The sequence below is a fragment of the Mucilaginibacter sp. P5_A6 genome, assembly GCF_056400585.1.
Window position 1 is genome coordinate 230,686 of sequence record NZ_JBFUKZ010000006.1, and the last position, 57,671, is coordinate 288,356.

39 protein-coding genes (1 of these 39 running past the window's edge) are annotated in these 57,671 nt (G+C 42.4%); 19 read left to right on the plus strand and 20 right to left on the minus strand.

Annotated elements, in window-relative coordinates; translation table 11 throughout:
• The first annotated feature begins 26 nt into the window (after positions 1-26).
• The 7 genes from AC1DO4_RS08805 (at position 27) to AC1DO4_RS08835 (ending at position 11,861) form a co-directional block, all read left to right on the plus strand.
• Complete coding sequence (locus AC1DO4_RS08805) at positions 27-1,091, plus strand: hypothetical protein (RefSeq protein ID WP_477414893.1); 1,065 nt, start codon at positions 27-29, stop codon at positions 1,089-1,091.
• A complete protein-coding gene (locus tag AC1DO4_RS08810) occupies positions 1,092-1,868 on the plus strand; it encodes a hypothetical protein (RefSeq protein WP_477414895.1) in 777 nt (258 codons plus the stop codon).
• 149 nt (positions 1,869-2,017) lie between these two features.
• A complete protein-coding gene (locus tag AC1DO4_RS08815) occupies positions 2,018-2,791 on the plus strand; it encodes a hypothetical protein (RefSeq protein WP_477414897.1) in 774 nt (257 codons plus the stop codon).
• A gap of 65 nt (positions 2,792-2,856) precedes the next feature.
• Entirely contained in the window at positions 2,857-6,633 is a 3,777-nt protein-coding gene (locus AC1DO4_RS08820) for a DUF5977 domain-containing protein (RefSeq protein WP_477414899.1), read from the plus strand.
• A 23-nt stretch (positions 6,634-6,656) separates the two neighbouring features.
• On the plus strand, positions 6,657-10,385 hold the full coding sequence (locus tag AC1DO4_RS08825; protein WP_477414901.1) for a DUF6443 domain-containing protein: 3,729 nt from the start codon (positions 6,657-6,659) through the stop codon (positions 10,383-10,385).
• 1 nt (position 10,386) lies between these two features.
• Entirely contained in the window at positions 10,387-11,070 is a 684-nt protein-coding gene (locus AC1DO4_RS08830; RefSeq protein WP_477414903.1) for a hypothetical protein, read from the plus strand.
• Between the two features lie 548 nt (positions 11,071-11,618).
• On the plus strand, positions 11,619-11,861 hold the full coding sequence (locus tag AC1DO4_RS08835; protein ID WP_477414905.1) for a hypothetical protein: 243 nt from the start codon (positions 11,619-11,621) through the stop codon (positions 11,859-11,861).
• Between the two features lie 256 nt (positions 11,862-12,117).
• Here the strand turns inward: AC1DO4_RS08835 and AC1DO4_RS08840 are convergent, their stop codons facing one another.
• Positions 12,118-13,908, minus strand: a complete 1,791-nt coding sequence (locus AC1DO4_RS08840; protein ID WP_477414907.1) for a PAS domain-containing sensor histidine kinase — start codon at positions 13,906-13,908, stop codon at positions 12,118-12,120.
• A 506-nt stretch (positions 13,909-14,414) separates the two neighbouring features.
• Here AC1DO4_RS08840 and AC1DO4_RS08845 point away from each other — a divergent pair.
• The 5 genes from AC1DO4_RS08845 (at position 14,415) to purD (ending at position 21,103) form a co-directional block, all read left to right on the plus strand.
• On the plus strand, positions 14,415-16,430 hold the full coding sequence (locus AC1DO4_RS08845) for a hypothetical protein (RefSeq protein WP_477414909.1): 2,016 nt from the start codon (positions 14,415-14,417) through the stop codon (positions 16,428-16,430).
• 178 nt (positions 16,431-16,608) lie between these two features.
• On the plus strand, positions 16,609-16,851 hold the full coding sequence (locus AC1DO4_RS08850) for a hypothetical protein (RefSeq protein ID WP_477414911.1): 243 nt from the start codon (positions 16,609-16,611) through the stop codon (positions 16,849-16,851).
• A 384-nt stretch (positions 16,852-17,235) separates the two neighbouring features.
• A complete protein-coding gene (locus AC1DO4_RS08855) occupies positions 17,236-18,102 on the plus strand; it encodes a Rid family detoxifying hydrolase (RefSeq protein ID WP_477414913.1) in 867 nt (288 codons plus the stop codon).
• Between the two features lie 554 nt (positions 18,103-18,656).
• A complete protein-coding gene (locus AC1DO4_RS08860) occupies positions 18,657-19,520 on the plus strand; it encodes a hypothetical protein (protein WP_477414915.1) in 864 nt (287 codons plus the stop codon).
• 308 nt (positions 19,521-19,828) lie between these two features.
• On the plus strand, positions 19,829-21,103 hold the full coding sequence (gene purD / locus AC1DO4_RS08865; RefSeq protein ID WP_477414917.1) for a phosphoribosylamine--glycine ligase: 1,275 nt from the start codon (positions 19,829-19,831) through the stop codon (positions 21,101-21,103).
• A 149-nt stretch (positions 21,104-21,252) separates the two neighbouring features.
• On the opposite strand, the gene AC1DO4_RS08870 is transcribed toward purD, so the two are convergent.
• The 3 genes from AC1DO4_RS08870 to AC1DO4_RS08880 form a co-directional block, all read right to left on the minus strand.
• Positions 21,253-22,386: a redoxin domain-containing protein gene (locus AC1DO4_RS08870; protein WP_477414919.1), complete on the minus strand. Its 1,134-nt coding sequence runs from the start codon at positions 22,384-22,386 to the stop codon at positions 21,253-21,255.
• A gap of 182 nt (positions 22,387-22,568) precedes the next feature.
• Positions 22,569-23,741, minus strand: coding sequence for a redoxin domain-containing protein (locus AC1DO4_RS08875; RefSeq protein ID WP_477414921.1), 1,173 nt, complete (start codon positions 23,739-23,741; stop codon positions 22,569-22,571).
• Between the two features lie 57 nt (positions 23,742-23,798).
• On the minus strand, positions 23,799-24,980 hold the full coding sequence (locus AC1DO4_RS08880) for a formimidoylglutamase (RefSeq protein ID WP_477414923.1): 1,182 nt from the start codon (positions 24,978-24,980) through the stop codon (positions 23,799-23,801).
• 165 nt (positions 24,981-25,145) lie between these two features.
• On the opposite strand from AC1DO4_RS08880, the gene AC1DO4_RS08885 reads away from it, so the two are divergent.
• Both AC1DO4_RS08885 and AC1DO4_RS08890 read left to right on the plus strand, forming a co-directional pair.
• Positions 25,146-26,111 carry an NAD-dependent epimerase/dehydratase family protein gene (locus AC1DO4_RS08885; protein ID WP_477414925.1) on the plus strand — a complete coding sequence of 322 codons (966 nt, stop codon included), beginning with the start codon at positions 25,146-25,148 and terminating at the stop codon, positions 26,109-26,111.
• Positions 26,112-26,294: 183 nt separating this feature from the next.
• Positions 26,295-27,584 (plus strand): HAD-IB family phosphatase, encoded by a 1,290-nt coding sequence (locus AC1DO4_RS08890; RefSeq protein WP_477414927.1) that lies wholly within the window; start codon positions 26,295-26,297, stop codon positions 27,582-27,584.
• A 75-nt stretch (positions 27,585-27,659) separates the two neighbouring features.
• Here AC1DO4_RS08890 and AC1DO4_RS08895 read toward each other — a convergent pair whose 3' ends face one another.
• On the minus strand, positions 27,660-28,136 hold the full coding sequence (locus AC1DO4_RS08895) for a universal stress protein (RefSeq protein ID WP_477414929.1): 477 nt from the start codon (positions 28,134-28,136) through the stop codon (positions 27,660-27,662).
• A 154-nt stretch (positions 28,137-28,290) separates the two neighbouring features.
• Between AC1DO4_RS08895 and AC1DO4_RS08900 the strand changes: the two genes are divergently transcribed.
• Positions 28,291-29,238 (plus strand): tryptophan 2,3-dioxygenase family protein, encoded by a 948-nt coding sequence (locus tag AC1DO4_RS08900; protein WP_477414931.1) that lies wholly within the window; start codon positions 28,291-28,293, stop codon positions 29,236-29,238.
• 109 nt (positions 29,239-29,347) lie between these two features.
• Here the strand turns inward: AC1DO4_RS08900 and AC1DO4_RS08905 are convergent, their stop codons facing one another.
• The 6 genes from AC1DO4_RS08905 to AC1DO4_RS08930 all read right to left on the minus strand — a co-directional run bounded on the left by AC1DO4_RS08905 (position 29,348) and on the right by AC1DO4_RS08930 (position 36,572).
• Entirely contained in the window at positions 29,348-30,667 is a 1,320-nt protein-coding gene (locus AC1DO4_RS08905) for an MFS transporter (protein ID WP_477414933.1), read from the minus strand.
• 206 nt (positions 30,668-30,873) lie between these two features.
• Positions 30,874-32,256 (minus strand): M20/M25/M40 family metallo-hydrolase, encoded by a 1,383-nt coding sequence (locus AC1DO4_RS08910; protein ID WP_477414935.1) that lies wholly within the window; start codon positions 32,254-32,256, stop codon positions 30,874-30,876.
• A gap of 482 nt (positions 32,257-32,738) precedes the next feature.
• Positions 32,739-34,841 (minus strand): ATP-dependent DNA helicase RecG, encoded by a 2,103-nt coding sequence (gene recG / locus AC1DO4_RS08915; RefSeq protein ID WP_477414937.1) that lies wholly within the window; start codon positions 34,839-34,841, stop codon positions 32,739-32,741.
• A 103-nt stretch (positions 34,842-34,944) separates the two neighbouring features.
• A complete protein-coding gene (locus AC1DO4_RS08920) occupies positions 34,945-35,322 on the minus strand; it encodes a RidA family protein (RefSeq protein WP_477414940.1) in 378 nt (125 codons plus the stop codon).
• Positions 35,319-35,516: a DUF6728 family protein gene (locus AC1DO4_RS08925; RefSeq protein ID WP_477414942.1), complete on the minus strand. Its 198-nt coding sequence runs from the start codon at positions 35,514-35,516 to the stop codon at positions 35,319-35,321. Before AC1DO4_RS08925 ends, AC1DO4_RS08920 begins: the two co-directional genes overlap by 4 nt.
• 183 nt (positions 35,517-35,699) lie before the next feature.
• Positions 35,700-36,572 (minus strand): EamA family transporter, encoded by an 873-nt coding sequence (locus AC1DO4_RS08930; RefSeq protein WP_477414944.1) that lies wholly within the window; start codon positions 36,570-36,572, stop codon positions 35,700-35,702.
• Positions 36,573-37,018: 446 nt separating this feature from the next.
• Here AC1DO4_RS08930 and AC1DO4_RS08935 point away from each other — a divergent pair, with 446 nt between their 5' ends.
• Both AC1DO4_RS08935 and AC1DO4_RS08940 read left to right on the plus strand, forming a co-directional pair.
• Positions 37,019-40,339 (plus strand): SusC/RagA family TonB-linked outer membrane protein, encoded by a 3,321-nt coding sequence (locus AC1DO4_RS08935; protein ID WP_477414946.1) that lies wholly within the window; start codon positions 37,019-37,021, stop codon positions 40,337-40,339.
• Between the two features lie 18 nt (positions 40,340-40,357).
• Entirely contained in the window at positions 40,358-42,190 is a 1,833-nt protein-coding gene (locus tag AC1DO4_RS08940) for a RagB/SusD family nutrient uptake outer membrane protein (RefSeq protein ID WP_477414948.1), read from the plus strand.
• A 390-nt stretch (positions 42,191-42,580) separates the two neighbouring features.
• On the opposite strand, the gene AC1DO4_RS08945 is transcribed toward AC1DO4_RS08940, so the two are convergent.
• The 5 genes from AC1DO4_RS08945 to AC1DO4_RS08965 all read right to left on the minus strand — a co-directional run bounded on the left by AC1DO4_RS08945 (position 42,581) and on the right by AC1DO4_RS08965 (position 50,881).
• Positions 42,581-43,150 carry a hypothetical protein gene (locus tag AC1DO4_RS08945; RefSeq protein WP_477414950.1) on the minus strand — a complete coding sequence of 190 codons (570 nt, stop codon included), beginning with the start codon at positions 43,148-43,150 and terminating at the stop codon, positions 42,581-42,583.
• A gap of 8 nt (positions 43,151-43,158) precedes the next feature.
• A complete protein-coding gene (locus AC1DO4_RS08950) occupies positions 43,159-44,508 on the minus strand; it encodes a M28 family peptidase (protein ID WP_477414952.1) in 1,350 nt (449 codons plus the stop codon).
• A gap of 237 nt (positions 44,509-44,745) precedes the next feature.
• The gene (locus AC1DO4_RS08955) at positions 44,746-45,288 is read right to left on the minus strand and encodes a transposase (protein WP_477414954.1); all 543 of its coding nucleotides are present in this window, start codon (positions 45,286-45,288) and stop codon (positions 44,746-44,748) included.
• An 81-nt stretch (positions 45,289-45,369) separates the two neighbouring features.
• Complete coding sequence (locus AC1DO4_RS08960; RefSeq protein WP_477414956.1) at positions 45,370-48,540, minus strand: ATP-dependent helicase; 3,171 nt, start codon at positions 48,538-48,540, stop codon at positions 45,370-45,372.
• A gap of 616 nt (positions 48,541-49,156) precedes the next feature.
• Positions 49,157-50,881 carry a glycoside hydrolase family 3 protein gene (locus tag AC1DO4_RS08965; RefSeq protein WP_477414958.1) on the minus strand — a complete coding sequence of 575 codons (1,725 nt, stop codon included), beginning with the start codon at positions 50,879-50,881 and terminating at the stop codon, positions 49,157-49,159.
• 192 nt (positions 50,882-51,073) lie between these two features.
• On the opposite strand from AC1DO4_RS08965, the gene AC1DO4_RS08970 reads away from it, so the two are divergent.
• Positions 51,074-51,757: a porin family protein gene (locus AC1DO4_RS08970; protein WP_477414960.1), complete on the plus strand. Its 684-nt coding sequence runs from the start codon at positions 51,074-51,076 to the stop codon at positions 51,755-51,757.
• A gap of 54 nt (positions 51,758-51,811) precedes the next feature.
• On the opposite strand, the gene AC1DO4_RS08975 is transcribed toward AC1DO4_RS08970, so the two are convergent.
• Entirely contained in the window at positions 51,812-52,819 is a 1,008-nt protein-coding gene (locus AC1DO4_RS08975) for a hypothetical protein (protein ID WP_477414963.1), read from the minus strand.
• Positions 52,820-53,145: 326 nt separating this feature from the next.
• Here AC1DO4_RS08975 and AC1DO4_RS08980 point away from each other — a divergent pair, with 326 nt between their 5' ends.
• Complete coding sequence (locus AC1DO4_RS08980; RefSeq protein WP_477414965.1) at positions 53,146-54,039, plus strand: glycosyltransferase; 894 nt, start codon at positions 53,146-53,148, stop codon at positions 54,037-54,039.
• A gap of 4 nt (positions 54,040-54,043) precedes the next feature.
• Here AC1DO4_RS08980 and AC1DO4_RS08985 read toward each other — a convergent pair whose 3' ends face one another.
• The 3 genes from AC1DO4_RS08985 to AC1DO4_RS08995 all read right to left on the minus strand — a co-directional run.
• Positions 54,044-54,841: a DUF5672 family protein gene (locus tag AC1DO4_RS08985; protein ID WP_477414967.1), complete on the minus strand. Its 798-nt coding sequence runs from the start codon at positions 54,839-54,841 to the stop codon at positions 54,044-54,046.
• Positions 54,842-54,877: 36 nt separating this feature from the next.
• Complete coding sequence (locus AC1DO4_RS08990; RefSeq protein WP_477414969.1) at positions 54,878-56,746, minus strand: ABC transporter ATP-binding protein; 1,869 nt, start codon at positions 56,744-56,746, stop codon at positions 54,878-54,880.
• 142 nt (positions 56,747-56,888) lie between these two features.
• Positions 56,889-57,671, minus strand: partial view of a glycosyltransferase family 4 protein gene (locus AC1DO4_RS08995; protein ID WP_477414971.1) — the 3' portion only. Its footprint extends 288 nt past the window's final position; only the last 783 of its 1,071 coding nucleotides appear in the window; the start codon falls outside the window, past its right edge — the gene reads right to left on this strand; its stop codon occupies positions 56,889-56,891.

Below are 57,671 nucleotides of genomic sequence, written 5' to 3' on the forward strand. Positions count from 1 at the left end.
TATCCCCAAACAAACTATTACCCATCATGAAAAAATTATCCTTAACGTTTATCATTATTTTATCGGTTTCGCAATTCTTACATGCGCAATGGACCAATGGTACAAATATTAATAACACCAATACAGGGAACGTTGGAATAGGCACCACAGCGCCGCCTTCAAGCAAATTACAGATTAATGAATCATCGGACAGTAAACCTGGTGGAGTTGTTGCAGCAACGAAATCTGTTTTTAAACTTTCCCGATTTGGAACTCCTAACTATTCTTATAATGAAAGCGCTGAATTTAGAATAGGTCACGGCGGACCGAACGTATGGGGCAGTAAATTAGAACTGTTTGTGAATGGAGGGAGTAATCAAACCGATATTCCCGATCAGCAGGTGATGTCCTGGTTATACAATGGAAATGTGGGCATTGGAACCTCATCTCCAAATGTAGCCCTGGAGATTAATGGATCGCTGTGCGGAGGAAATACTAACCTCGACGGCTTTAACACAAATTTTTTAGCAAACTCATCTAAAGTTTTAATTGGCTGGAACAGGACAGCAGGAGCAGGAGAAACAGATCTTATTGCTAATCAGGGCTTAGGATCTGTGGGAGGATTTGCTTTCTATAATCATGATAATAGCAACAACGAGAAACAATTGATGTGGCTAACCGGAGACGGAAGACTGATGATTGGCCTAACCACCGGCAATACCGGCAACAATAAATTAGCTGTGGGCGGCGGCGTGATTGCAGAGTCGGTAACTGTTAAGCTACAGGCCACCTGGCCCGATTACGTTTTCAAAAAAGATTATCAACTCCCATCCCTCACCGATGTAAAAACCTACATCGATCAAAACCAGCATTTACCGGATATGCCATCCGAGGCGGAGGTTGCCAAAAATGGGCTGAACCTGGGCGAAATGAATAAGCTGCTGGTTAAAAAGGTGGAAGAGCTGACTTTGTATTTGATTGAAAAAGACAAAGAAAAAAAAGAACAGGAAGCTATCAATCAAAAAAACACCCAACAAATAAACGAACTCAAAAATCAGCTTGAATCAATAACAAAGCTCTTAAACAAAAACTCAACCTCAAATCTTAAATAAATGAAATCATTTTCTCTGCTAATAATAGCGATACTATTTACAAACTTTTATTCTTATGCGCAAAATACTTTCCCGGCTACCGGAAACGTCGGTATCGGCACGACCAGCCCAAACACCACTTTGGACGTGAACGGAGCTATATCCATGCAAACATTCGGAAATATATCATCTGCCAGGGGGGCAGCCAACGGATTTACAAACCTATTTTTGGGCGGCGCGATCAAGGACAATTTAAACGGAACTTTTACCGCGCTTGGCGACGGTGGAAGCAATTACTGGGCGGCGATTAGGATGGACAACAGCGGTGGGAATCTTGGCGCCATTAATTTTTACAACGGGAACTCAACAGGCGGCTCTAATTACAATATTTCTAATACTAATCTCGCCAGCTATCTGAGAATGACCATTACAGCAGGAAATGTAGGAATCGGGACTTCTGATACCAAAGGCTACAAGCTTGCAGTAAACGGCAACGTAATAGCTACCTCCATGACCGTGAAGCTTTACGCCAACTGGCCCGATTACGTTTTCAAAAAAGACTACCAACTCCCATCCCTCACCGATGTAAAAACCTACATCGATCAAAACCAGCATTTACCGGATATGCCATCCGAAGCGGAGGTTGCCAAAAATGGCCTTAACCTGGGCGAAATGAATAAGTTGCTGCTTAAAAAGGTGGAGGAACTGACTTTGTATTTGATTGAGAAGGACAAGGAGATGAAAGAGCAGGATATCCGTATTGAAAAACTGGAAAAGATCATTAACAATAAAAAATAACTACCTGTAACCCGATTAGTAAAAAACAATAACAACAAAACATGATGATGAAAAAGCTCTGTTTAAGCATACTTTTTAGTATAACCCTATTGTCCTTCTGTAAAGCGCAATATACGGCCATTGCCTGTGGGCCTAATGTTACCCCCGCTATGAATTATGTTTTTTTGGGAAGCCTCGGGTTTCCGCCGGATAACAGTGCAAACAGCCAGAAATTACAGGTTGATATCATTGGCGGCGGCTGGGGGGCTGATGATAAAGGGACTACAACTTTTTACATTGCCAACAGGGGAGGGCTTAGCGTAAACCAGGTTACCCAAGGTGGTTCATCCTTTGCGGGGTCTCGTTTGAAGATCTATCAAAGCGGCACTACAACAAGTTTTTATCTTGCGGTCAACAGTGCTAACGAGTACCTGGCATTTGCTGTAAAAGCCTACCTGTTTGGGTATGCCACTACAGCGCAGCAGGTAAGTATAACCACGCAAACAACGGTTCCAACGGGTACAGATATTACCTCCTCGATAACGGTTACACCGGTGCTCATAACCGACCTGAATGGTAATATTGGATTGAACACCGCATCCCCTGATCCGGCCTACCGTTTATCAGTCAACGGCAAGATCAGGGCTAAAGAAATCAGGGTAGAAACCGGCTGGGCCGACTATGTATTTGATAAAAACTATGAACTGCCGGCCCTTGCCGATATAAAAACCTATATCGACCAAAACCATCACCTGCCCGAAATTCCATCTGAACAGGAGGTTGCCAAAAACGGTGTCAGCCTGGGCGAGATGAACAGATTACTGCTTAAAAAGGTGGAGGAATTGACTTTGTATTTGATTGAGAAGGATAAGGAATTGCACAATCAACAACAGCAAATCAATCAACTCTATAAACAATTTAAAAAAACACTAAAAAACAATTAGCATTTAAGCCAAATATGGCTCAAATGGGAAAGCCCAAATTTTCAAATAACTACCGTTACCACATCATGTTAAAAAGACTTATCACAACCCTGCTTTTTATTAATATTTTTTCATTGTACTCGGAAGCTCAGCAAGCCGCCAACGATATAAGTAATGCTTATTACGTATCGCCGGAGGTGAGTAATTTAGGTAAGTATGGCCAGATTCCGGTTGATCTGTATAATGGAACTTATAATCTATCCATACCTCTATATGAAATAAAAGAAAAAAATATTTCAATTCCAATTACTATTAATTATAATTCAGGAGGTAACAAAGTAAATATGGCTCCTACATTGGTGGGGTTAGGCTGGAATCTTTCTGCAGGCGGAACAATATCAAGAACCATTAATGGTGAAGCGGATGAAAGCATAGGAGCTTATGTAGAATATGTTAATGATGAAACTCAACATATCTATACTAATTTACAAAAAGGCTACTGGCATGTAAAAGATCGCCTGGCAATTTCAAATTGGTATGATCCAGGTAATTTCTTTGAACTACCTATTGGCACCTGGCATGATAAAAACCCCGATGAATTTAATTTTAATTTCAATGGGATCAGTGGCAGTTTTTATATGGATCATAATGGCATTTGGAAAATAAAATCTAAGCAGAATTTATTTCTTAAAATTGATTGCCAGATTACAAATCAACCACGTACAGGCACTGGACTTGTTCAGCTTCCGGTCACCTTTTATAAATTTACCATCACCAATGATCAGGGCGATCAATATATATTTGGTGGAGATGAGAGTTCAATAGAATATAGCGGAGGCTTTGTAATGGATGGGGCCAATTATTTTGATGCTGCCTATAACGGTGTTTTCTATAATAATCCTTTTACAGAATATGGTGTATTGGGGCCTTATCCCACGGCATGGCATTTAAAGGAAATTGTTACTAAGACTGGCGAAAGAATTTCGTTTTTATACGATAAGAAAACTTCTTATTCAACTGGTACGGTATATAAAGGCATTTATGGAAGCGGAATAACATTCAATCCACTGGGGAGAGCAGATTTTAACCCTTGTCAATTATCGAAAATTGTAACGCCAACCCAAACTGTTAATTTTACATTATCTAAAAGCAATAATTTTTTATCAGGCAATTTCTATAAATTTTTCTATAAATTATCAAATATAAATGTACTTAAGGGTGACGCAGAATTGAAAGATATCACTTTTAATTATATAGATAATACTAATGAGCGTTTGAAATTAAAAAACATATCATACAAAACCAGTTTTGGAAATTACAATTATGCCTTCACATATAATCCATTGGCTTTACCGGATTACGCGAGTGAACAAATTGATCATTGGGGTTATTACAATGGGAAAACTCCTCCTGGTATTTCTACAAATTCGCAATTCCCGGCAAACTTTTATAATTCCAAAGAAGCTGATAATACTTATACCCAGGCAGAATTACTAACATCAGTACAGTATCCAACCGGGGGTAAAAGTACTTTTTATTATGAACCTAATACTTACGCAAAAGTAGCCAAACAATATCCTTTTACTATTGACAATATTTCCGGTGTCGGGGGCGGAGTGAGAATAAATAAAATAGTCAACGACCCTGCTACGGGTACGTCTGAGGTTAAGGAATACTTTTATACAAGCAATTCTCTTAATTCTACAGGAACAAGTAGTGGGGTACTTAGTGGCATCCCTGTTTATTATATTCCTGCTCAGGGCGGCGTTGCATCTTCTTTTCAAAACAAAATGATCAATACTTTAAGTTCTACTTACGGTAAAGATGTCACTTATACCCGTGTTGTCGAAAAGGCAAGTTCCGGGTTTACAGTTTACAATTTTTCAAATCATGATAATGGATTTGCTGATGTTCCTGCTTTAGCAAAAACAAATGGGAATTCATTCCTGGTAAGTTCCAAAGAACTGGAAAGGGGTAATCCGCTAATTGTAGAGAAAATTGCAGATAATGCCAATCACGATTTAGTTTATAAAATGGAAAACTTCTATAATGATGACCCAGCAAGGTATAATGATTTTGTAAGAGCAATAGGAGGGTCTCCAAACGGTGGAATGATAAGTGGCGATACACCTGGGATTGCCTCAATAGTTTACTATACTTTTACACCTTTTTTAAAAAAAACCATCGAAACGTATTATCATTCTAATGGCAACCTTTCTGTTGTGAATGAATATAGCTATGATAATATTTATAAAAAATTAAAACAAATAAAAACAACCAATAGCAATGGCGATGAATTGTTTACTTATTTCAGATATCCGTTTGATGTGATCAACTATACGCCCGCACCTGGCGCAAATGCTACAGTTGCTCCTTACGCATTCATGAAGGAGAAAAATATTATTAAAAATCCTGTCGAAACAATAAAAACGATTAAAATTGGCGGGGCTGAAACTATCAGAAGTATAAATCTTGCTTCATATAAAGGATTAAACATTACACTACCGGATAATTCAGTTATTCAAACCGTGGTTCTTAATACCGATTATAACATTAAATCTACTCCACTCCTTAAATCAAGCTATGGTAATTATATTGTTAATTTAAACAATGGGGCCGAACAGGAAACCATTTCTTCAACATTAGAGCCTAATATACTTTACAGTAAATATGATAATGGTGGTAACATAACCGAATTGAAGAATTTACATGTACAAGATGTTAATCAAGGGTTTAATAGTATTGCCTGGGGATATAATAAACGATACATGATTGCCAATATAAAAGATGCCAAAAGGGAGGCCGTATCATATACAAGTTTTGAGGAGAAATTAGCCGATGTATATGATGCAGATGACTGGCAAATACTTCCGCAGCTTCTTCCTAATACTAATGCTAATCTTGCTATCAAAAACAACTATTATGTAGCCGGTGGAAAAACCGGGAAATATTCATGCAATGCTTCGCTGATCACCAGCAAAACATTTCCTCAAAGCAATTGCGTTGTCACTTTGTGGGCAAAAGGAAATGGTGCCATCCTGGTAAATAATATATCTCAAACCATAAATGGCGACTGGAAATTATATACCTGGAACATAAATGCAACAACTAAGATAACCATTAATAACACAAACGCATTAGCGATTGATGAGTTAAGGTTATTGCCGGTTAATGCCCAGGTAACCACATATACTTATGATCCTTTGGTAGGCGTAACAAGTGTTACAGATACCAAAAATCTTATAACGTATTATGAATACGATGATTTTCAGCGACTAATGAACATTAAAGATAAAGATGGTAATATTATAAAAAACTATCTTTACTATACCACAAATCAAAGTGGTGTTCCTCCAATAGTTTTTTATAGCAATGCTGCAAAATCGGTGTCATTACAACCTATCTGTGGGGCAGGCTATACTCCGGGACCTGCAGTAACTTACCAGGTTCCCATGGGGCTGTATACTTCCAGCGTATCCCAGGCCGATGCAGATAATCAGGCACAGATAGATTTGAATAACAATGGGCAAAATTATGCCAATGCTAACGGCACATGTACATTACAAACGGGTAATACTACTATTAGCCTAAGCACCAATACCAGTCTGGGAGGCACAAACTATCGTTTAATTATCAATGATACAGGGCAAAGCTTTACCTTTCCATCATCCGGAACAGCTACATTCTCTGTAACATCCGGTACATATAACTCAGTAAGCGTAGCGCCTGTCGGGCAGCCTTCGTCATCACACACCTTTAGGATGGGCTCAGGTATGCGTTCACCGGTAACAGGAACGAGCGCGACATTTAATACCGTGAATTTTACAAATGGTGCAGCGGATACCAGTATTTCAATTAATTAAGAACCTGCAAAAAAGGAAACAGTATGCTCAACCTTATCAACAGAAAAAACCTGCAGTTAAAATCAGTCGGTACGCTGATTATCTTGCTCTTAACTTTTAGCGCAAAAGCTCAAACGTATGTAAATGCACCTATGACCGGTACGCCGGCTGCCGGTGCTTATTATAGCAATAGCAGTATTGTACTTAACCCCAACTTCAGCTTTACAGCCACAAGCGGGCAAAGCCTGAACCTGTATATTGTAAACCCCGACTGTGTACCACAGACAACTGCATTAAGCGGAAATCAGAATTATATATTAACCTCGGTGCCCAGGGTGGGCGGTATTACTTCAGCGGCAGGGTTGGTCAACCGCAGTACCTGTGAGCTGATGCAGATTGTGCAATACTTTGATGGGCTGGGCCGCCCCCTGCAAACTATCCAGATAAAAGGATCCCCTGCAGATAAAGATGTGGTACAGCCTGTTGTGTATGATGCCTTTGGCAGAGAAGCTCAAAAATACCTGCCTTATACGGCAACCACTGCTGATGGCAGTTATAAAACAGATGCAATATCAGGTACGGGTGTTTTTAATTTCTATAATCCGTCGGGTATTCCGGCAACGCAGACACAGTTGCCGGGTGGCATAGCGCATATCACCACGCCTTTTGCAATAACAGTTTATGAGCCCTCGCCGTTGAACAGGGTTATAGAGCAGGGTACTCCGGGTGATGCCTGGCAGCCCAATACAACCAATGCAGATCTGAGCCATACCAGCCGGATAGCATATAGCACCAATGATGCTACAGACATCAATACCATAGCCAGCACATTTAAGGTAATGTTATACAAAGTTAATATAGCAACAGATGGTACACGTACGCTTGTCAATGCAGGTACAACCGCGTACACTGCGGGGCAGTTGTATGTAACCATAACCAAAGACGAAAATTGGCAGCCGGCGGATCTTCGTGTTGGAACAGCTCAGGAGTTTAAAGATAAGGAGGGTCATGTAATACTTAAAAGAGTGTTTAACAAAAAGCCTGACGGTAATATGGAAATGCTTTCTACTTATTATGTATATGATCTTTCTGGTATGCTATGCTATGTGCTGCCACCAGGAGCATTACCAGATGGAGGTACGGTAACCCAAACCACATTGGATTATTTGTGCTACCTGTATCGCTACGATGGACGCAATAGGCTGATAGAAAAAAAGCTGCCAGGCAAGGGTAAGGAGTTTATTGTGTATAATTCATTAGATCAGGCAGTAATGATCCAGGATGCTAATCAGCGGAGCACGGCAAACCAGCAATGGACTGTAAGTAAATATGATGCAATGGGGCGGGTTGTGATAACCGGACTTTATACTCATACAGGGAGTACGGCCAATACAGAATATCGTACTTCTATGCAAACGGCTGTAACAAATAATGCCAGCTTGTGGGAAACCAGGGTTGCCGGTGGCAATGGGTACAATACATCGGCAGGTGTTTACCAGACTTATCCCACAACACTTAATACAACATTAAGTATCAACTACTATGATAGTTACGATATTCCGAATCTGCCATCAGCTTATGATAAGCGCCTGGCGACTGGCATGAGCAGCATGACAAAGGGACTGCAAACTGCAAGCCTGGTCAAAGTACTAGATGGTACAACCAGCAGCACCAATATGCTGTGGGATATAAATTATTATGATGACCTGGGACTAAATATCCGAAGTTTTAGCCAGCATTTCAAAGGCGGAACGGTAAGCGTTAATAATTATGATGAGATCAATGACAGCTATGATTTTACAAATGCGCTGCTAACCAGCAGTCGCAATAATTATATCAATAGCGGCAGTACAGCTATGCTTTCTGTAACAGCAAATACCAGCTATGAGTATGACCATATGGGAAGGAAAACTAATACCTGGGAAGAGATTAATGGTTCAAAAATACTATTGAGCCAGACTATCTATAATGAAATAGGGCAGCAGATCGATAAAAAATTGCATTCGGCAAATAGCGGCCAAACTTTTATACAAAGCGTAGATTACCGTTATAACAGCCGTGGCTGGCTGAAAAGCATCAACAACGCAGCTTTGAGTAATGACGGGTTGATCAACAACGATATCAACGATGCTTTCGGGGAAGAGTTATTTTATGATGATTATGGCACTACAGCATTAAAACAGTACAACGGGAACATCAGCGCTCTAAACTGGCAAAGTAAAGTACCCGCATCATCAGGCGTACCCCAGGCTTTGCAGGCCTATGAGTACAATTATGACCGGATAAACCGTTTGACCAGGGCTAACTTCACCACTACAGGGCTCGTGGGACAGTATAATGAGGTACTGGGCTATGATGTAATGGGTAATATCAAAACACTGAGCCGTTTTCGGGCCAATGCCACAACGCCTATCGACCTGTTAACTTACACCTACGAGAACGGTAATAGCAGCAGCCGGATACAAACCGTTATAGATAACAGCGGTAACGACCAAGGCCAGTTAAACGGTACTACCAACTATGTAAATGATGCTAACGGAAATTTGTGGACCGATAGTAAAAAAGGGCTTACCTTTACTTATAATTACCTGAATTTACCCAATACCATCACAAAAACGGGTACCGGAGCTGGGGTAATTACGTATATTTACGATGCCGGGGGCAGAAAACTGAGAAAAGTGCTGACCGGAGCCAACCGGGATTATGTAAACGGTATAGAGTACGATAGTAATGGGGCGTTGGCCTTTATGCAAACCGAAGAAGGCCGGGTAAGACCGAACGGCGGTAGCTATTTTTATGAATATATGCTGAAGGATCATTTGGGGAACACGAGAGTGATGATCGGACAGGACGGTGTAATAGGACAGCAAACTGACTATTATGCGTTCGGGATGGAGATGAACCGGGGTGTAAATGTAGCTCCAAGCCCCGATAATAAATATAAATATAATGGAAAGGAGCTACAGGATGAGTTAGGTATGAATCTATACGACTATGGAGCAAGATTCTATGATCCGGTGATTGCAAGGTGGAGTACCGTTGATCCGTTGGCAGAACAATACAGAAGGTATACTCCGTATAATTATGGAGGAAATAACCCTATTAGATTTATAGATGTTGATGGAATGTTTTTTGATGATTATTTAATCAGGTTAGATGGAACTATACACAAAGAAAAAACGGATGACAAAAGCGATAGTTTTTATATCGAAACGTCATCTAAGGAAGAAGGGAATAATACTATTAGATCATACGATAAAATAGCTACAATAGCCAAGAACGATGCCGGATTGTTGCAGTTACCATCAAACGTAACTTATAATGGAAAAGATGAAAGTACTTCCTTTTCATTAACTGTAAAGGACGGAAATGAATATCGTTCATTTGTGAGGGGTGACGCGCTCGCAGCGTTATTTGGAGCGGCTTCTGCATCAAATGTTAAAGATCTTACGGTAGTTGGTTTTAGTTTATCTGATGGTAAGTCCCCTGATCCCAGCGTTTCTCATAAGCAAGGAAAAAATGGCGATTTAAGGTATTTGAATGTAGATGAAACGGGAGCTTCTACTTTAGTTGGAGATAAAAATCTGGACGTAGATAGGCAGAGTACTTTAAATGATAATCTTTTTAAATATGGTTGGAAGAATATGATTTCCGAACGTAGGCCCGATGGTAGCTTATTACCACACACAAAATCTGCTAAAGAGAGCGGGATAAAATCAAATCATAAAACACATTTACATTTACAAGGTTTTAGACCTAAAATAATTAAATAAAATGATACATCGTTTATTAATAATCGCTTTATTGATCGGATCGGTTAATTCATTACTTGCCCAGGAAACAAAGATGTTAGGCACAGGTGTTGTTTTTCTCAAGGATGATTTCAAACAAATAGATGTCCTTAACACAGATGGATCCAATTACTTGAGATTAACCCAGACTACAGGGGGAGAGATAAAAGCTAGCTACAAACAGCCTTTACAACAAAGCATATTCCTCAACAGTATTAAAGTATACTATCCATTTTATTATTCAAAGCATAGTAAATATGGAGCCCCATTACCTAAATTATCTATAAGGGCATTCTATACTGATGAAAATATTATTGTTTTTGACGCGGTTAAAACTGATAATTGTTATAAGGTATTTATTAATGGTAATTGGAAAGTAATTAAGTCAAATAATTCTGTGGTTTATGAAGATTGGAGCACATATATCAAACGTGTTTATGTTAAGGCAAATAAACAGCACCCTCTTTATAAAGGAAATAATGAAAAATCTGTAGTGGTTAGTGATAATATTGAATACAGTTATAAAATATTAGAAGTAAAGCAGGATTGGATAAAAGTGGAATGTTCTGAGGAATGTGAGGGGTGTCCGGATAACAAAATATTGAGAGGCTGGATAAAGTGGAAAGATAAAAACTTAATTCTAATTGATCTATTTTATGCTTGTTGATATACAGACTGCTAAACATTCTGTTGGTGTATGCGACACTTGTACATGTATGTCTTGTTTAAACCATAGAAATTGCAAGGCTCCAGCCTTGTGGCCCGCATGCTGAGTATTGAATATGCAAATCCCGGATGTTATTCTCATCCGGGATTTTGTATTTTTAGCGTATGAGCCGCAATTATAAATTCAGAAACCCCGAAGGATTATATTTTGTAAGTTTTGCAACCGTTTTTTGGATAGATGTTTTTGTAAGGCTGCAATATTTTGACTGCTTAACACAGTGCTGTCCTAAAGGCATGGCGCATACTTAGCATGCGGGTCACAAGGCTGGAGCGACAGCGGGCGGGTAGCGCCGGTAGATCACTTGGCAGTAGGATTACCACAAGGTCAAGTTGGCGTTACAACAGTTGGTCAGGTACGCGCAGCAGGAGGCGACGTCATACGAACCGAAGGCGCCAGTAAGTGGCATGCTACTCTGACTAATTTGCCACCAGAAATAGCGAGTAAATTACTTACTCCCACATTTAAAAACCCGGCTAAAAAATAAAACCATGGAAAAACTACCAACTATTTTTGCAGACTTTAACAATCTAGATATAGAAAAGAGAGCGCGTTTAACTACTAATGGTGCAAAAGATGATATTAAAGCCCAAAACATCAAACTATCTCCTGGATTAAGAGTTTTATTGAATGATCGAGAAGAACTATCCATTATTGGAATTGTAGAATTCTCAGACAGAGAAAATATTTGGGTAGCGAGATTCGATTGGGATACCTTAAATAATTTAGTGTAGCTGCCGTTAGTATTTCGTTACCCTCCAGCTACCGCAAGCGTTTCTTTCGCTGCCGCAAGCTCCAGCCTTGTGGCCCGTGTGCAAGGTATTGAATATGCAACTCCCGGATGTTATTTTCATCCGGGATTTTTTTGTATCCCAAATTTGCGTTAAGGATTGGCGTGGATACCGGCCATTGCGCTTAAGGCCTGCAGGCGTATGAACAGAAAGCCTGGCCCTCGCTTCTACCAGCGGGGGAAACGCCCGAATGTGTACGTTAATCCTTGCAGGGTAGCTTAAAGCTAAAGGTGCTCCCCTGGCCAATGGTGCTATCAAACCATAGTTCGCCGTTTTGGCGTTTAACAATTTCGTTGCAGATATATAGGCCTATGCCTAAGCCGGGGGCGCGGTAAACATCATTAACCTGGTAAAAGCGTTCAAATATATAGGCTTGCTGTTCTTTGGGGATGCCCTGGCCAAAATCCTGGATGCTGCAGGTTAAATATTCGCAATCGCAGGTGAGCGAGATATAAACCTTATCGGCAGCAGGTGAATATTTAACCGCGTTGTCAATTAAATTGGTAAGCAATTGTATGTAGCGGTTACGGTCGGCAAAAAACTTACACGCATGATTTTCTTTGATGATAAGCCGGTGCGAGGGGAATATTAACTGTAAATCGCTCACTACTTCGGCAAGCAGTAGATTAACTTCAAATTCGCTTTCGTTAAAGGTAAGCTTGCCCGATTCGATGCGCGAAATATCTAACAGATCCTGCACCAGGTTATCTAACCGCGCTATTTGCACGCGCATCCGGCTTAAAAAGCGCTGCGCGCGCGGATCGTTAACTGTTTCAGACCGGCTCAGCAATTGCTCGTAGCCCTTTATTGAAGTAATGGGCGTACGTAATTCATGACTAACCGTACTTATAAAGCCATCCTTTTGTATTTCGAGGTGCTTTTGCCTGGTGATATCGGTACATGAACCTACCAGGCCTATAAATTCGCCACCCGGCAAATGCCTGGGCGTACCCGATGCAATTACCCAGCGTACCGAACTATCTTTAAAACAGATGCGGTAATCGATATGGTAAGCTTCCTGTACCAAATGAGCTTTATCATAAGCTTCAGCAACGCGCTGGCGGTCGTCGGGGTGAATTACGTTTAACCAGGTATCATTTAAACTATCCGAAGTAAATGCCGATGTCCACTCCTTCCATTTTTGATTTACATAAACTAATTCTCCCGATGCATCCGACATCCATAGCGCGGTAGGCGATGCCGTGGTTAAGGTTTGTAAAAGCGAGTCTGTTTCGTCGCGTGCTTTCTGCAGCTCTATCTGCTGCGTGATATCCATCATTGAACCCACCATCCGTACTGCTTTATCCTCGGTAAATATGGTGTAACCCCTATCCAGGATATTTGCGTACGAACCATCTGCGCGGGCAAAACGGTATTGATCGGTCCAGTTTTTTTCGCCGGTTTGAATTACCTGCCTGATGCCGTTTACTACCCGTTCTTTATCCTCAGGGTGTACCCTTGACGACCATGACTCTATATTTTGTTCAATTTCCGTTTCGTTATCGCCAAATAAATGCAAAAAGGTTTCGTTCCACCACAATTCATTGGTTTCCAGGTTCCAGTCCCAAATGGCGTCGTGGGTGGCCCTGGTAAGCAGTTCAAAGCGCTCAACATATAATGATAGCCTGGTAATATCGTTCACCATAACCAGCCTTGCGGGTTGTTCGTTAAAATCTACCGGGTAAGAAACTATCTGTACATGAATAATTGTTCCGTTTTTTACAACATGGCGAAAATCTCTTTTATGCGTTGCCGGCCCGGACAATGACTGTAAAACCGATTTCAATTTTTCAATATCTTCCCGGGGACGGATATCCGTTATAGTCATACCCAAAAATTCTTCGCGCGAATAACCATACTGTTCAAGCGTAGCGTTATTAACCTCCAGAAACCTTAAAGTTGCCGTATCAAAAAACCACATAGGCTGAGGGTTTTGATAAAACAGGATCTGAAATAACGATTCTTTATTTTTGGCTAAGAAATTATCCATTCAAATTCAATTCACTATATAAAATTTCGCATCTATTATCACACCCGGCTAATTCAATGTAAAATTAGGTTTATTATATAATTCATGCTATTATTCATAAATAAATAATATTCTGTTAAATAAATTATCTTTTTAAGCAATAATTTAATAAACACAATATACGGGTTTGTGTAATTTAAACCATGTAACATGGTTTACTTTAAAACCGTTTGCTGCCGCAGAATTACGCGGTTCTCGTTTTTATTTAGCGTAGCCCTACCTTTTTCAATTGCGTATATGTACGCTTTAATTAGCGTATTGATACTACATGCCCTATGTAGATTAATCCACAATTTTGACATCATAAAATTTACCTAAACAATGATTGTCAGCAATTTAAAAACAAAGTTAGTGAGCAGCCTGAATATAAACGCCGCAGGGATCATTTACCTGCTCATACTTCAATAATCGTAAAACTATAAGCGCATTCCATTTAAAAATTTAAACCTTATAAACATTTAAAAATTATGAAAAATTTAGTCACAGGTCTGGCCGGCGCTATCGGCTCAAAGTATCTTAAAAACCACAACAAGCTTGTTTTTGTAGAATACGGCGGTTTTATTTCCAAACTCGATCTTGTACAGGGCTCGGCCGGCATTGTATCGCAGGGAACAGCAATTATTAAAGGCACCTGGCTTTTTGATTGTGAAACGGGCACTAATGTGGGCATGGGCGCCACTGCAGATATCTGGTGGGAACAAATTGACAGTGTTAAACGCCAAATGGTACCCCAGGGTACGGCGCAAATAGTTAACCTGGGCCAGGTTAATTTTGGCCAGCTTACACCAGCCGCCATGCAATTGTTCAATTATACTTCAGGCGCTATTATTGGTAATAATGATGCATCCAATAAATTAGTTGCAGGCGATGTTTTTTGCGTTAAAACCCGCGAGGGCAATTATGCCAAAATAGGTGTTGTTGCTTATGGTTACGACCTTAAGATACAATGGGTAACCTATAAGCTGAACCCCGCATATGCGCATATCGGCATAGGCTACAACCAGCCCGAGGACATCTGTGTATTAAATAACGAAGCCACCGCTTATGTTACCGAACGCACGGGCAATATTGTTAGAGTAAATTTAGCTAATGCTAACCGTAATGTATCAACCGTGGTATGTACGGGCTTAAACACACCGCAGCAGCTTTGGGTAGATGAAGCGCACAACCAGGCCTACGTAGTTGAGTATGCCAATCCGGGCAGACTTATCCGGGTTAACCTGGGCACAGGGGTGCAAACGGTTTTATATAATGGCTTAAACCTGGCAGTGGGATTAACGTTATCGGCCAACCTTTCTTATGCTTATGTTACCGAGCAGGGACTTAACTGCGTAAGCCGTATAGAACTGGCAACCGGTATTAAAGTAACAATAGCCACTGGTTTAACCAGTCCGTTTTACCTAACCTGGGCCGATGCCACAGAAAGCCGCCTACTGGTAGCCGAGCGCGACCCGGCAAACCGCATCTCGGTTGTGGATGTTACCAAAACTACCGCAAATGTAAACCTGCTTATCGGTGGTACCGCATTCCGCCCATCAAGTGTAACCGTAATCACACCCGGCATCTATTGCGTAGCAGCTAACAATCAAATTGACCAGTATTTTTTAACTTTAGGTGCAGGCAACTTCCTGTACAAGGGCATTGGCTATGTTGCCTGGAACCTGATTCCGGCCAGCGGCAAGGCCGATACCACCTCGCTGCCCACCTACCCCTACCAGTTTCCTAAAGATTCGCCTTTCGGCGGTACACTCCCGGTAAATATAGATCACTACCATGCATGGAACTCGGGTATTGCATACTACCGCGTACTGGTAGATGGCCAGCCCCGCACAGATAGCTGGAGCGAAGTACGTATGGACCCTGCAACCGGTTACTATAATATTGTTGAAGCTAAAAGCACCCAGCCAGGCGGTTATTATGCTGTGCACAACCCGGTGTATTCCTACATGGAAACAGATATTGGCTGTAAACTGGGCAGCAACAACCTTACCAACGGCTTGCATAGCCTGGTTGTAGAGTTTTATGATGCAGCACATAACTTGGTACCGTTTTATGATGCAGCACATAACCCGGTAACCATCGGCAACAACTTATTTATTGATAACCAGCAATGCGTGGCATCCTTAGATATGCCGTTACTTGATGGCAACCACGCTACTACCGATTGCGGTTATTTAAAATACACCGATAAAACGCACCCCGTATCGCTGCATTGGGTAGCATCTCATCCTATGGGCTTTGCCACCTATGGCTTTAGCATTATTAAGGGAGCTAATGGTTTCGATAGCGTGTCGGGATCACTTTTACCGGCTACTTTTGTAGATTATACTTATGTAAAACCGGTTTCTGCTATGCTGGGCTCCTGCCCGGGCGTAGCAGCCTTTGCCGAATCGCTTGCTGTATACTCTACAGTAATTAACGGCGTAGGCAGGCAGGCACAGTACGATGCATATAAAAGCATAGCATTTTGCCTGGCGCCTTAAACATTACAGGTGCAAGGCCAATATTATTAGTTAATTTCACAGTCGCTGTCCCAAGGGTAGCGGCTGTTTTAGCTATACAGATCCGCCCGGCAGAGCTTCGGCGCCGTTTAACTTAAAACCCGCTTACCAATATACTAATCCTACAATCCAAGCGTTCTCCCTGCATCACTATTTACATATGAATAAACAGGTGACGCTTGCCCAAATACGTTTTAATACCGAGAGTAACGGCCGGGACCTATGCTGGCGACTGGTTTTGGATGGTGAAGAAGTACTGGTTGATTCTGTAAACATACATGCCCCGGTTTTTACCTCCCGCGATTGGATTGAACCCATAAGTAAATTCAAACACCACATTTCTGTTGCCGATTGTCATGTACATATCGACGAAGCCGGCGCTGCGTTGATCACAGCCGGTTAAATGGATTTTTTTTGGACGAAGGACTTTCGGACAAAGGACTGGAGTGAAAGACAAAAGAACATCTCATTTTGCAGCTACAGGAACCTTTTTCAAAAAGGTTCCTGTAGCTGCATGTTAAATAATAAACTATTTTAATATAACCAGCATCCACCTCAGGTTCCTCTGTGAAAGAACCTGAGTGGGCAGGAAAATCCTTTGTCCGAAAGTCCTTCGTCTGAAAGTCCAAATCCTTACTCTTCTAGTCCCCAGAGTCTAACAAGTACGCCTCTCTCCTGCGTTTTATGTTTATAAAGCCAATCTGTTATCCTCAAATAATCAAAAACTGTATCTGTTATGCTTTTTAATATTTAATTACGTTTGTTGTGTTAATTTAAACTCCTGATCATGAAAAATCACACAATTACGCTATTGCTTTTATTGGCAATATCTATAGGCAGCAACGCACAAAATACAACCATGAACATTACACAACAATCAGAAAAAACAGTAAGGGATTTTTTAGAAATTGTTCGTTCCGGAAAATCACCTGAAAGAGCCTCAGAATTTATGGCAGATTCTGTAAAAGCGCACCAGCTTAATGCTGAACATCTGGAAACCGTTGCCAGAACACCCGAAAATTACAGCCAGCATGTTAATGAATTCCTGCAAAGTTATGGTCATTACCAATTTGAAGTAACTGAACTCATTGCCAGTAATGACAAAGTTTATGCCCGCTGGAAACAAACCGGGAATCAAATCGGTGATGTCGACGAATTTAAATCTACAGGGCTCCCCGTAACTGAAATAGGGAGTGCGGTTTACAGGGTGTCCAATGGAAAGATAGTTGAATACTGGATACAGATTGATAGGAAAGGAACAGAAATTCAGCTACAGAATAACGGAAAGGCTAAATCCGGCGCAATTAAAACACGCTTACCCTTCGCTGATGCTTACATTTCCGGCGATGCGCTGTACATATCCGGCCAGATTGGGATTGATGACACCGGTAAACTGGTAAACAACGGGTTTGAAGCAGAAGCAACGCAGGTAATGGAAAACCTCGGCAATGTATTGCGTAAAAGCAGGCTTCACTACAAAAATCTGGTTAATGTAACTATCTACCTTACAAGTATGGATAACTATGCTGCTGCCAACACTATTTACAGTAAATATTTCGACAAGAAATTCCCGGCAAGAGTATGTGTAGCCGTTAAAGAGTTACCACGCCAGGCGCACATTGAGATTGCGGCGGTTGCCGGTTTTAATAACTAATCTTGCATCGTGGCATATCATGAAAACAATTCCTTATTATCATGTTGCCGTATTCGCGAACAGTTTAGTCCCCGCCGGCCCCCTTTGAAAAAGCCCCCTGTAGCTGCATGCTAAGTACTGAACTATTTCAATACAACAGGCATCCTCCCTCTGGTTCCCCCGCGAGAGAACCTGAGGGAAATCCTTTGAGGATTTTCGGACAAAAGACTTTCGGACATAGGAGTGAAAGACAAAAGAACACGACATTCGGCCGATGTGAAAGAACCTGAGGGGCAGAAAAAATCCTTTATCCGAAAGTCCAAACCCTTTTGCCCGCTCAAGGTTTCTTTGAAAAAGGACCCTGAGGCCGCATGCTAAGTAACGAACTATTTCAGTACAACAGGCATCGCTAACATGCCTATAAGTATGTTTTTGGGGCGGGCAACAAGTTCCCCATTTTTGCCCATTTTATTTCTCAATGCTTCGAAACCTTTATCATTTTATAGTTGATTTAAATTGGAATAGAATTTGAGTATCCCGAGAAAAAACCTTCATCGCAAAACAAAATTTTCTCTATGAAAAATACTTTAAAAATTACAATTACAACACTGATTGGCATTACCCTACTTTACACGGCTTGTAAAAAGAACGACGCAAAAATTACCGATACAAAAAAAACAACAAGTGTAAGTCAGTCTGAAGTCGCTAAAAAAATGGCCTTAAGCGTTTACATGTCTTTGTCTACGCAGTTAGCATCTGCGCATATAAGCCATTCAAGCGCTGGCGGTAAGGACAAATTAACCATCATGGGTCAAACAATTTTAACCAAATGTGGAGATTTCGAAACCACGCCAACTAATAGAACAGTAATTAATGGCGATACGACCCGTAAATATACGGGCAACTCAAAATTTACTTATTTGTGCGACGGACAATTATGGGCGAATGGCTATAATATTAATGCATATGCTTTGGACGATACCATGCACACAGTTGTTAGTGGCAAAGGGTTTGAAAATGTTTATGATGACCTTTTGAATTTTCATGTGAAAGCCTCTGATGGCATTTATTTTACAACCGCCGGAAGCGCGTCGGCTACTGCCCGTTTTAACGTGCTGAATAAAAATGTTCTGAGCGAATCGCATTATTTCGCTACCAAATATTTGTTTCAAGAAGTAGTTGGCCGCAGAGTACAATCGGCTGATAAAACAACAGGGAAGTTTGTACTTGGGAAAGTGTACTTTGATTATGAGGAAAGTCACGATTATAAAACCTCACCTGATAAGAATTCAAAGGCCAGCAATAGCGGTTATATGGTATTTTTGGATAATGATACCTTACAATCTTATTTTAAAATAGAAGGCACAACAAACTCATATTACAAATACGTTATCAACCTGCTAACCGGAGAAGTAAGCAAACCTGAGCGCATTAATTAAATATTAAATTAAGCAAACCAGAAAAGAGGCTATTTTCAAAGGGTAGCCTCTTTTTATTTATTGAGATTTTCCGCAACTTGAAGGCATGGGAAAGGGAGAATCAAACAAGGTAGTCTTTAAGCCATATGCGCCTGACTGGTTGACGCTGTAGGCATCCACCCCAGGTTCCCCCGCGAGAGAACCTGGGGAAAATCCTTTGTCCGAAAATCCTTTGTCCGAAAGTCCAAATTCTTAGTCCTTTGTCCCAAAGTCCAAATCCTTGCTCTTTCATCCAAAAATCCTTCGTCCAAAAACCTATCTTTGCCCGCATGAATATTCTGATCATCGGTTCTGGTGGAAGGGAAAGCGCCTTCGCCTGGAAAATTGCACAAAGTCCTAAATGTCAAAAGCTTTTTATTGCTCCTGGTAATGCCGGCACCCACCAGTATGGCACCAACGTTAACCTTAAGGTTACCGATTTTGAGGGCATTGGGGTTTTTGTTATCGCAAATGCCATCAGCCTGGTGCTGGTTGGCCCCGAAGAACCGCTGGTTAAGGGAATTCATGATTTCTTTTTGGCTGATGCGCAGCTGAAAAATGTACCGGTGATTGGTCCACAGCAGCATGCCGCCCAGCTGGAAGGCAGCAAGGATTTCAGCAAACAGTTTATGCAAAAGCATAACATCCCGACCGCAGCCTACAAAACATTTACAAAAGATACCCTGCAGGAGGGCCTTACTTACCTGGCCACAGCGGGTTTGCCTGTGGTGTTAAAGGCCGATGGCCTTGCAGCCGGCAAAGGCGTATTGATTTGCCTTACGCTTGAAGAAGCCCAATTAGAACTTACCCAAATGCTCGCCGAAGCTAAGTTTGGCGATGCAAGTTCGAGCGTAGTGATTGAGCAGTTTTTGCAGGGCATCGAGCTATCTGTTTTTGTAATGACCGATGGCACCAACTACAAAATACTCCCCGAAGCCAAAGACTATAAACGTATTGGCGAGGGCGATACCGGCTTAAATACAGGTGGTATGGGCTCTATTTCGCCGGTACCTTTTGCTGATGCCGCCTATATGAAAAAGGTTGAGGAACTGGTAATAATCCCTACTGTTGAGGGACTAAAAAAGGATAATATCCCCTACAAGGGTTTTATATTTATAGGCCTGATGAACAAGGATGGCGAGCCATGGGTTATTGAGTACAACTGCCGCATGGGCGACCCTGAAACCGAAAGTGTAATGCGCCGCATTGAAAGCGATTTTGTAGACCTGCTACAGGGCGTTGCCGAAGGTAACCTCAACGAAAAAGAACTCATCATATCGGGCAAAACTGCAGCTACCATAGTAATGGTTGCAGGCGGCTATCCCGGCGAATACCTCAAAAACAAAGTAATAACCGGCACCGAAAACGTCCGCGATTCGATAGTATTCCACGCGGGTACCAGTAACGATGGTGAAAACGTGATAACCACCGGGGGCCGCGTTTTAGCTATAACCTCACTGCAGAACAATATGTTTAACGCGCTGCAACAAGCCACCGCCGATGCCAGCCGTATTTATTACGATGGTATGTACTTCAGAAAAGATATCGGGTTTGATCTTCTTTAGTTTATTAGTTCATTGGTTCACTTGTTCATTAGTAGGATAGCTTAGATAACAGGCTATCTTAACTAAAAAAAGCCATGCCGTTTAAATTTGGCATGACCTTAATGAACAGTTCACCAATAAACTAATGAACAAGTGAACCAATGAACTAACTATATCTTCCCGAAGATTTCGGCAAGTTTATCTTCCAGGTCATCGCCACGAAGGTTTTTGGCAATTATCTTCCCGTTGGGGTCTAATAAAAAGTTTTGGGGAATACCGCGAACAGCGTATAAACCGGCCGCTTTACTATCCCAGAATTTAAGGTCGGATACGTGATTCCAGGTAAGGCCGTCTTTATGGATGGCAGCCATCCATTTGTCTTTTCCATTTGGTTTATCGAGCGATACGCCCAAAATAGTGAATTTTTGACCCTTATAATGGTTATAAGCCTTCACCACATTGGGGTTTTCCCTGCGGCAGGGACCGCACCATGATGCCCAAAAATCAATCAAAACATATTGCCCGCGAAATGAAGACAGGTTAATGATCTTTCCACTGGTATCAGCCTCGGCAAATTCAGGCGCTATTGCACCCAACGCTACAGCCTTAAATTTAGGCATCCTTTCGCCCAAGGCTTTGCCTGCTTCGGTGCTCTTTACAGCAGGTGTTAAGGCATCGTATAACGGTTTCAGATCTACATAATCGGCGCTGTAGGCTAAGGATTCCAGGGCATTCAGGCTGATAATGGAGCCGGGATTTTCCTGGATAAATTTTTTATCTGTTGCAGCGCTCATATCGTCGATGGCTTTTTCATCGGCTTTTGCTTTTTTGATATATTCAGGAGAAGCCTTTTGCTCATCGGTAGCTGCTTTTTGCTTTTCTTCCAAAGTCGCGTAAGCATCATTCACCGGTTTTTGCACTAACTGATATTTTTCGTTTTCCTGGTTAGTTTTTGGTCCGTCAACCGTTGCGTTTTCAATCTTATCGGTAGCAGTTACGTTAATAATACCAGGTTCAAGATAAATTACGCGGTATCCATCAGCGTTGCCTGTACCCGTACCTTTCCGATTAAATAACAGGTAGGCATTGAGCGGCGCGGCGCCAACAGAACCTGTAAAGTGAAACTTACCATTAACTACAGTACAGGAATCAAAAATAGGCTTGCCCTTAGGGAACCTGTATTCGAGGTAAACCTTGGCAGGGGTGCTAAATTCACCTATTTTTCCTTGTATGCTATATTTGGTATCCTGCGCAAAAGCAATAGCGGGTAGCGTGGCTAGTGCTAATAATATTGTTTTTTTCATAAGAGATAAAGTTTATATCGCAATATAATATGTAAAAACAATATATTACTAATAGTCAGTAAAAAGTTACATTGTTTTTGGTTGATTAAGGGGGCGGTGAGTAGTTGATAAAGTTAAATTTGGGCAACAGAGATTAGTTCAACTAACCGCCTAAGTTTTATACAACTTCATCAACCACTTACCTATATCTTCCCAAACAATTCCTGCAGCTTGGCATCAAGGTCTTCGCCGCGCAGATTTTTGGCGATGATCTTTCCGTCGGGCCCTATCAGGTAATTTTGAGGGATAGAAGTTATAGAATAAAGCGCGGCTACCGCGTTGTTCCAGTATTTAAGATCAGATACCTGGGTCCAGTCGAGGCCGTCACTTTTAATAGCCGCAAGCCAGGCCGATTTGCTTTCAGCCTTATCCAATGATACCCCTAATACAGTAAAGTTTTTTGCTTTGTATTTGTTATAGTTGCGCACCACGTTAGGATTTTCCTGGCGGCAGGGCCCACACCACGAGGCCCAAAAATCAAGTAGCACGTACTTACCCCTGAATGAGGATAGTTTAACAGGTGTGCCATTTACATCATTTTGCGTAAAATCGGGAGCAACAGCACCAACGGCAGTCGCTTTTAACATATCAAGCTGGCTTTTCAAAACCCTGCCTGCCTCAGTTTCCCTTACACTTTGCGATAACGAATTATACAAAGGCAGAATTTCACCGGGATCTGGCGAAGGGCCACCTACCGAACTTAAAGCAAGTAAACTAAGGTAACTGTTGGGATTATCAGTTATAAAGCTTTTTAAAGTAAAACTCTGCAGCGTTTGCAACGCTTTGTACTTGGCCTGCATACTGCTTTGAAAAGCAGGCGACTTTTGCTGTTCCGGCGTTGCAGCCTTAATTTCGGCCATTAATTTTTCGCCCCTTAAATTGATACTTTTCAGTTGCTCCTGCAGTTTTACATTATCAATATTAAGCTGCGAACCGGCAATCTGCGCTTTTTTAACAGAGTCCTTACTGGTAATGGTTAATGTACCTTTATCAATAAAAAAGCTCAGGTTATCCGCATTATTTGAGAGGGCCCTGCCATCAGCATATTGCTGTGCAAATTTTTCAATACCTACTCCCTTATAATCAACAACCAGCGTGGCATTAACCGGGTTTAGCATTGTTCCTTTAAAACTGAACACGCCATTAACAACATCGGCAGAATCAATTACGCTATTAGCACCTAACTGGTATGACAAGTAAACTTTAGCCGGAGCGCCTGTATTTCCTATTTTCCCGTTTATTGTAAAGGTATCCGGAGTTTGGGCAAGTGCCATAACCGGCAACAATGCGGTTATTAAAAAATATATTTTCTTCATCAGAATATTAAAACTATAAGATTTGATAACGTTAAAATGCGGTTCTAATTGTAATTATCAGTTCAATTTTTGATAGGTACGCCACCACAGGTCTGGTAACTCGCCGGATGTAGCTGTTTTATAATCGGCATAACTACAGGGCACCAGGTGAAAACGCTCATTACGCGATCCGCCGGTTGGGTACGGTACCTGCATCCACCAGCGATCGGATTTCTTGCTTTTTACAAATACCACTTCCTGGTCTTCATGTTTAAGGCTGGTTTTGTAAATAAGGTATTGTGATTTTGGGTTGAGCGGAAAATCACGCTTCCGGCCATAAAAACCATCCACAAAATACCATATCATCTGCGCCAGCAACATAGCAGTTTGGCCATTATTATCATACGCCGGGTTAAATTCATAAAAGCCAATTGAGCTCAATTTATCATTAAACCCGGCATACCTGCATAGCTGACAGGCCTCCTGCCCGTTAAAGCCGTTGGGAGAAGCATTGGCATTTCCCATAGCATCTGATGACCGGATAGCCCCCACATCAAAACTAATCATACTGGCGTTACGGATGGCAGGTTCTGTTACGGCAATGTTGCCGCTCAGTTCGCCAAGGCGGTGTACATCAAAGTAAAGCTTATCCATTACCCGCAAACTCTCCTGGTTGGCAAAATACGTTTGATAGCCCAGGTTACTAAAATTGAACAGGTAATTGGGCTCGTGTAAAAATATCTTATTGAGATAGGATTGCGAAGTGGTTTCCAAACTTCCGGATGTTTCATCCTCATCCAGGTCGAACCGCGAATCGATCACCACCAGGTCTACCTTTTGCTCCAGGTCTTCATATCCCAGGTACTGTGCATAGGTAAGGTCCTGCCCGCCACCTATAATAATAGGCACAATATCCTTTTTAACCAATTCGGCAATTACAGTTTTAAGGGCAAAGTAGGTATCGGTAACCGTTGCACCGGCAACAATGTTACCCAGGTCGGCAATTTTTAAATTATAACCACCTTCGTTAAGCTGGTATAATTTTTCGCGGATATAATCTGGACCAAGGGCGCAGCCCTGGTTGTCGGTCGCGTTGCGGTCGTCCATCACACCAATAATGGCGAGGTCGGTTTTTTCTTCCAGGTCAGGAAAATCGACCGAATAATGCACAATTATATCGCCAAGCTGGCTTGTATAATACCCCTTTTTAGGAGCGATCTTTTTTAGATCAACAGGTGTAAAAAAATCAGCTAAGGACATTAATTGTAATTTGAAAATGTGCTAATTTGAAGATTTGAAAATGATCAATCGCTTACTTCAGCTGCAAATATGCAAATTTTCAAAAGCAGTGTATGATAAATCATCAAATGATATTGTGCACTTTTACATTTTCAAATCAGCACATTTTCAAATCTTCAAATTAAAATGATTCTTATTACTGGCGCAACAGGTTTTTTAGGGGCCGAACTGGCAAAGCTGCTGGTTAAATCCGGTGCGCATATTCGTTGCACAAAACGGGCTACCTCAACTATACCTGCTTTACTTGTTCCTTTTCAATCACAAATTGAATGGGTTGATGCCGACCTGCTTGATATTTTTGCATTGGAGAACGCGCTGGAAGGTATAACCCAGGTTTACCATTGCGCGGCATGGGTATCATTAAAAGCTGCCGATAAAAAGCCGATGATTAACACAAACGTTACCGGCACAGCAAATTTGGTTAATTTATGCGCAGAAAAGGGCACCAGAATGGTGCATGTAAGTTCCATTGCTGCCATAGGCCTTGCCAAACCTGGCGAACTTACTACCGAAAATCACCACCTGGAACAGTCAACAGAAAATGATGGCTATGCCATATCCAAGCTGGAAAGTGAAATGGAAGTATGGCGGGGCATTGCTGAAGGTTTGGATGCCACGATTGTAAACCCTTCGCTCATTATAGGCGCCAGTGCAGGCAAAGAAGGAAGCGGCGCATTGTTTAATACCGTACGTAAAGGACTTAAGTTTTATACCACCGGCAGCATTGGCTTTGTTGATGTGGAGGATGTGGCCAAATGTATGATAGGCCTCATGAACAGCAATATCACAGCCGAACGCTATATTATCAGTGCCGAAAACTATACCTATAAAGCCATAACTACCGAAACTGCCCAAGGGTTCGGGGTAAAACCACCTGCTATGTTAGCCAAACCATGGTTAATGGAACTGGCCTGGCGCGGAGCCGCCGTTTGGGCTACCTTAACGGGCGGTGATCCGGCTATTGATAAAACGTCGGCACAGGCTGCTTCTGTAACGCGGGAGTTTGACAACTCAAAAATTAAAAAGGCTATCGGTATTGAGTTTAAACCGATAAGGAAAACGGTTAAAGAAATTTGTGAAGTACTGACATAGCCTTCTAAAATATTTCGCCAATTTACAAATTAACAAAAGGTTAAATTAATGAGCTAAAGCCTCTACAAACAGGTCATATTCCATTTGTAAGCCTAAGATTCTTTATAAATCAACGCACTCCTAATGAACTAATAAAACTCTGCTTACCCTATCAATAAAATTTTTCGCACATTTGCACCCAAGATGGAGCAGTACTTTATTATTGATTTCGATAGCACGTTTACGCAGGTTGAGGCCCTTGACGAACTGGCACGCATATCTCTCAAAAATCACCCCGACCGCGAGGGTATTTACAAGCAAATTGAAGATTTAACCAACGCCTCGATGGAGGGCAAGCTATCCTTTACCCAGAGTTTAGAAGCAAGGGTTAAATTGCTGCAGGCCAACCGCGATCATTTAAAGCAGCTTATCAGCCATCTTAAGAAAAAGGTATCCACTTCATTTTCCCGTAATACTATTTTCTTTAAAAATCACCAGGACGAGGTTTTGATCGTATCCGGCGGTTTTAAGGAATTTATTACGCCCGTGGTTACCGAGTATCATATCAAAAAAGAAAACATCTACGCCAATACCTTTGAGTTTGACGAGGAAGGCAATATTGTAGGCTATGACCGTACCAATCCCCTCTCGCAGGAAGGTGGTAAAGTTAAATTACTAAAAGAGCTGCAATTGCCCGGCGATATTTATGGCATAGGTGATGGCTACTCCGATTTCCAGTTAAAGGAATCGGGTATGATCAAAAAATTCTTTGCTTTTACCGAAAACATCGAGCGCAAATCTGTAGCCGAAAAGGCCGACCATATTACACCAAGCTTTGATGAATTCCTGTACCTTAATAAACTGCCAAGAGCCATCTCGTACCCCAAAAACCGGATTAAATGCCTGGTAGTAGGTGATATTGATGAGGATGCACAGGCCCAAATGAAAAAGGAAGGCTACAACATCCGCAACCGGGAAACTATTGAAGAAAAATATTTAGAGGAAGCCGGAGTTTTATTCTGCGATGAAGAGCATCAGCCCAATCCCGAACAGATCCAGAACGCCGGCAGGTTAAAAGTGATAGGTATTTTTGGCAAATGTAACCGTAAACTGGCAGATGCAGCTACCGATTGCGGTATTATTATATTTGATGACCCTAAGCATAACCCCCATAACAGCGATTTTATTCCTAAGCGGGTTATGGCTTTTATGAACGAAGGAAAAACGCATACCAGCTGTAACTTTCCCGATCTGCAGCCGCCAAGGGTTAGTAATGCGCACCGCCTGATCCATATCCACAAAAACATACCCGGTATATTGGCTAAAATAAACGATGTGTTTGCCCGCCACAACATCAACATAGTTGGCGAGTTTTTAGTTACCAATGCCCAGATAGGCTACGTAATAACAGACGTAAACACCGGCTATGACACCCAGGTACTTAACGAACTAAAAGCCATTGAACATACCATAAAGTTCAGGCTGCTTTATTAAGGTTGCGAGGTTCGGGTTACCGGGAGCGAGAGCTATCGGGGGAAAGTTTTTAAACTGTAACGCCCGAACCTGGATTTATTCTTCGTCTGCAAACGGCACCACCAAAACGGGTATATTTGAATGACGGATAACGCTTTCGGCTATGCTCCCCAACAGCAAACGATCAAGACCAGAACGTTTGTGCGTACCTACTACTATCAAATCGGCATTAAACTCTTTTGCGCAATTTATTATGCCATCGCCGGTGTTGTCATATTCAACAAATTTCGAAACTTCTAACCCGCTTCCAAATTCTTCTATAATACCTTCTATAACTTTTGATGATTGTTCGCTCTGCAGATTCACAAGTTCAGTTTGCATTAAGCCCAGATTAGGATCCATCGATATACCTGTAAAGCCATCGTTAGCATCCGGCGGATAAACAACAGGTTCAATAATATGTACCAAACCAACTGCTGCGTTATACATGCGGGCAACATCAAAGCCATAAGCAGCGGCATTATGAGCGTAAGTACTATCATCAACGCCTATCAATATTTTTCTGATTTTCATGATGTTTAAGTTTAGATCAGAATTTACTATTCTGTTAATTCAAAAATTTTGTAAATCCCGGTTCAGATAATAAGACATTCACACTTTAAAAATGTTTTATCTTTTGGAGATACTTAGGCTTATTTCAGCTCATCTCATTTTACTACCTTTGTTAATGCAATTCCATCCCGAAATTGAAGATCGTCTGGCACAACTACAGGAAAAATATGAGGCCATGGGCCAGGATATGAACTCGTACCTCGACGGCTTACTTTATGCTGATTTTTTAACGTATTGGGATTATATCCACCTGGATACCTTACTAAGTTTACAAAATCCTAAAACGCCTTTCCCGGATGAAGAAATATTTATCATCTACCACCAGATAACCGAACTATATTTTAAGCTGGCCCTGCACGAGTGCCGGCAGATTACAGAAGCACAGCCACTAACCGCCGAGTTTTTAACAGCCCGGTTAAAACGTATTAACCGTTATTTTGGGGCTTTAACCCAATCGTTCGAGATCATGGTTGATGGTATGGAGAAAGATCAGTTCCTTAAGTTCAGGATGTCGTTGTTGCCTGCCAGCGGCTTTCAATCAGGGCAGTACCGGATGATTGAAATTTATGCTACCGATTTTATTAACCTGGTTGCTAAAGATAAGCGCGAAGAACTGCGCGGTGCATCCATAGAAGAACAGTTTGAATACCTTTACTGGAAGTTTGGCGCTACCGAGCTATCAACCGGTAAGAAAACTTTAACGCTTAAGCAATTTGAAAAAAAGTATTCCAAAACCTTCATTGAGCTTGGAAAGGCGGCGGTAAATTATAATTTTAATGCCCTTGCCTTAAAATTTGAAGCAGCCGGGCAAATGACCGCCGAATTAAAAAATGAGCTGCGCCATCTGGATACCAACGTAAATGTAAACTGGCCATTGTCGCATTATAAATCGGCTGTGCGCTATCTTAACCGCGAGCCGGAAGAGATTAAAGCTACCGGCGGCACCAACTGGCAAAAATACCTGCCTCCGCGTTTCCAGAAACGTATTTTTTATCCATCACTTTGGACCGCCGAAGAAATAGAAAATTGGGGCAAGGCCTGGGTAGATAGTGTATTGGGGTAAAGCCCCAATAGTCATCCTGAATTTATTTAAGGATCTCACAGGACACTTCGACTTCATGTTGTACACCTTGCCTGTGGTGTGCCGAAATAAGTTCGGCATGACTTATTCATTATACTATTTCCTTCTCCACCTCCTTCGGCGGCTGTATCTGCTGTAATGATAACGGGATAAGTTTTTTGGTTTTAAGGTAGGTAATGCCCACAATGATCATGGTCATGCTGCCACCAAATATTACAGAAGGTACGGTCCCCAACAGGCGGGCAGCCGTTCCTGATTCGAAAGCGCCTATCTCATTTGACGAGCCGATAAACATCTGGTTTACTGCCGATACACGGCCCCGCATGTGGTCTGGCGTTAACAGCTGCATAATGGTTCCCCGAATGATGACACTGATGCTATCGAACGCGCCTTCGGTAAATAAAAATAATAGCGACAGGTAAAAGCTGCGAGATAAACCAAAACAGATAATAGAAAGGCCAAAACCCGTTACCGCAATAAGCAAATTACGCCAGGGCTTACCCATAGGCGAAAACCGCGTCATGGCCAGCATGGTTAATACTGCACCTAATGAGGATGTAGCCCGCATAATACCCAGTCCTTCGGCTCCTACTTTTAATATCTCGTTTGCAAATATTGGTAACAATGCCACAGCGCCGCCAAAAAACACGGAGAACAGATCAAGGCTCATGGCGCCAATCATCATTTTATTGCTAAACACAAAGTGGATGCCTTCAGAAAGGCTTTTCCAGATACTTTCCTTAGGTACAAATACCGGCGGATATTTACGCAATAACGCAACCAACAATAGCGATACCAGCAAGAAAAATATAATCACGGCAAACGTGGCGGTAATACCGGTTAAACCAGGGATCAGTTTATCAGCGTAACCATAAATTAATCCCCCCGCAGCCGGACCTATAATGGATGCCACCTGCCAGCTCGAGCTGCTCCAGGTACTTCCGTTAGGATATAATTCTTTGGGGATACTATGGGCGTAAATGGTAAAAGTTGCCGGTCCGTAAAAGGCCCTGGCAATACCATTGCAAAAAATCATGATGTAAATAATGGGTACTATCCAGCCGGTATGGATTACCCCGATCATGCTTTTAAGCGTAACCACAAACATTACAACAGATGTAAGGATTACCCCGCTAAATATCAGCAGCAGCATTTTGCGTTTTTCGGATTTATCGGCAATGTAACCTCCGTACAAGGCAATACAAACGGCAGGTATGGCTTCGCACAAACCTACAAGCCCCAGCGCAAACGCACTTTTTGTTAACTGGTAAATATAAAAGCCGATTACAACGGCCTGCATAGAATATGCAAAGGTGAAACAAAAGCGCATCCCGATATAAGACCTGAAATCTTTATATCGCAATGCTGCAAAAGAATCAATTTTGGGTTTACTATCTCCTTCTTCGGCCACAGCGTTGTTTTAGATGTGCCGCAAATTTACAATACGATTAACAAGATTTTGCAGGATTACCAGGATTTTTTTGATGTAAAAATGCGAATGTGCAGATTTTAGCCCCCCGGTTTGCGTCGTCACAAACAGCTAACAGAATAAAAAAGCCGCCTGTAAGCACACAGGCGGCGGAAAAAGGATTTGTTAATTTGCACATTTGAAATCTATCAGAATCCGTGCTGATCTATCAGGTAAATCAAGGCAGCTATGCCGGCAGCACCCAGTTCAAGCTCGCGTTTGTTCACGTTTTCAAAAACATCATTTGCGGTGTGGTGAATATCAAAATAGCGTTGAGAATCAGGGCGGAAACCTATCAGGATAACTCCGGGTAGTTTCTCTTTCATTGGCTCAATATCGGTACCGGACCCACCAATGGTTAGCTGATCAACTTCGTAAGGTTCAAGTACTGCCTTCCAGTTACTATTTACTTTTGCGATGAAATCTTTTGATACATCCGAGAAACTAAAGCCGCGCGGGGTAAAACCACCCTCATCTGTTTCAATGGCAGCAATGTGCTCTTCTTTATTTTGGGCGGCAAGCTCGGCGTATTTGGTGCCGCCTTTGTGGCCGTTCTCCTCGTTCATGAAAAACACAGCGCGTACCGAGTTTTTAGGGCGATAACCCGTTGCTTTAAAGATCCTTAAAACCTCCGCCGATTGCATTACACCGGTTCCGTCGTCATGAGCGCCTTCTGCTAAATCCCATGAATCCAGGTGACCACCCACGGTGATGAACTTATTAGGATGCTCGGTACCGGTTAATTCGCCAATAACGTTGTAGGACAATACATCGGGCAATGTCTGGCAGCTTTGCTTAAAGTAGAATTTAATCAGAGGCAGCTTACGCATTTTAAGCATAGTGCTCAACCTGTTAGCTGCTTTTGTTGATATTGCCGCCGCAGGAATGCTCTTGCCGTCCTTATCAACCAATGTTGCGCCGGTATGCGGATAATCATCCAGCGCTTCGGTTAATGAACGGACGATAACGCCTACCGCGCCATATTTGGCGGCGACAGCCGGGCCCATAAAACGCTGATCACCAGCGGTTCCATATGCGTGCCCGGTTTCAATAAACCGTGGATCGAAGCCCCGGTTAAAGAAAACTATCTTACCTTTTATCACGCTTTCGCCAAGGGTTTCAACCTCTTTAAGGCTTTGTACCTCAATAACATTAGCGGTGATGCCTTCTTTGGGCGTAGCTACCGTCATACCCAATGCAGCTATCGGCACCGGGATGCGGGTTTTGCCATCAATGATAAAAGCGGTTTCTTTTGCGCCCCTTACCCAATGCGGAACCATAACTTCCTGAAGGTAAACCTTATCAAAGCCGTAGCTTTCCATTAGCTTTTTGCTCCAGTCTACAGCTTTTTGTGCATTGGCCGAGCCGCTTAAACGCTGGCCGATACTTTTGCACAGGTAGCGGAGGCTCTCATAGCTTTTGCCGTTTACCAGGGCTTCGTCGTAAATTTTACGGATGATTAATGAGTCCTGCGCGTGGAGCAGGCTGGCTGATAACAGCATGGAAAAGAGGAGCGTAAGTGTTTTTTTCATCTATATAAATGTTCAAAAAATGGTAAAAATATGTAGAAATCTTTCAATAAAATCGAGTTTTGTACAGTTTTATTAAAGATTAATCTACAAAAAGTCAGTCGGAAACAAATTTAATATTTTGGGCGAAAAATAAGTCAGATATTGCAATTGAATTTGTATAAACATAAATCGACTTGAGCCACCAATGTAATACGTTGATTTCGGGCAATTAATTTTCACCTTGTTCTGCTCAAACCTTGCGGGAGATAAAATTTATTTTTAAGACAGTACCTGAGCCTGTGGAAGCACAGCGGGCAAGCCTCTCCCCACGAGTCTTCGACAGGCTGCCAATGACAAGTCTATAACTTGCTGATTATCAGCATTGAAAAAATGTCGTTTTCAATGCGATTATTTGGAACCAAATAAAGATTACTCAGACTGACAGGCCTTTACACCTTGAAAATAGATACGTCATGGGTAGTCACGAAGCAATTTTCACCCTATCAGGAAATCTTATCCCAGCTTAAACCGGCATTTTTTGTTTCGAAGGCATGGTGCAGTACCTGGTTTTCGGGGAGGGCCAGCTGGGGGTCTTTGGCAAAGATCTGCTCCACCGTTTTGCGGGCTTTAAACAACAGCTCCTGGTCGGTAGCCAGGTTAGCTACTTTAAGGTCGAGCACACCGCTTTGCTGGGTGCCATCAAGGTTACCCGGGCCACGCAGCTGCAGGTCGATCTCGGAGATCTCGAAACCGTTATTGGTTTTCACCATGGTATCCAGGCGGATCTTACCATCGGGACTTAGCTTATGGCTACTCATCAAAATGCAATAGGATTGCTCGGCCCCACGCCCTACCCTGCCGCGCAGCTGGTGCAATTGCGACAAGCCGAACCGCTCGGCATTTTCAATGATCATTACCGATGCATTGGGTACGTTTACCCCAACCTCGATAACGGTTGTAGCAACCATGATCTGCGTTTGGCCTTTAATAAATCGCTGCATTTCAAATTCCTTATCGGCAGGTTTTAATTTACCATGTACTATGCTGATGCGGTAATCGGGCAAGGGAAACTCGCGCGATATAACCGCAATACCATCTTCCAGGTTTTTCAGATCGAGCTTTTCGCTTTCCTTAATCAGCGGGTATACAATGTAGATCTGCCTGCCCAGCGCGATTTCTTTTTTCATAAAGCCGAACACCCGCAGGCGCTGATTTTCAAAAAAGTGCAGGGTTTGGATAGGTTTACGGCCGGCAGGTAACTCATCTATTACAGATACATCCAGATCGCCATACAAGGTCATGGCCAAGGTACGGGGGATGGGTGTGGCCGTCATCACGAGGATATGCGGGGGCACAATATTTTTACGCCACAGCCTGGCCCTTTGCTCCACGCCAAAACGGTGCTGTTCATCAATCACCACAAAGCCAAGGTTTTTGAATTGAACTTTATCTTCTATCAACGCATGGGTACCTATCAGTATTTTAAGCTCGCCGCTTTCCAGTTTATGGTGTAATATTTTACGGTCTTTTTGTTTGGTTGATCCTGTAAGCAAAGCCACCGCAATAAAATCATCCCCTACCAAACTGCTGATCGTCTGGAAATGCTGGCTTGCCAATATTTCAGTTGGCGCCATAATACAGGTTTGGAAGCCGTTGTCAACAGCTATCAGCATGCTCATGAGGGCTACAACGGTTTTCCCGCTGCCTACATCGCCCTGTAACAGGCGGTTCATTTGTACCCCGCGTTGTGTATCCTGCCTTATCTCTTTTAGTACCTTCTTTTGCGAATTGGTTAAGCTGAAAGGCAATTTATGGTGATAAAAATCATTAAAATAATGCCCCACCGTACCAAACACATTTCCTTTAAACTTTTGGGTATGCAATAGCTTATTGCGCAATAGCTTTAGCTGCAACAGGAAGAGCTCTTCAAACTTCAGCCTGTGCAATGCTTCATTGAGTAAATTGGCATCTGCCGGGAAATGGATATTACGGTAAGCTCCTGCCCGGTCAATGAGTTTAAAGTGCTGAATAATATATAAAGGCAGATTTTCCTTGATATCCTTGGCATGGAGCTCAAGCAGGTTGGATGTAAGTTTTTGGATCCCCTTACTATCCAGCTGAAACTGTTTTAACTTTTCGGTAGAATTATATACCGGCTGCAAGGTAGCGTTGCCCTGCCGCTGTATGGTTGCCGCCGAATAAACCTCCATTTCGGGATGCGCCATCTGGGCCTGCCCGTTGAAAAAGCCCGGTTTGCCAAATACAATATATACGTTGCCGGGAGCGATGGTTTTCTCTATCCAGTTGATCCCTTTAAACCACACCAGTTCCAGTGTGCCGGTATCATCACGGGTTTGTACTACCAGGCGTTTGGTGTGTTTCTCGCCCACCACCTGCTTGCTGATAACACGCGCCAAAACCTGCACATAAGACAAATCGGGGTTAATATCCTTTACTTTATAAAATTTGGTACGGTCGATATACCTGAAAGGGAAATGGCGCAGCAGATCCTCAAAGGTGGCCAGGCCCAGCTCTTTTTTCAACACCTCGGCCCGGGTTTGGCCGGCGCCTTTTAAGTATGTAAGTGGTGTTTGAAAAGGATCCATAGGCCTCACCTAAATCCTCTCCAAAGGAGAGGATTTTTGATTTGCGTGTTTATTTATAATTTCTTTTATACTCCCTCTCCTTTGGAGAGGGCCGGGGTGAGGCCTACTTTACCGCAATAACCGAGATCTCTACATTAACGCCTTTTGGCAATGCAGATACCTGTACTGTTTCGCGGGCCGGGAAGTTGGCAGTGAAATAGGTGCCGTATACTTCGTTTACCTGGCCAAAATTACCCAGGTCGGTTAAAAATATGCTGGTTTTTACCACGTTGGCAAAGCCTATGCCTGCTTCGGTTAAAATGGCTTTAATGTTTTCCATTACCAGCACTGCTTCATCTTTAATACCGCTGGTTACCAGTTCGCCGGTTGCTGGGTTAAGCGGGATTTGTCCCGATACAAATACAAAATTACCGGCAACAGTAGCCTGGCTGTAAGGCCCGATAGGTGCAGGTGCGTTATTGGTGTTTATTATTTCCATCATTTTTTGAGTATGAACACTTGTATCAGCTTGTAGATGATACCAGCTAAAAACATAGTTATGGCAATAGCATTTATAATATGCATAATGCGCAGGTTAATGTTTGTTGGCCTGTTGGGATCTTTTTTTCTAAAGAAATACATAATTACAAAACTAATAAAAGCCCCTCTAAATAGCGCAGCTTTCATGAACACCATAAAAAAATAAAATCGTGAATAATCTCCCCTAAACTGGGGAGACTTTAAATTGCATTTTTAATAACTTAATTATTAAATAAACTAAATGTCGCCCTTGTCCCACGCTGGCCACGCCCTTCAAGGAAATAACAATTTTCTTTAGACAAACAGAAAGAAAAAGAGAACACTTTGAGCTTGCTTCCATTAAACTTCGGGCGTTATATTACCTATATCCTGCCGGTTACCAATTGTTGCCCCGGCACTTGCAATTACCACCAGTACTACCGCGGCGTACTCCTTTACAGAAAGATATTCTTTAAGAAATATTAATCCGCAGATGGCTCCAACAGCAGGCTCCATACTCATCAGGATGCTGAACGTTTTGGTGGGGATATATTTAAGCCCATACATCTCTAAAGAAAACGGGACCGCGCTGCAAAATAATGCCAATGCAACACTGGGTATAAGCATACTGCTTTTAAAATTCACCATGCCTCCGCCTGCAAAAGCAAATGGTAAGGCCACAACCAATGCAAACAGCATACCTATGGTAACGGCCTGCCTGCCATCTAACACGGCCGATACCCGCCTGCCTAAAACAATATATCCGGCCCAAAAAGCACCGGCCAGCAAGGCCATGCCCGCGCCAAACAAATCAATATTGGTGTTATTCCAGGGTGTCATCAATACAATTCCGCCTGCTGCCAGCAATACCCATAAAAATTCGATGGCACGTTTTGAACTAAACACCACAAGCAGCAGCGGCCCCATAAATTCAAGGGTAACGGCGATACCCAGGGGAATGCGCGATAAGGAGAGGTAGTAAATTAAATTCATGCCCCCCAGGCATAACCCGTACGGGATAACCGCTTTCCATTGTTCGCGGGTTAATGTTTTTACGTTGGGGCGGTTGGCTGCAACCAATATCAAAGCAGATAACCCTATCCGCAAGGTAGCGGTAACTGCCGCCCCAAGGGCCGGAAATAGCTCTTTAGCAATTGCAGCCCCTATCTGAACGCTTAATATCGAGCCTAAAACCGCCAATAACGGGCGTATGGGCATTTTGCTTTTTTTCATTTAATAGATATTCTGCCTGCGAATAACAGGCCATAAAAATTTCGCCAAATAACGATATTAAGTAAATGTGTCTAAATAACTTCCCCAAAGCCCCATCTAAAACTCTCCCGTAGGTGAGACTTTAGCCTGGCTAAATGTTAGCTGGCCTGTCGGGATCCTTTTTTCTAAAGAAATACCTGATACAAAACTAATAAAAAGCCTCACCTACGCAGGCTGTCTCAAAAGGATAGCCTCTTTTTTGTTCAGGGCCCCGCAGCCTCAACGCCCTGTTGTTTTAGCAGAATTTGTAGTGTAATTGAAAAAAATGCATGGAAAATGAGTATCCGCCAATGCTTTTAATGTCTATACCATACTAATTACCTGCCAGGGGGCAATAAAAATAAGCCATGATTAAATAACTGAAACCCAATACAAATTTAAATTATGAACATTAAAATCAACACTTTATGAATGTTTTTTACGAAACAAGACACCGGATACTACGGCTGTTTGCTGTACTTCTGTTAGTTGCCTGCTGGGCAACAGCATCGGCCCAGAACAAGGCCGTTACCGGTAAAATTATTGACGCCAGTACCGGCGAAGCCGTTATAGGGGCCACTGTACTGGCTGTAGGTACTTCTAACGGGGTGGCGGCCGACTTGAACGGAACTTTTAAAATCATAGTTCCGGCAAATGCATCGCTGCAGTTCAAGAGCATTGGCTATGCATCGGTTACCCTGACCGCAGATTTCGACAAGCCAATGGTGATCAAATTAGAGCCATCAAACAAAGGCCTGGAAGAGGTGGTTGTGGTAGGGTATGGTCAGCAAAAACGCGCTACCGTTTCAGGAGCCGTTGCAACCGTTTCCTCAAAGGTTTTCCAGGACAGAGGGCCTATCAATAACCCGCTTGAATCATTGCAGGGCCAGGTTCCCGGCGTTGTGGTTACCCGTTCCTCTGCCCAACCCGGCCGTGAAAACTGGAACTTCCAGATCCGCGGGGCCACATCTACAAACACACAGGATCCGCTTATTGTGCTGGATGGTGTTGCACTGGTTAACAATGCCGAACTGAACTCTATTAATCCGAATGATATTGACAATATATCTTTCTTAAAAGACGCCGCGGCATCCATTTACGGTGCACGCGCGGCATTCGGCGTAGTGCTTATCACCACCAAAAAAGCCAAACCCGGTAAAATGAATGTACAATATCTCTCCACTATATCGCAAAAGAGACTTGGCCTTCAGCCTATTTTGATCAATAACCGGCAATGGGGTGAAAGTTTGAAAGAGGCCTTAATCAACGATAACTATGGCGTGATTCCTTCAAGCTATCTTTGGTATCAACTGGCCGACCTGGCCACCCATCCGCCTGATTCCCTTTATATCGATATCACCAAATTACCAGGTTATGCCGGTTCGGCCAATGGCGTTTTATATAACGGCACACCGCTGCCATCATTTGGCGATGTTAAGGACTTTACTTTTTTTGATACCAATATGCAAAAAATGTTATGGGGAAATGCCACATCAACCCAACAGGACCTGAGCTTTTCGGGCTCCGACGAACATAACGCCTATCGCGTATCTTTGGGTTACCTTAACGACGGCAGCCAGTTAAAATGGGGCCTTAACGGAAACCAGCGTTATAATCTCCGTTTAAATCATAGCTATAAGTTTAGCGACAGGGTAACCCTGGAAACCAATATCTCCCTTGAACGGAATAATATACAGCAGCCTACGCTATACAGTTACGGAGGTTACAGCGCGCTGAGCAACTACGGCCAGCCAGGCCTGCCCGCGTTTACTTCAAAAGGACAACCATACGCATGGGGAACAGTTTACAGTGCCCCGGCATTGCTTAAATATGGTGGCGACAATAAGGAATCGAACAGCAGGGCTCTGTTAAATTCAACTTTTACCTACAATTTTGCCAAACACCTCACATTTACCGCGGTAACCGGCTACCATGTGTGGTATCAGGATAGCAGGATACAGCAAAAGCAGGTTCAGTTTTATAACTATGCCGGTAACCTGTTAATACAAACTAACCCGATAAACGGCGGAAACGGTGGCAGCAATACTTTTTATAACCGCAGCAATATCACCGAGCCTTATTATAACCTGGCAGGCAGGGTATCGTACGATAATGTGTTTAACAAGGTTCACGCGGTAGGGGTAATGCTCGGAAGTTCATATGAGCGCGATGAGTACAATTTTTTCACCACGCGTACCTATAACCTGGGCAGCGATGATATCCCTTCGTTAGGAACCGGCATTAGCAGCGGTATCGCAGGTTTTGTAACCAATGGTGAAACCCAGAACCATTATGCCCTGGGATCTTATTTCGGCCGTGCAACGTATACCTACAACAGCAAATATAACCTGGAGGTACAGGGCCGTTACGATGGCTCATCGAAATTTATTGCTGAAAAAAGGTGGAAGATATTTGGTTCGGTATTGGGTTCATGGCTTATATCCGAAGAATCATTTGTTAAAAACCTCAATATATTCTCGAGCCTTAAACTGCGGGCAAGCTACGGAACCACCGGTAGCCAGAGCGGGATTGGCTTGTATGATTACTTACAATCGCTTAACGTAAATGGCGGCGGAGCGTTACTTGGCTCAAACCTGGCTACCTCTGTAACTACTACAGGAAGCCTGGTTTCCCTCAACAGAACCTGGGAAACCGTGATTAAAAAGAACGTGGCATTGGATTTCGGTTTTTTAAACGACCACCTTTCGGGCTCTTTTGACATCTTCAGAAATGAAAACAATAATATGTTGCTTGGCCAGCTGTACCCCGGTGTACTTGGCGCCAGCGCACCGGCACAAAACATCGGAACATTACATACCTGGGGGTATGAAGGCAGCCTTACCTGGCGGTCAAACATCGGCAAGTTAACCTACTCGCTTACCGGTACAATTACCGACAACCAAAATAAGCTGGTTCATTACGGCGGAGCAAATGTTATTGCACCCGGGTATAATGCTACTGTAGAAGGGTATCCCCTGGGGTCGTATTTCGGCTTAAAATATGGCGGCAAGCTTCAAACCCAGGCCGAAGTTGATGCCTATAATGCCCAATACGCGCCTACCGGAAGCACTAATAACGTAGGCCTTCCAATTCCGTCGGCACTTGCCAACCCTGCCGGCCAGATGAGCGGCCTGCGCCCCGGCGATAATAAGTTTGTGGATGTTAACGGCGATGGTAAACTTAGTATAGGAGGCACCGCAGCCGATAAGGGCGACCTTGTTTATCTTGGGTCTGATAACCCGAGGTACAGTTTTGGTTTTAACTTTGGTTTGCAGTGGAATGGGTTTGATTTTTACTCCATTTTGCAGGGAGTTGGTAAACGGGCCGTGCTCCGTACGGGGTCATCAGCAAACTTCAGTGTGCCTTTCCTATCCATTTTCCAGGGTCAAACAACTTCTTACCTGGGCAACGTATGGTCGCCCGAAAATCCGGATGCTTATTATCCTAACCTGCATTCTGCACAGAACAACGGTATCAATAACTATAACTATCAGCCATCAACATGGCGGGTGCAAAACGGCGCCTATGTACGGCTTAAAAATGTGGTGCTTGGCTACACAATACCTAAAAGCCTGCTTGCACACACCCATGCCATAAAAGGCCTCCGGATTTATTTGTCGGGCAGCGACCTATGGGAAAAAACCTATATACATGACGGCTGGGACCCTGAAGTTACCAGGACAGTGGCCGGCAACGAAAGGTACCCCTTTTACCGTTACCTCACCCTTGGCGTAAACGTGACTTTTTAATTTAAAAAACGATATCAAATGAAGACGAAATATATCAAGTTCATGTCGGTTATGGGAGTTGCCTTTGGCTTTGCCGTAATGTCATGTAATAAAACCCTGAACTTAAAGCCGCTTGACCAATTATCAGATCCGGCCTACTTCAAAACAGCAACCGATTATAAAACTTTTGCCAACCAGTATTACGGTTATCTTAAAAACTTCACTACCGTTAACGGTTTGTCTGATAATCCGCATTCTGACGGGCGTTCAGACCTGTTTGGTGGCGGTGGCGCTTACGGTTCGGGTACCAACATTGTACCTGTTACCGAGGCGGGCTTTGGTAACGCGGGAAACTGGAATGTTGATTATGGCAGGATCAGGGCTGCCAATTACCTGCTGGATAAGGCCGCATCTTATCCAAGGCCGGCCGAAATAGCCCAATATGTGGCGGAAGCAAAATTCTTCCGCGCCTATACCTATTTTGACCTTTTGCAGCAATATGGTGGTGTCCCCCTGATTACCAAACCTCTTGATCTTACTTCTCCTGAGTTGTTTGGCACCAGGGCTACCCGCGGCGAAATAGCTGATTTTATTATAGCCGACCTGCAGGAAGCCATACCGGCCCTGCCAGTTTCGCTGGCCGCCAGCTCGGCAGATTTTGGCCGTGTAACCCAGATGGCAGCCCAGGCATTTTTGGGCCGCGTTGCGCTTTATGAAGGTACGTGGCAAAAATTTCGGTCGGGCGATGCTGCGCGGTATAATGCCTTGCTTGATAAATCTATAGCGGCAAGCACCGCCGTTATGGCCAGTAACCAGTATGCATTGTTTGGCACAGCGGCTTCTAATGCCCTTGGCGGCAACAGCACCGTGCTGGGCGACTCCTGCCTCAAATACTTATTCATACTTGAAAACATCAAATCAAATCCTGCGGGTATCACCAAAACTGCTAATCATGAATACATCCTTTCTACCCGGTACGATGATGTATTGAAGCCGATTAACGCATTTGTGAGCCGGAGCACCATGGCAACCGGTGTAGGGCAAAAATTTGTAAATATGTTTTTATGCAATGATGGGCTGCCGGTTGAAAAATCGCCAAAGTTTGGCGGCTTTCAAACCTATTTGTCAGAATTCCAGAACCGGGATAACCGGTTAAAATACACGATTAAAATCACTTACCAGTATTACTGGTATAGCATAAACGGCCGTGTTAACTGGACCGGAGACGCCGCAGACAGGGCAAACTCCCTGGGGCCTGCCAAACCTTACGGCTACGGCAACCAAAAATGGATATCAGAAAGGCAATTGGTTGACGGTAAGGAATCGGAAGACTACCCGGTAATCCGTTACGCAGAAGTGCTTCTTAATTATGCCGAAGCGGTATATGAAAGAAACGGAATAATTTCGGATGAGGACCTCAACAAGTCTGTAAACCGTGTTCGCCTTCGCTGCAACTCCACCAATGGCATGCCGGGGCTTACCAACGCGCTGGTGAATACCAACAACCTGGATATGCGCACCGAGATAAGAAGAGAGCGTACGATAGAGCTTTATGACGAAGATTTTAGATTTGACGACATTAAGCGCTGGCACAGCGGCACAACAGACCTGGTAACTAATACTGGTGGCACGGCGTATGACAATGCTGCCGGCTTTGTAAGCCCATGGCCGGTATTGTATAAATACACAGGCACCCAGGCACAATTAGGCCCCGATGCTGTAAAACCTGTGCCTACGAACGCCAAAGATGCCAACGGCAACCTGATCATTGATCAAACTGCCAGGTTATTTGCCGAAAAAAATTATTTATACCCCATCCCATCCCAACAAATCACGTTAAACCCAAAACTAACCCAAAATCTGGGTTGGTAATACAGGTTGGCAATAAGAAAGGCTGTCTCGAAAAGACAGCCTTTCTTGTTTTATGTGCCGAACCTACGGTTCTATGTTTTTCATTGCACTAATTCCGCGGGTTGAAACCCGTGGCTACAATATGTTTCGGGGCTATGCTCCTAAAGAATTGTGAGCGCAAAACATGTTAAGTTAAGTGAACTATGATATTCATTGGGAGGGTGTCGGGAGTATTAAGTTCGAAAAACAGAGCAAGTTTCTTATTTCATCATAAAATGTTTTGATCCCGTATCAGAGTCCGCATAGCGGACGGACCATCTATTAGCCACAGGTTTTAACCCATGGACAAGGAGCCCACCTATTCAAAGTTCTGTAGGAACGGCCCGTTTAACGATTGATTTGTGGGTTGGGTTATACAATGTGTTTTATTTGCATTGCTGTTTTTCTTTTCAAAATAAAATAGGCGGCAAATAAAAGTAAACCATAAACAACCAATTGCTCCCCGTACGCTATCATATAAATACTATCCCACAAAGAACCATCAAACCAGCGACCATACAAAATCTCCAGATTGATCAACGCGCCTGGAATGCCAATTATAGCCCAAACTGAAATGATAATAATGGTCGAAACGAAGGATCTCCGAACGCTTCTTATCCATAGTATCTGCGGCAGCAAAATACTTCTGATCAACAAAGCGAGTGCCGCCCACCAATAGGAGCCAAACAATTGGTTAGTAAAAATATATTGTTCATATTCACTTCCCGAAAAGTAAGCCACAAAAACCTCCACTATCCACATTATGGTGTAAATCATCGCTCCAGAAAGCAGTATCGTGTTAATGGCTTCAGTTAGTAATAACCTATCAATTTTCCATAATTTAAGTTTGAAAAGGTTAATAATAACCAGGCATACACCAATTATAAAAGTCCCGCTATAAATGGCACCAGCTATAAAGTTGACTATAGCATTCAGCTGCATACTTGTGTTTATCTTATCGGCTTCGGAAACACCGGCAAACTCTCATGCCCATCGGCGTCTACCGATTGTACAGCAAAAAAATAATTATCCTTGGAGTAAGCCAGCGTAGCCATGGTATCGGTTACATAAAACTTACGTTCCCAAAAGGCGCTGGTGGTTTCGCGCATCAGCACGTAGTAGCCAGCCGGTTTTTTGCCGGTGCTGGGCGCTTCCCAGGTGAGTTTTGTTTTGTTGGTGAGCTCGCTGGTTATGATGCCTGCATTTTGCGGCCGGCCCGGTGCCGAGGCAAGGTTTGCTAATATCGACAGGTTCATGCGGGCCACTTTTTGCACGTAGTTAAAATCAACAAAATCGGGCAGGTCGCCGTATTCTACACCATTTTCTGTGCGGATGTTCTGGTGCTGGCGGTTAAAGTCTTCATTCATTTCGGTAAACCTTACAGCAGTAAAACCCTGCTCCAAAAATGGCAGGTGGTCGCCGCCGCGCAGGTAACGGTCGCGCCGGTAAATGAGTTTTACATCCAGCTGGTCAACATACCTTTCCCCGGTTTCTTTGGCATAGCGGGCCAGTTCGCGCGAGGGGCTGTCATTTTCTCCGCCTAATGATTTCAGGGCCGCAACCTGTTTATCTGTAGCATTGGTAGGGATGCCATCGCTGAAAACGCGAACGCTGCGGTTATCCTTCAGGTCGGTTTCCATGCCGTGGGTATTGCCTACAATATCATTGTTCAGCATGGCATCCACATTCCAGTTTTCAGCTTTGGCGCGTTTGGCAACATTGGTTGAGCCGTAAAGTCCCTGCTCCTCGCCTACCACGGTCATAAAAATTATGGTGGCCGGAAATGATCTTTTAGCCATCACCCTTGCCAACTCCATAGACAACGCCGTACCCGATGCATCGTCATTCGCCCCCGGTTCAACGCCGTTGGCGTCCATTACATCGTTGATCCGTGAATCATAATGACCCGATACCAGGTACACCCGGGTATCAGTTGGATCGGTACCCTTTAGTATCGCCAGTACGTTTTTAAGCTTTACAGGTTTATCAATGCGGGTTCCTTTTGGCTGGGTGAACGTATCAAACTGAACTGTCATACGGCCGTTTGATTCCAGCGCGTATTTTTCCATTTCAGCTTTGATCCAGTTGCGTGCCGCGCCGCTGCCGGTTGTTTTGCCGGTGGTATCGCTCAGGGTGTGGCGGCTTTTGAATGTTACCAGTTTGCGGATGGTAGCCTCGATATTTTTGGAGGATACCTCATCAACCATTTGCTTTATTTTTTCATCCTGTTTGATGATGGTTTGGGCCGAAGCCGCGGAAGTGATGAGTAGGAGGATTAGGATGGTTTTGATGTATTTCATCTGGGGTTGTGGGTTTGTGTGCTTTTTTCTGTAGAGACGCATAATTGCGTCTCCCGCGTTTAGGGCCAAACATTGTAATTTCCGTGATATTTATCGGAATAGTGGTATATTCTCTTTAATCTTCTATCAAAGAGAATATACACAACTTTTGCATAGATTGAATGTCCTGCGGGAGACGCAAATATGCGTCTCTACAAAAAATAAAAATTATTGTTCCTTAAAAATAGGAATTACTCTCTACAGATAAAAATTCTCAAATCCGTTGTTATCTGACAACCAGTTTTTTGGATTATCATGAATGTATTGGCGAATGTTATCATATTCTTTATCATCTCTGATAACCCTATCATAATATCTGGGTTGCCATGTAAATTCTATTTCATTATCATTAGCAAATGTTTTGATGGATGATTTATATCCACGTAAAACAGCGCCTAAATTTTCCTTTTGTGTACCGAATTTATTAACCTCCCATGAGGTTTTATCGGGCTTGTTAATAAACAGGATGGCATGCATATGATCTGGCATTATGCTGAAATCGTCGAGTTTAACAAATGGAGAAAATTCAGGTATTCTTAACCAATTCTCATAAGCAATCTTACCCATATCAGAATATTCAACAAACGCATCGTCGGGGTTCTCAGGTTGGATAACTTCGCCAAAATAATGAACACGATGTTTGGTACAAATGGTCACAAAATATAAACCATGGGAACCGTAATCCCATCCGACAAGGCGAGGCGATGATATGCGATATTTCTTTTGGTACTTATCTTCCATTTGTTCTACATTGTAACCAACGTTTTATCTGGATTTGAATGTCCTGCGGGAGACGCAATTATGCGTCTCTACGGAAAAAAATCATTCATCTTCTTCCTCGCTCGCTGCTGTTAACATCTCATCCGCCTGTTTAAAATTACTTTTTACAAAATGGCACCAGTCGCATTCTTTTTTGCCGCAGCCGGTGTTAAAATCATGGGCCATAATTTTTTGGTAAGTCTCGGTGATCTGGCTGGTTACCAACGCTATATCCTGCGGGGTTATCACATATTTTTCCCGATGATATTCCCCTTCGCTTACGGGCTCCACAAAATCAAAAATGGTATCTATTACTTCCCAATCGTTGGTGCGGTCATGGTCTACCAGGATTTTGTAAAACACGCCCTGTCGCCAGTAATCGCCGCCAAGATGGGCATCAAATGTTGGGCGCAGCAGTTTGTCTTTAGCGTTTTTAAGCTTACCTGTTTTATAATCCACAACCGTTACATTTTTACCATCAAACTCCATCTTGTCGAGGTTACCTTTTATCGGCACGCCATTTATTTCGATGTTTTTGATGGATTTTTCGGTCACGGCTATCTTGTTCCAGGTGTTTACGTTTTGCTCGTAGTATGGGGGCAATATTTTTTCGCCGTAGGCTAAGCGTAATTTGTATTCATCCCTGGTAAACGAATCCCGGTTACGGGCCATATACCATTTAAACTCCTTCATAAATTGCTCTGTAGACAAGAACTCGTTATCGTTCTCCTTTAGCAACCTGTAAGTTTTGTTGAGGGCCCAATGCACAGCCTGCCCAAACGTGGCCGACGGACTTTTGCCCGATGGCACCCTGATTAAACACTGAAAATAAAAGCGCAGCGGGCAATCAAGGTAATTGTTTAAATGCGTTACCGAAAGGGTATAACTTTGCAGCAACTGGTTAATATAATTCCTGTCCAGCAGTTCAACTTTGGGTTTCTCCACTTCACTGAACTGGGTTGCTAAAAAATCGATCATTACATCCGGTGTAACTTTAGGAAACTCTACTTCCAGGTGTGTGCTGGCCAATATCTCGCCTACAAACCTGCTGGCTTCCTGCGCTTTCCCTTTTTTATCCTGACCCGCATAGGAGATCATGAGGCATTGCTTGGCACGGGTAACAGCCACATAAAACAAGCGGCGTGCCTCCTCAATCTGAACAATATCATCAGATGTGGTACTGGTAAGGGTATCCGGCAAACTAAAGCCACTGTTGCGGCCTTTGCTATCCCAGGTACGCTTATCGCAACCAATAAAAAACACATGCTCAAACTCCAGGCCCTTTGAGCCATGCGCTGTTAAAAAGTTAACGCCATTATCGCTGAAGATCACTTTATTCAGATCCAGCCGGATGCCATTTTTTTTCATCAGATCGATGGTAGCAATCAGGTCGGACAGTTTGATATCGGGATTCTTGCGGCTTTCGTCTTTTAAAAAATCGAAGAAGCTGGTGAGCATCTGCATATACCCGCCTTTGTCGGCTTGCTGCATAATGTACCGCAGGATGCCCATTTTGGCTATCACATCCTGGAAAAAAGCCTGTAGCGTTTTACTTAATGCCGATTTTAGTAACTCATCAATATTGTACAGCAGGTACTTCATTTCGGTATACTTATCGGGCGCAAAAAGATCTGGCTGGGCCGGTGGCCGTAACTCGCTGATGTAGCGGCGGATGGATGTTTTTGGTTTATCCCTGCTATTGGCCGAGAAGTTTTCCTGTGATACCGCGATGCTTGCCTTGGCAATTTCGATAGGCGCTATGTTAAAAAAATCATAATGCAAAATTTCGAACAGCAATTCATCACCGCTATAAGGCGAATCGAGCTCCATCATGAGGTAGCGCATAATGTTGATGATCTTTTCGCCAAAAGGCTGGGTGAGGATATCTATTTTGCGCCTGGTATTAACCGCTATCTTTTTTATTTCCAGGTACTGAATCATTTCCTCAACCTGGCTGTGGTTACGGTAAATTACCGCTATCTCGCCCGGGGGAGTACCATTATCTATTAAATGTTTTATCTGCGCCGATACATCAACCAGCTCCTGGTCGGGATTTTCATATTCGCGGATCACAGGCTCCGCCGTCATTTCAACAAAACGGGGATGCGAGGCCCGCAGGTCTTTATCCAGTTGGAGCTGTGTGGTTAAGCGCTCAAAATTATTATTAATAAGGGCCTTTGAGATATCAAGAATTTGCTGGTTCGACCGGTAATTGTGCTTGAGCACTACTGTATGCAGGGTACTCACATAGTCGTTAGCAAAATCAAGGATGTTTTTCATGTTGGCACCCTGGAATTTGAATATGGATTGATCATCATCGCCCACTACAAACACGTTGGGCACATCCCAATAGTTCAGCAAAAAGCGCAGTAACTCGTTTTGCGATCCGCTGGTATCCTGGAATTCATCTACCAAAATATATTGGTAACGCTCCTGGTATTTGCGCAGGATTTCTTCATTGTTACGGAAAGCCCTCAGCACCCAAATGATCATGTCATCATAATCATAGCGGCCACGGCTCTTCATTTTGGCATCATAGTTCTGGTACTCGCGCACGGCGGCTACCAGCTTTTTCATAAGGTCATGCGCGGCGTCGATATCTTTTTGTTTGGGGTCGCCTACCTTGATACCGGTTTTGGAATTGGCCCGTTTGTATACAAATTCCTCGCGGTTAGGGATATCATCCAGGTATTCCTGTACCGCAGCCTCAATCATTGCCGCATCCCAGTTCTCCCGTTTCATGGTACTGAAAAGGTCTTTCAGGCGTTTGGTATCATAATACACATCGCCGGTGAAACGCTTCAACAGGTGGTCGTTGTCAAACTCGTCTACCAGCTCTCGAAACAGCATGGCCGATTCCAGGTCGGACAGCGACTCCAAATTCAGCTTGCCAAAATACTCCAGGTTCTCCTGGATGATCTCGTTACAAAAAGCATGGAAAGTGTATATATTGATGCGGTAAGCATCCGGACCAATAAATTCAAACAAACGCTTGCGCATAGCCACCGCGCCGGCATCGGTATAGGTTAAGCACAGGATCTCGCTTGGCAGTGCATCAGTATCAGTTAAAATCTTCCCTATCCGTGCCGCCAGGATCTGCGTTTTACCTGTACCCGGTCCGGCAACTACCAGTACCGGTCCGTCCATTTTATTTACTGCAGCCAGCTGTTCGGGGTTTAAACCCGCCAAAGCCGCCTGGAATTTATCGTTGTATTTATTGAAGTTGGATTGCATAAGCCCCCTCTAAATCTCCCCCTGAAGGGGGAGACTTTTGATTTTGTTGTTAAAAAAATCGTTTCCGATGATTGATGATAGAAGGTTTTTCGAAGTATTCCATTGATCCCTCCCAATATCAAAATTAGGATATATAAATGAAAAACGGCCTACACGGTAACTATTAAACCATCAATAAGAAACACTTTTTTATTTGAACAATTTATTCTGACAAAAAGTTATTTCAACTTTATTCAATAAATTACCCAGGATAAACCCGTGTTAAAAACCGAATAGTATGGAAAAACGACGAAAAGAAAAACAATATCTGAGTATTAAGATGTGCAATGAATTAGACAAAAGATTTAACGATCATAGAAATGGCATTGGACAATCATTTACGTGGGATGAAACTTTGGCTATGGTAAAGCGATTCCAAAAAACGAAGGCATGATGAGAGACTTAGTTTTAAAAATTTCGTAAGTCTGGGATTCTACAACTTATCATAGGTAAATACCAGGCAATCTCTATAAGGCACAGAGTCGCCAGCAAGGCGTTATTGCATGGCCAATCTGTCTATGTGGAGATTGCTTCCTACCTTATAATTACTGGATTATAAGTAGATTGTAGGAGGTTATTACAACCCTATCCCCGTCCCCGTAGGGAAAAACACATTTACGCTTACGGGGAGCTTACCGGTTGGTTTTAAATTGCCGGTTAGTACTTTTACTACAGATTTTTGCAGCTCGGGGCTGTTTTGGTAGCATACCATGAGGGCGTTACTGTTTTCGATGCCGGGCAAACCTGCTATGGTATAGGCATTGGCAAAAACGCCGATTACGGTATTTGGGCGTCCGGCCAGGTCGGCTATCATGAGTTTTACATCGCTGGTATAATCCAGCTTACTTTGTGGGCGCAGGCGGGTATCATGCACGCCTGTTATTACCTGCTGGTACTGGCTCAATAAACCCAATATGTTTTTAAGTTCGATGGTGGGGGTATTTTTATCAACCATAAATAATTTACTATTCGGGAAGTTTTTAGCTGCTTCCTGCTGAAAAACGGTAGGCGATGAAACACCAATACTCAAAATGGCTGTTTTTAAAAATGGGTTAAGCTTTAAGGTTGATGCATCACCCTTTAATACGGTTACCGCCGCATCGCTTAATTGCTGCACCAGTTCTTTAGCAGCCGACCCGTTAAGGTCTTCGCCAAGGTTTACCGGCGATACCTCCTGGTAATTATTAAGTCCGGCCCAGTATTTGGCAGCCAACACTTTTTTTACCCTGGCTTTAAACTCTTCTTTGCTTACCTTTTCCTTACGCACCGCCTTGCGGATAAGCTTGATGGCGCGTTTGGAGTCTTCGGACAATTCGATAATATCATTACCTGCAATAAAGGCCCTTACATCGGCTTCTCCGTCGGGGAAGTATTTTGTAACGCCCTTCATTTCCATAGCATCAGATACTACCAATCCTTTAAACCTCAGCGAATCTTTTAAAACACCGGTAATGATAGGGCGCGAAAGGGTTGACGGCAAATGTGTAGTGCTATCCAGCGCAGGGATACTCATGTGTGCTATCATCACACCGCTAATGCCGGCGTTGATGGCCTCGCGGAAAGGATATTCTTCCAGTGAATCTAACCTGCCGTGACTGTAAGGCAACAGCGGCAAATCAAAATGCGAATCCACATTGGTATCGCCGTGGCCGGGGAAATGCTTGGCCGTGGTGAGTAAACCGGCATCCTGCATACCTTTAAAATAAGCAATACCTTTTTTAGCCACATTGTACATATTGTCGCCAAAGGACCGGTAGTTGATCACCGGATTGTTGGGGTTATTGTTTACATCCATATCGGGGCCTAAATTTATCTGGGCACCTATCCGCTTAAAATCATAAGCTACCTGCTGCCCCATTTTGTATACCAGGTTATTATCCTGTATGGCGCCAAGAGTCATCTGGTATGGGTACGATATGGTGGAGTCCAAACGCATACCGAGTCCCCATTCGCCATCCATGGCTATCAGTAAGGGCACTTTTGCCAGTTGCTGGTATCTATTGGTGAGGTTAACCTGCCTGCCGGGGCCGCCCTGGAAAAATACAAGGCCTCCAATTTGCTGTTTTTTGATCACCTTAGCTACCGAATCCTCGTAAGCCTGCCCTTTATTCGTATGGGCCCGTACAAAAAGCAGCTGCGCTACGCGGTGCTTTTTGCTCAGCTTTTTATAAACCGAATCGACCCAGTGGTTTTGCTTATTTAAACTCTCTATATAGCTTTCCTTTTGTGCAAAAGCGTTTACAGCAATAAAATTAAGGGTGGTAATTAAGATAAAACAATAACTGGTTTTCAATTTTGGCATTTCCAAATGTAGTATAAATGTTGTTTTGGCAGATTGATTGGCATGCAATTATTACAAAAATTAAACCCCGTAATAAACCTTTGGCTTAATTTTTACTCTATGGATATAAAACAAACTAATCATGAATACATCATGAGCAAAAATTAAAACAGCGCTCATGGTAGCTTCATTACCTTTAAAAACAACTATAAAATGAAAAAAATTATCTTTTTAACCTTATGCTTATTTACAGCATACACAGCAAGCGCGCAGCGATATTATGGGCCTCCGCGCCGCAGACCACCACATAGGGATGAAAGACGCGAAAGGTTCCGCCGGCAGGACGATGACTTTTACCGTGTAAAGGTTGGCATAGCCGCCGGTTTAAATATCTCAAACACCATTGATGCTTACGATTCTAATTTCAGTACCGATGCCATAGCCGGGTTTCATGCAGGTTTAACGTTGGATATTCCTATTGTTTACCCGTTATCGTTTGCTCCCGAGATCATGTACTCGGGCAAGGGATATGCCGCAAATACCGAATATGGCAGGTTTACACAGCGTACCAATTACATTGATGTACCATTGCTGTTAAAAGTTAAGCTTGCACCAAACTTTAACTTTTTGGTAGGCCCTTCGATTAACTTTTTAACATCAACCAATAACACTTACCAAACCGATTTTGCTACCGACTACGAACATTTTTATAATAACCGCGGCGACCAAACCAATGTAAGCGGCGTTATAGGCTTAAGTGTTGATGTTGCCAGGAATGTAGAGCTTAGGGCAAGATATAATATCGACCTATCGGCCAATCATCCCGACAATGATTCATACCTGCCCGATTACCGCAACCAGGTTTGGCAGATTGGGTTGGGATTTAAGTTTCAGTAACGGCAGCAGCTAAAACACTTTAAAAAGCCATTCGGATAGTCGAATGGCTTTTTTTTAGGCCCTTACAAATACTTTTTGCACATCATTTTTAAACTTCTGCTCCTCGCGGTAAAGTACCTTCCGGTAAGGTTCAAAATCTGTTACCAGGGTTTCATAACTGCCAAGGCATTCGTTAATTCGTGTGATAATTTCGGGAATCAGAGCCTCACTTTTATCAAACCGGTATCGTTCGGGGATGGGCATATCTTCAGTATACGCCGCTGAGCCACTTTTGCCAATTATCATACAACAGCGCATAATACAGGCTTCTCGTGGCATGCGCTCTTTGCCGGGGTGGTAGCCAAAATCGACATATAATTTTGCCTTATTCATTAGTTCGGCTACCTGTGTCGGTATCATACCTTTTATAGGTATCCAATTTAAGGCTGGGGTTAAACTAATGATCTGATCCAAGAACTCATCATTTTTAACCGGGTTGTAAATAATGATATTTTCTTTGGCGATACTTTCATCAACGCCATCAAAAAACTCGTTGTTCATATAATCAGAAATTCGCCCGGCAGGTTTTATGCCATTCTCGAGCAGATGCACCAGCGAATAATAAGAATGGCTGATGTGCTGAATTTGGCGACGTCTGAGCTTACTGAATGACGCTATGCGGAAATTGCCAAAGTAAGTTCGAAGCTTAAAAAACTTTTTGTGCTTTATACCATCTACTATATACTGCTGCGTAATGTAATAGTTGTTTACACTTAGCCACCAGATTATTTTCCTTATCCTGTGATAATTGTATTCAAAAATGGGTATTAAATAGGTTTCTGGCAATATAATGATGTGTTGTGGCTCATTCTCCGGTTCCCCCGCTACCGGCACATTATATTTTTTATAGTTGTTATGCACCAAATCGCCTAAATCGGGTGCGGGAGAATAGTAATACATATAAGCATCAAAGCCCAATGATATAAGTTGTGCTCCTAATTGATGCAGTGCTTCGGGGCCACCTGTTGCAAATCCCCCGGGACAAAAAATGTATATTTTGGTATTTGCATAGCACTTTATCACATCAACAGGTCCCGTTAAAATTGATTAATTGAATAGTTTAAATTAGTTTTTAAATATAGGCGTTCTGATGATAATGCAGCAAAAACTATTCATTATTTTACTAAGTGCAGCAAAAAGTTGATTACCCCAGATGTAAAAGATCAGTTATATCCATTCTCTCCACTTAAAATCATTCGAGGGCTTGTTTTATCATATTTTCAATATCATCTCTGTAGCGAATTAACAAAACTACACGTAATGTTAATGTTAGGAATGATTATTGTATTAAAAGCTAAAATTATTCGTTATATTACTGAACTACTTTTGTCAAAAACAATTAATTAATAATGATCTCAATTATTATTTCATCTGCAAATAGTGCTCATCTTAAACAGGTAAGAGATAATATTGCAGCTACAATCGGGGTTCCTCACGAAATAATTTCAACAGACAACAGCAACGGCGAAATGGGTATATGCCAGGTTTATAACCAAAGCATTTTCAAAGCCCAGTATGATATTTTATGCTTTATGCATGAAGATGTGTTAATTAAATCCCATAACTGGGGCCAAAAACTTATTGATCTTTTTTACAACGACCCCTCATTAGGTTTAGTAGGTATCGCAGGCAGCAGTTATAAAGCAATAAGTCCGTCTGGTTGGGGAGGGGCAGGATCAGGTACCTCATTCGCCAATATTATCCAATCATTTAAGCATAAAAAAAAGCAATCAAAACATGTTTATCATAACCCCAATAATCAAAACCTGGCAGAAGTAGCCTGCGTTGATGGTGTATTTATGATGACAACTAAAAGTATAGCCGAAGAAATTATGTTTGACGAAATCACTTTCAAAAAATTTCACGGCTATGATATTGATTTCTCTTTATCAGTGGGGCAAAAGTATAAGGTAGCTGTTAGTTATGATATATTACTTGATCATTTTTCTGAAGGCGTTTACGATAAAACCTGGATGAAGGAAAATTTAAAACTGCATGATAAATGGAACAAATATTTGCCTAAAAATGTTGGAGCGCTTACTCCCCACGAGGTTGTTTATATAGAAAAAAACACCTTTAAACATTTCATTGACCAGCTAATCAAGTTCAACTATCCTATTACAACTGCATTTAAAATGCTTTGGAAAAATAAAAAGTTTTTAAACCTCGATATTAAGCTGTTTTTTAAACTGAAATTCTATATCGTTAAAAAATACCTTACCTTAAACAGTACACAGCTTTAGCCTGCTATACATCGTATCCATAGGTTTTAAATATTGGCCGCCAAAAGTCAAGATGCTTATCCCAGGCGTGGCATCCAAATGGTACCTGGTTGTTGTTTAATTTAAACGAACGTACGGGAGCCAGTTCAATTGAAAATTTAAGTGCTTTTTTGTAGTTTGGAATTTTTAATATTTTACGTCGGCGATTTACTTCAATACCCCAAAAAATATCTTCATTAAATTCATGCTCAGTGCGTGTTAAATAGCTTTCCATTTTGTGGCGCATGCTTATACTCAAATCATGAAATTTTTTCACTCTTCGTAATGAAAACCCGCCGTTACCCACTCTGTATTCGTATTGCATAGGCGATGGAAATCCATTTTTTTGTACGTTAAAACGGGCGTGGTAGTAAAATTGAATTTTTGATTTAAATGCTTTAATAAAATCCGGGTACTCGGCTACCCGAATCCATGGAGCACCAATGTAATCATACGGTTGGTTGCACCAATAGCTTAACTCATCACTAAATACAAAAGCATCCAGTTGGTGTATAAGTATAAACTCATAATCTAAAAAACGTTTATAAAAGCCATCAGAAAGCATTAAAGCATTATAGCCCTGAACGTCTTTAAAATAATTGTCATCAAAGCTTATGATATCTGTAAATGGAAATGCATTTATTTCGCCGGTCAATATCAAGCTTTCAGGCTTTATGGCGATTATGGGATAGCTAAATAAAACTTTCCGGGCTTGCTCCAGCGCAATTTTCTCAAAAGCGGATAGCTTATCTTTATAAAATGGTATAACAACAGCTACTTTCATATCAATCCTTTATCAATAAAACAATAATATAGCTTGTTACCCATTAAAAGCCTGCATATCTATTAAACGCCTGTACAACCCATTACGGTTAAATAATTCAATGTGCGTGCCCTGCTCTGCAACCATTCCGTTATCCAGTACTATTATTAAATCGGCATTTTGTATGGTACTAAGGCGGTGCGCAATGATCAGCGATGTTCGATTCTTCATCAGGTTGTTCAGCGCATCCTGAACCAATTTTTCCGATTCGGTATCCAGTGCCGAAGTTGCCTCATCAAGCAGCATGATTGGCGGATTATTAAGTACAGCTCTTGCGATACAAATTCTTTGTCTTTGTCCACCGGATAGTTTTGTTCCCCGGTCGCCAGTATTGGTTTGATACCCCTTCCCTGTTTCCAAAATAAAATTATGTGCGTTGGCAATACGTGCCGCAGCTTCTACCTGTGCCTGGGTAGCATCTGTTTTACCAAAGGCGATATTATTAAATATAGTATCATTAAACAATATAGACTCCTGGTTAACTATCCCCATCATCGCCCGTAATGACTCCATAGTTACGGATTGAATATTCTTACCATCAATATAAATTGTGCCTTCCTGGGGTTCAATAAAACGAGGCAGCATATCCATCAGTGTTGATTTACCACCTCCGGACGGACCAACAAGCGCAACGGTTTTCCCTTTTGGTATCACCAGGTTAAGCCCTTTCAATACAGATTTATTGGCATCATCAACAATCCCCGCTTCCTTATCCTTGGCAGACTGCTTATCCTTGTAGGCAAAATATACGTTTTCAAACCTTACACTATCAGTAAAATCAGTAATAGCTACGGCATCCGGCGCATTATTAATTAAAGGTTTTTCATCTATCAGTGCCAATACGCGTTCGCCGGCTGCGATACCTGAGTGGATGTTACTGAATGAATCTGAGATAGCTTTAGCCGGGCGCATGATCTGCGAAAACATGGCAATGTATAATATAAAGTTCTCGGCTGTTAAAGCCCCTTCATGATGAATGATCAATGAACCACCATACAGCACAATGCCCGAAACCATTAAAACACCCAAAAACTCGGATACCGGTGATGCCATCTGCTGTCTTTTTGCCATAGCCCGGGTTATCCTTGAATATTCCTTATTTTCGTGATCGAACCTGTTTTTAATAAAAGGGGCGGCATTAAACGCTTTAATGATTTTGATACCTGACAAAGCTTCATCAAGATTACTGATCATGTTACTATAAGTTTGCTGCGACTCTTTTGCCTGCTCCCTAAGCCGCTTAACAATCCTGGATATTACAAAGGCCGAAACCGGTATAATTAGCATAGAAAACAATGTTAACTTAACCGATATTACAAATAAGGTTACCAGGTAAAACAACAATTGAAAAGGCTCTTTAAAGGCCACCTGTAAGGTACCGGTAACCGAAAATTGCACTACCTGCACATCGGCCGATATTTTTGAAAGTATATCTCCTTTACGCTCATTATTAAAATAGCCAAGGTGCAGATTCATCACATTATTAAAAACCGTGCGGCGTAAGTTAAGCAGGGTAAAAATGCGCAGGTTTTCCATAATGCGTTGCGAAAAATACCTGAATATATTACTTAACAATACCGATATTATAATGGCTACGCAAATAAACTGCAGCGCACCTAAAGTACCATAACGCTGATTGGCCAATTGGGCAAAATAAGATAGATCGTTTAGAGGATTCCACCAGTTTAACGGTTTCACCAATGCTTTCCCTGCAGCTCCCGGGTTAAAAATTGCCTTTAACAAAGGAGCCAACAGTACGTAATTTAAAGTATTGAATATTATAGATAGTAATGTTAATATAAAATACGGGACAGCGAATTTGCCAATTGGCCTGGCGAAAGATAACAGTCTGAAATAAGTTTTCATTTAAAATATTAAAGCACAAAACTATGTAAAATTAGCAACGTAGACGCAGTGCATGTATATTTAGCCCCGTTGTTGCCCCTAATAAAGATTAAAAACACACTATTTGTTTAGCTTATACCGGCAAGCTAAAAAACAGTTCTGATCACTTATTGTTAAGGCACTCCTGGTAAATTTGCATATATTGTTGTGCTGTTTTATCCCAGTTATATTTATTGGCATGAGCCATCACTTTAGCCGATTGGTCGCTTTTGCTAAAATGCTGCATTCCCTCATTAAACGTATTCTTCATATCTTCCGGGTCAAAAGTGTTAAAATAATAGGCGGCATCACCGGCAACCTCCGGCAGCGAAGTTCGGGTTGATGCAAATACAGGCTTGCCAAAATGCATCGCCTCAATTACTGGTAAGCCAAACCCTTCAGCAATAGATGGAAAAACAAAAGCTTCGCAATTTTTATAATACCAGGCCCTGTCATTTTCAGAAACCGGCCCGGTAAGCCTTATCCTGTCTTCAACACCAAACTTTTTGGCATATTCCATAATGCTTTCTTTGTAAGGTGTTAATATGCCTGCTATTATTAATTCATAATCGTTACCTGCCAGTAAAGCCGGCAATACATGAAAGTTTTTTTTTGCCGATACTATTCCTATCGAGAATAAAAATGGTTTTAGGGGTTTATAGGCTGGCTGGTGGCCACTTTTTAGCTCAAGTTTATCAGCACCATTATAAATTACCCTGATCTTACCGGCTACATCCGGAAAATAATTTAAAACATCCCTGGCTACAAAATCCGAGATAGTTACAATTTTATCACATGGATATATACGTTCACCTAATTTTTTTAGGTAATGTTTTAACTGTTTGGCATTTTGGTTTTCGTGTACCTGGTTTATATCGTGTATAGTAAGGATTTTTTTACCTGACCT

Bases quoted from the DNA above. Each gene is read 5' to 3' on its own strand.
- AC1DO4_RS08805 (WP_477414893.1), top strand. From the start codon at position 27: ATGAAAAAATTATCCTTAACGTTTATCATTATTTTATCGGTTTCGCAA.
- AC1DO4_RS08810 (WP_477414895.1), top strand. From the start codon at position 1,092: ATGAAATCATTTTCTCTGCTAATAATAGCGATACTATTTACAAACTTT.
- AC1DO4_RS08815 (WP_477414897.1), top strand. From the start codon at position 2,018: ATGAATTATGTTTTTTTGGGAAGCCTCGGGTTTCCGCCGGATAACAGT.
- AC1DO4_RS08820 (WP_477414899.1), top strand. From the start codon at position 2,857: ATGTTAAAAAGACTTATCACAACCCTGCTTTTTATTAATATTTTTTCA.
- AC1DO4_RS08825 (WP_477414901.1), top strand. From the start codon at position 6,657: ATGCTCAACCTTATCAACAGAAAAAACCTGCAGTTAAAATCAGTCGGT.
- AC1DO4_RS08830 (WP_477414903.1), top strand. From the start codon at position 10,387: ATGATACATCGTTTATTAATAATCGCTTTATTGATCGGATCGGTTAAT.
- AC1DO4_RS08835 (WP_477414905.1), top strand. From the start codon at position 11,619: ATGGAAAAACTACCAACTATTTTTGCAGACTTTAACAATCTAGATATA.
- AC1DO4_RS08840 (WP_477414907.1), bottom strand. From the start codon at position 13,908: ATGGATAATTTCTTAGCCAAAAATAAAGAATCGTTATTTCAGATCCTG.
- AC1DO4_RS08845 (WP_477414909.1), top strand. From the start codon at position 14,415: ATGAAAAATTTAGTCACAGGTCTGGCCGGCGCTATCGGCTCAAAGTAT.
- AC1DO4_RS08850 (WP_477414911.1), top strand. From the start codon at position 16,609: ATGAATAAACAGGTGACGCTTGCCCAAATACGTTTTAATACCGAGAGT.
- AC1DO4_RS08855 (WP_477414913.1), top strand. From the start codon at position 17,236: ATGAAAAATCACACAATTACGCTATTGCTTTTATTGGCAATATCTATA.
- AC1DO4_RS08860 (WP_477414915.1), top strand. From the start codon at position 18,657: ATGAAAAATACTTTAAAAATTACAATTACAACACTGATTGGCATTACC.
- purD (WP_477414917.1), top strand. From the start codon at position 19,829: ATGAATATTCTGATCATCGGTTCTGGTGGAAGGGAAAGCGCCTTCGCC.
- AC1DO4_RS08870 (WP_477414919.1), bottom strand. From the start codon at position 22,386: ATGAAAAAAACAATATTATTAGCACTAGCCACGCTACCCGCTATTGCT.
- AC1DO4_RS08875 (WP_477414921.1), bottom strand. From the start codon at position 23,741: ATGAAGAAAATATATTTTTTAATAACCGCATTGTTGCCGGTTATGGCA.
- AC1DO4_RS08880 (WP_477414923.1), bottom strand. From the start codon at position 24,980: ATGTCCTTAGCTGATTTTTTTACACCTGTTGATCTAAAAAAGATCGCT.
- AC1DO4_RS08885 (WP_477414925.1), top strand. From the start codon at position 25,146: ATGATTCTTATTACTGGCGCAACAGGTTTTTTAGGGGCCGAACTGGCA.
- AC1DO4_RS08890 (WP_477414927.1), top strand. From the start codon at position 26,295: ATGGAGCAGTACTTTATTATTGATTTCGATAGCACGTTTACGCAGGTT.
- AC1DO4_RS08895 (WP_477414929.1), bottom strand. From the start codon at position 28,136: ATGAAAATCAGAAAAATATTGATAGGCGTTGATGATAGTACTTACGCT.
- AC1DO4_RS08900 (WP_477414931.1), top strand. From the start codon at position 28,291: ATGCAATTCCATCCCGAAATTGAAGATCGTCTGGCACAACTACAGGAA.
- AC1DO4_RS08910 (WP_477414935.1), bottom strand. From the start codon at position 32,256: ATGAAAAAAACACTTACGCTCCTCTTTTCCATGCTGTTATCAGCCAGC.
- recG (WP_477414937.1), bottom strand. From the start codon at position 34,841: ATGGATCCTTTTCAAACACCACTTACATACTTAAAAGGCGCCGGCCAA.
- AC1DO4_RS08920 (WP_477414940.1), bottom strand. From the start codon at position 35,322: ATGATGGAAATAATAAACACCAATAACGCACCTGCACCTATCGGGCCT.
- AC1DO4_RS08925 (WP_477414942.1), bottom strand. From the start codon at position 35,516: ATGGTGTTCATGAAAGCTGCGCTATTTAGAGGGGCTTTTATTAGTTTT.
- AC1DO4_RS08930 (WP_477414944.1), bottom strand. From the start codon at position 36,572: ATGAAAAAAAGCAAAATGCCCATACGCCCGTTATTGGCGGTTTTAGGC.
- AC1DO4_RS08935 (WP_477414946.1), top strand. From the start codon at position 37,019: ATGAATGTTTTTTACGAAACAAGACACCGGATACTACGGCTGTTTGCT.
- AC1DO4_RS08940 (WP_477414948.1), top strand. From the start codon at position 40,358: ATGAAGACGAAATATATCAAGTTCATGTCGGTTATGGGAGTTGCCTTT.
- AC1DO4_RS08945 (WP_477414950.1), bottom strand. From the start codon at position 43,150: ATGCAGCTGAATGCTATAGTCAACTTTATAGCTGGTGCCATTTATAGC.
- AC1DO4_RS08950 (WP_477414952.1), bottom strand. From the start codon at position 44,508: ATGAAATACATCAAAACCATCCTAATCCTCCTACTCATCACTTCCGCG.
- AC1DO4_RS08955 (WP_477414954.1), bottom strand. From the start codon at position 45,288: ATGGAAGATAAGTACCAAAAGAAATATCGCATATCATCGCCTCGCCTT.
- AC1DO4_RS08960 (WP_477414956.1), bottom strand. From the start codon at position 48,540: ATGCAATCCAACTTCAATAAATACAACGATAAATTCCAGGCGGCTTTG.
- AC1DO4_RS08965 (WP_477414958.1), bottom strand. From the start codon at position 50,881: ATGCCAAAATTGAAAACCAGTTATTGTTTTATCTTAATTACCACCCTT.
- AC1DO4_RS08970 (WP_477414960.1), top strand. From the start codon at position 51,074: ATGAAAAAAATTATCTTTTTAACCTTATGCTTATTTACAGCATACACA.
- AC1DO4_RS08980 (WP_477414965.1), top strand. From the start codon at position 53,146: ATGATCTCAATTATTATTTCATCTGCAAATAGTGCTCATCTTAAACAG.
- AC1DO4_RS08985 (WP_477414967.1), bottom strand. From the start codon at position 54,841: ATGAAAGTAGCTGTTGTTATACCATTTTATAAAGATAAGCTATCCGCT.
- AC1DO4_RS08990 (WP_477414969.1), bottom strand. From the start codon at position 56,746: ATGAAAACTTATTTCAGACTGTTATCTTTCGCCAGGCCAATTGGCAAA.